This is a genomic window from Eubacterium sp. 14-2 (genome assembly GCF_000403845.2).
Taxonomy (GTDB): domain Bacteria; phylum Bacillota; class Clostridia; order Lachnospirales; family Lachnospiraceae; genus Petralouisia.
Genome location: NZ_KE159569.1, coordinates 1,472 through 58,664 on the forward strand (window position 1 = coordinate 1,472; position 57,193 = coordinate 58,664).

General features: G+C 43.7%; 69 protein-coding genes and 5 pseudogenes (1 of these 74 only partly in view). 14 read left to right on the forward strand and 60 right to left on the reverse strand.

Annotation, left to right across the window (positions count from 1 at the left end; translation table 11 throughout):
• The 44 genes and pseudogenes from C805_RS27635 to C805_RS0107005 all read right to left on the reverse strand — a co-directional run.
• A pseudogene (locus C805_RS27635) lies at positions 1-297 on the reverse strand (sensor histidine kinase); the annotation flags it as partial.
• A gap of 94 nt (positions 298-391) precedes the next feature.
• Entirely contained in the window at positions 392-523 is a 132-nt protein-coding gene (locus C805_RS27640) for a hypothetical protein (RefSeq protein WP_016216626.1), read from the reverse strand.
• A pseudogene (locus C805_RS26120) lies at positions 520-857 on the reverse strand (response regulator). Before C805_RS26120 ends, C805_RS27640 begins: the two are co-directional and overlap by 4 nt.
• A gap of 73 nt (positions 858-930) precedes the next feature.
• Positions 931-1,131, reverse strand: coding sequence for a helix-turn-helix transcriptional regulator (locus tag C805_RS23900; RefSeq protein WP_016216628.1), 201 nt, complete (start codon positions 1,129-1,131; stop codon positions 931-933).
• Positions 1,132-1,134: 3 nt separating this feature from the next.
• Positions 1,135-1,803, reverse strand: coding sequence for a DUF3796 domain-containing protein (locus tag C805_RS23905; protein ID WP_016216629.1), 669 nt, complete (start codon positions 1,801-1,803; stop codon positions 1,135-1,137).
• Positions 1,804-2,045: 242 nt separating this feature from the next.
• A pseudogene (locus tag C805_RS26125) lies at positions 2,046-2,162 on the reverse strand (SpoIVB peptidase S55 domain-containing protein); the annotation flags it as partial.
• 38 nt (positions 2,163-2,200) lie between these two features.
• Positions 2,201-3,814: a recombinase family protein gene (locus C805_RS25585; RefSeq protein ID WP_016216630.1), complete on the reverse strand. Its 1,614-nt coding sequence runs from the start codon at positions 3,812-3,814 to the stop codon at positions 2,201-2,203.
• Entirely contained in the window at positions 3,804-5,510 is a 1,707-nt protein-coding gene (locus C805_RS23910) for a recombinase family protein (protein WP_016216631.1), read from the reverse strand. The genes C805_RS25585 and C805_RS23910 overlap by 11 nt, the downstream gene beginning before the upstream one ends.
• Entirely contained in the window at positions 5,511-7,229 is a 1,719-nt protein-coding gene (locus tag C805_RS23915) for a recombinase family protein (RefSeq protein ID WP_016216632.1), read from the reverse strand. It abuts the gene before it with no gap.
• A 268-nt stretch (positions 7,230-7,497) separates the two neighbouring features.
• The gene (locus C805_RS23920; RefSeq protein ID WP_016216633.1) at positions 7,498-7,746 is read right to left on the reverse strand and encodes a DUF6870 family protein; all 249 of its coding nucleotides are present in this window, start codon (positions 7,744-7,746) and stop codon (positions 7,498-7,500) included.
• 515 nt (positions 7,747-8,261) lie between these two features.
• Positions 8,262-8,453: a helix-turn-helix domain-containing protein gene (locus C805_RS23925; RefSeq protein WP_016216634.1), complete on the reverse strand. Its 192-nt coding sequence runs from the start codon at positions 8,451-8,453 to the stop codon at positions 8,262-8,264.
• Positions 8,450-8,590: pseudogene (locus tag C805_RS26590) on the reverse strand (hypothetical protein); the annotation flags it as partial. The gene C805_RS23925 and the pseudogene C805_RS26590, both read right to left, overlap by 4 nt.
• Before the next feature lie 94 nt (positions 8,591-8,684).
• Positions 8,685-8,936, reverse strand: coding sequence for a hypothetical protein (locus C805_RS23930; RefSeq protein ID WP_016216636.1), 252 nt, complete (start codon positions 8,934-8,936; stop codon positions 8,685-8,687).
• Positions 8,937-9,213: 277 nt separating this feature from the next.
• Positions 9,214-9,549: a helix-turn-helix domain-containing protein gene (locus C805_RS25590; protein WP_016216637.1), complete on the reverse strand. Its 336-nt coding sequence runs from the start codon at positions 9,547-9,549 to the stop codon at positions 9,214-9,216.
• Between the two features lie 168 nt (positions 9,550-9,717).
• A complete protein-coding gene (locus tag C805_RS23940) occupies positions 9,718-10,080 on the reverse strand; it encodes a hypothetical protein (protein WP_016216638.1) in 363 nt (120 codons plus the stop codon).
• Between the two features lie 18 nt (positions 10,081-10,098).
• On the reverse strand, positions 10,099-11,019 hold the full coding sequence (locus tag C805_RS23945) for a ParM/StbA family protein (RefSeq protein ID WP_016216639.1): 921 nt from the start codon (positions 11,017-11,019) through the stop codon (positions 10,099-10,101).
• Between the two features lie 184 nt (positions 11,020-11,203).
• Positions 11,204-11,650 (reverse strand): PIN domain-containing protein, encoded by a 447-nt coding sequence (locus C805_RS23950; protein WP_371197683.1) that lies wholly within the window; start codon positions 11,648-11,650, stop codon positions 11,204-11,206.
• Positions 11,595-11,828 carry a type II toxin-antitoxin system Phd/YefM family antitoxin gene (locus C805_RS23955; RefSeq protein WP_016216641.1) on the reverse strand — a complete coding sequence of 78 codons (234 nt, stop codon included), beginning with the start codon at positions 11,826-11,828 and terminating at the stop codon, positions 11,595-11,597. The genes C805_RS23950 and C805_RS23955 overlap by 56 nt, the downstream gene beginning before the upstream one ends.
• 211 nt (positions 11,829-12,039) lie before the next feature.
• Complete coding sequence (locus C805_RS23960) at positions 12,040-13,101, reverse strand: DUF3854 domain-containing protein (RefSeq protein ID WP_016216642.1); 1,062 nt, start codon at positions 13,099-13,101, stop codon at positions 12,040-12,042.
• Positions 13,102-13,278: 177 nt separating this feature from the next.
• A complete protein-coding gene (locus tag C805_RS23965) occupies positions 13,279-14,040 on the reverse strand; it encodes a hypothetical protein (RefSeq protein ID WP_016216643.1) in 762 nt (253 codons plus the stop codon).
• Between the two features lie 12 nt (positions 14,041-14,052).
• On the reverse strand, positions 14,053-14,502 hold the full coding sequence (locus C805_RS23970; RefSeq protein ID WP_016216644.1) for a hypothetical protein: 450 nt from the start codon (positions 14,500-14,502) through the stop codon (positions 14,053-14,055).
• Positions 14,503-14,572: 70 nt separating this feature from the next.
• Positions 14,573-16,744 carry an SF1B family DNA helicase RecD2 gene (locus C805_RS23975; RefSeq protein ID WP_016216645.1) on the reverse strand — a complete coding sequence of 724 codons (2,172 nt, stop codon included), beginning with the start codon at positions 16,742-16,744 and terminating at the stop codon, positions 14,573-14,575.
• Between the two features lie 249 nt (positions 16,745-16,993).
• Positions 16,994-17,518 carry a DUF7768 domain-containing protein gene (locus tag C805_RS25595; protein ID WP_016216646.1) on the reverse strand — a complete coding sequence of 175 codons (525 nt, stop codon included), beginning with the start codon at positions 17,516-17,518 and terminating at the stop codon, positions 16,994-16,996.
• 109 nt (positions 17,519-17,627) lie between these two features.
• Positions 17,628-18,665: a YqaJ viral recombinase family nuclease gene (locus C805_RS23980; RefSeq protein WP_016216647.1), complete on the reverse strand. Its 1,038-nt coding sequence runs from the start codon at positions 18,663-18,665 to the stop codon at positions 17,628-17,630.
• The gene (locus C805_RS23985) at positions 18,665-20,113 is read right to left on the reverse strand and encodes a hypothetical protein (RefSeq protein WP_242832728.1); all 1,449 of its coding nucleotides are present in this window, start codon (positions 20,111-20,113) and stop codon (positions 18,665-18,667) included. Before C805_RS23985 ends, C805_RS23980 begins: the two co-directional genes overlap by 1 nt.
• A 37-nt stretch (positions 20,114-20,150) precedes the next feature.
• Positions 20,151-20,252, reverse strand: coding sequence for a DUF3789 domain-containing protein (locus tag C805_RS27645; RefSeq protein WP_016216649.1), 102 nt, complete (start codon positions 20,250-20,252; stop codon positions 20,151-20,153).
• Between the two features lie 279 nt (positions 20,253-20,531).
• Entirely contained in the window at positions 20,532-20,846 is a 315-nt protein-coding gene (locus tag C805_RS23990) for a type II toxin-antitoxin system RelE/ParE family toxin (protein ID WP_022751483.1), read from the reverse strand.
• A complete protein-coding gene (locus C805_RS23995; RefSeq protein ID WP_016216651.1) occupies positions 20,836-21,096 on the reverse strand; it encodes a type II toxin-antitoxin system Phd/YefM family antitoxin in 261 nt (86 codons plus the stop codon). The genes C805_RS23990 and C805_RS23995 overlap by 11 nt, the downstream gene beginning before the upstream one ends.
• A gap of 196 nt (positions 21,097-21,292) precedes the next feature.
• The gene (locus C805_RS0106990) at positions 21,293-21,673 is read right to left on the reverse strand and encodes a DUF4314 domain-containing protein (RefSeq protein ID WP_016216652.1); all 381 of its coding nucleotides are present in this window, start codon (positions 21,671-21,673) and stop codon (positions 21,293-21,295) included.
• A 13-nt stretch (positions 21,674-21,686) separates the two neighbouring features.
• Positions 21,687-22,619, reverse strand: coding sequence for a hypothetical protein (locus C805_RS24000; RefSeq protein WP_016216653.1), 933 nt, complete (start codon positions 22,617-22,619; stop codon positions 21,687-21,689).
• 34 nt (positions 22,620-22,653) lie between these two features.
• On the reverse strand, positions 22,654-23,193 hold the full coding sequence (locus C805_RS24005; RefSeq protein ID WP_016216654.1) for a hypothetical protein: 540 nt from the start codon (positions 23,191-23,193) through the stop codon (positions 22,654-22,656).
• A 9-nt stretch (positions 23,194-23,202) separates the two neighbouring features.
• Entirely contained in the window at positions 23,203-23,640 is a 438-nt protein-coding gene (locus tag C805_RS24010; RefSeq protein ID WP_016216655.1) for a hypothetical protein, read from the reverse strand.
• A gap of 12 nt (positions 23,641-23,652) precedes the next feature.
• Entirely contained in the window at positions 23,653-24,621 is a 969-nt protein-coding gene (locus C805_RS0106995; RefSeq protein ID WP_016216656.1) for a hypothetical protein, read from the reverse strand.
• A gap of 13 nt (positions 24,622-24,634) precedes the next feature.
• Positions 24,635-25,756, reverse strand: coding sequence for a hypothetical protein (locus C805_RS24015; protein WP_016216657.1), 1,122 nt, complete (start codon positions 25,754-25,756; stop codon positions 24,635-24,637).
• A 163-nt stretch (positions 25,757-25,919) separates the two neighbouring features.
• Positions 25,920-27,029, reverse strand: coding sequence for an AAA family ATPase (locus C805_RS24020; RefSeq protein ID WP_016216658.1), 1,110 nt, complete (start codon positions 27,027-27,029; stop codon positions 25,920-25,922).
• Positions 27,030-27,122: 93 nt separating this feature from the next.
• Complete coding sequence (locus C805_RS24025; RefSeq protein ID WP_016216659.1) at positions 27,123-29,399, reverse strand: cobaltochelatase CobT-related protein; 2,277 nt, start codon at positions 29,397-29,399, stop codon at positions 27,123-27,125.
• Positions 29,400-29,426: 27 nt separating this feature from the next.
• Positions 29,427-31,304, reverse strand: a complete 1,878-nt coding sequence (locus tag C805_RS24030) for a P-loop NTPase family protein (protein WP_016216660.1) — start codon at positions 31,302-31,304, stop codon at positions 29,427-29,429.
• A 21-nt stretch (positions 31,305-31,325) separates the two neighbouring features.
• Positions 31,326-32,063: a hypothetical protein gene (locus tag C805_RS24035; protein WP_016216661.1), complete on the reverse strand. Its 738-nt coding sequence runs from the start codon at positions 32,061-32,063 to the stop codon at positions 31,326-31,328.
• A 103-nt stretch (positions 32,064-32,166) separates the two neighbouring features.
• Positions 32,167-32,664 (reverse strand): single-stranded DNA-binding protein, encoded by a 498-nt coding sequence (locus C805_RS24040; RefSeq protein WP_016216662.1) that lies wholly within the window; start codon positions 32,662-32,664, stop codon positions 32,167-32,169.
• Between the two features lie 233 nt (positions 32,665-32,897).
• Positions 32,898-33,074: a hypothetical protein gene (locus C805_RS26595; RefSeq protein WP_016216663.1), complete on the reverse strand. Its 177-nt coding sequence runs from the start codon at positions 33,072-33,074 to the stop codon at positions 32,898-32,900.
• A 3-nt stretch (positions 33,075-33,077) separates the two neighbouring features.
• On the reverse strand, positions 33,078-33,524 hold the full coding sequence (locus tag C805_RS24045) for a hypothetical protein (protein ID WP_016216664.1): 447 nt from the start codon (positions 33,522-33,524) through the stop codon (positions 33,078-33,080).
• A 10-nt stretch (positions 33,525-33,534) separates the two neighbouring features.
• Positions 33,535-34,092, reverse strand: a complete 558-nt coding sequence (locus C805_RS24050) for a hypothetical protein (RefSeq protein ID WP_016216665.1) — start codon at positions 34,090-34,092, stop codon at positions 33,535-33,537.
• 129 nt (positions 34,093-34,221) lie between these two features.
• Positions 34,222-34,524: a zinc ribbon domain-containing protein gene (locus C805_RS24055; protein WP_155957684.1), complete on the reverse strand. Its 303-nt coding sequence runs from the start codon at positions 34,522-34,524 to the stop codon at positions 34,222-34,224.
• A gap of 22 nt (positions 34,525-34,546) precedes the next feature.
• A complete protein-coding gene (locus C805_RS0107005; RefSeq protein ID WP_155957685.1) occupies positions 34,547-34,786 on the reverse strand; it encodes a hypothetical protein in 240 nt (79 codons plus the stop codon).
• Positions 34,787-34,917: 131 nt separating this feature from the next.
• Between C805_RS0107005 and C805_RS24060 the strand changes: the two genes are divergently transcribed.
• From C805_RS24060 to C805_RS27650, 6 genes and pseudogenes are all read left to right on the forward strand, one after another.
• Complete coding sequence (locus C805_RS24060; protein ID WP_016216667.1) at positions 34,918-35,187, forward strand: helix-turn-helix domain-containing protein; 270 nt, start codon at positions 34,918-34,920, stop codon at positions 35,185-35,187.
• Positions 35,188-35,228: 41 nt separating this feature from the next.
• Entirely contained in the window at positions 35,229-35,534 is a 306-nt protein-coding gene (locus C805_RS24065; protein ID WP_016216668.1) for an ABC transporter six-transmembrane domain-containing protein, read from the forward strand.
• Positions 35,524-35,880: a hypothetical protein gene (locus C805_RS24070; RefSeq protein WP_016216669.1), complete on the forward strand. Its 357-nt coding sequence runs from the start codon at positions 35,524-35,526 to the stop codon at positions 35,878-35,880. Before C805_RS24065 ends, C805_RS24070 begins: the two co-directional genes overlap by 11 nt.
• Positions 35,877-36,917: a DUF2971 domain-containing protein gene (locus C805_RS24075; RefSeq protein WP_016216670.1), complete on the forward strand. Its 1,041-nt coding sequence runs from the start codon at positions 35,877-35,879 to the stop codon at positions 36,915-36,917. The genes C805_RS24070 and C805_RS24075 overlap by 4 nt, the downstream gene beginning before the upstream one ends.
• A 240-nt stretch (positions 36,918-37,157) precedes the next feature.
• Positions 37,158-38,372, forward strand: coding sequence for an IS256 family transposase (locus C805_RS24080; RefSeq protein ID WP_016216671.1), 1,215 nt, complete (start codon positions 37,158-37,160; stop codon positions 38,370-38,372).
• Positions 38,373-38,696: 324 nt separating this feature from the next.
• Positions 38,697-39,305: pseudogene (locus tag C805_RS27650) on the forward strand (DUF1848 family protein).
• Between the two features lie 467 nt (positions 39,306-39,772).
• On the opposite strand, the gene C805_RS24090 reads toward C805_RS27650, so the two are convergent.
• From C805_RS24090 to C805_RS0107020, 6 genes are all read right to left on the reverse strand, one after another.
• Positions 39,773-41,275 carry a hypothetical protein gene (locus C805_RS24090; protein WP_016216672.1) on the reverse strand — a complete coding sequence of 501 codons (1,503 nt, stop codon included), beginning with the start codon at positions 41,273-41,275 and terminating at the stop codon, positions 39,773-39,775.
• An 18-nt stretch (positions 41,276-41,293) separates the two neighbouring features.
• The gene (locus C805_RS24095; protein ID WP_016216673.1) at positions 41,294-42,712 is read right to left on the reverse strand and encodes an NUDIX domain-containing protein; all 1,419 of its coding nucleotides are present in this window, start codon (positions 42,710-42,712) and stop codon (positions 41,294-41,296) included.
• Between the two features lie 28 nt (positions 42,713-42,740).
• Positions 42,741-43,838, reverse strand: coding sequence for a hypothetical protein (locus C805_RS24100; RefSeq protein ID WP_016216674.1), 1,098 nt, complete (start codon positions 43,836-43,838; stop codon positions 42,741-42,743).
• Positions 43,839-43,860: 22 nt separating this feature from the next.
• Entirely contained in the window at positions 43,861-44,106 is a 246-nt protein-coding gene (locus tag C805_RS24105; RefSeq protein ID WP_371197684.1) for a helix-turn-helix domain-containing protein, read from the reverse strand.
• Between the two features lie 192 nt (positions 44,107-44,298).
• Positions 44,299-44,514 carry a hypothetical protein gene (locus C805_RS24110; protein ID WP_016216676.1) on the reverse strand — a complete coding sequence of 72 codons (216 nt, stop codon included), beginning with the start codon at positions 44,512-44,514 and terminating at the stop codon, positions 44,299-44,301.
• An 83-nt stretch (positions 44,515-44,597) separates the two neighbouring features.
• A complete protein-coding gene (locus C805_RS0107020) occupies positions 44,598-44,777 on the reverse strand; it encodes a hypothetical protein (protein WP_022751490.1) in 180 nt (59 codons plus the stop codon).
• 93 nt (positions 44,778-44,870) lie between these two features.
• Here C805_RS0107020 and C805_RS0107025 point away from each other — a divergent pair, with 93 nt between their 5' ends.
• The 3 genes from C805_RS0107025 to C805_RS27660 all read left to right on the forward strand — a co-directional run bounded on the left by C805_RS0107025 (position 44,871) and on the right by C805_RS27660 (position 45,655).
• Entirely contained in the window at positions 44,871-45,083 is a 213-nt protein-coding gene (locus tag C805_RS0107025) for a hypothetical protein (protein WP_196811106.1), read from the forward strand.
• Positions 45,084-45,149: 66 nt separating this feature from the next.
• A complete protein-coding gene (locus C805_RS27655; protein ID WP_081640395.1) occupies positions 45,150-45,374 on the forward strand; it encodes a DNA-formamidopyrimidine glycosylase family protein in 225 nt (74 codons plus the stop codon).
• A gap of 89 nt (positions 45,375-45,463) precedes the next feature.
• Complete coding sequence (locus tag C805_RS27660) at positions 45,464-45,655, forward strand: hypothetical protein (RefSeq protein ID WP_081640396.1); 192 nt, start codon at positions 45,464-45,466, stop codon at positions 45,653-45,655.
• 316 nt (positions 45,656-45,971) lie between these two features.
• Here the strand turns inward: C805_RS27660 and srtB are convergent, their stop codons facing one another.
• Together srtB and C805_RS24120 are read right to left on the reverse strand one after the other, a co-directional pair.
• Positions 45,972-46,748 (reverse strand): class B sortase, encoded by a 777-nt coding sequence (gene srtB / locus C805_RS24115; RefSeq protein ID WP_031201892.1) that lies wholly within the window; start codon positions 46,746-46,748, stop codon positions 45,972-45,974.
• A 6-nt stretch (positions 46,749-46,754) separates the two neighbouring features.
• Positions 46,755-47,585, reverse strand: a complete 831-nt coding sequence (locus C805_RS24120; RefSeq protein WP_016216678.1) for a tyrosine-type recombinase/integrase — start codon at positions 47,583-47,585, stop codon at positions 46,755-46,757.
• A gap of 463 nt (positions 47,586-48,048) precedes the next feature.
• Between C805_RS24120 and C805_RS26880 the strand changes: the two genes are divergently transcribed.
• Genes C805_RS26880 through C805_RS24140 form a run of 5 tightly spaced genes read left to right on the forward strand, consistent with a single transcriptional unit; the run spans position 48,049 to position 50,924 of the window.
• Positions 48,049-48,261, forward strand: a complete 213-nt coding sequence (locus C805_RS26880) for a hypothetical protein (protein ID WP_016216679.1) — start codon at positions 48,049-48,051, stop codon at positions 48,259-48,261.
• Positions 48,258-49,712 (forward strand): RNA-binding domain-containing protein, encoded by a 1,455-nt coding sequence (locus C805_RS24130; RefSeq protein WP_016216680.1) that lies wholly within the window; start codon positions 48,258-48,260, stop codon positions 49,710-49,712. The genes C805_RS26880 and C805_RS24130 overlap by 4 nt, the downstream gene beginning before the upstream one ends.
• Before the next feature lies 1 nt (position 49,713).
• Positions 49,714-49,962, forward strand: coding sequence for an ATP-binding protein (locus C805_RS27400; protein WP_022751492.1), 249 nt, complete (start codon positions 49,714-49,716; stop codon positions 49,960-49,962).
• Between the two features lie 15 nt (positions 49,963-49,977).
• The gene (locus C805_RS27280; RefSeq protein WP_016216681.1) at positions 49,978-50,301 is read left to right on the forward strand and encodes an HVO_A0114 family putative DNA-binding protein; all 324 of its coding nucleotides are present in this window, start codon (positions 49,978-49,980) and stop codon (positions 50,299-50,301) included.
• Positions 50,283-50,924: a helix-turn-helix domain-containing protein gene (locus C805_RS24140; protein ID WP_016216682.1), complete on the forward strand. Its 642-nt coding sequence runs from the start codon at positions 50,283-50,285 to the stop codon at positions 50,922-50,924. The genes C805_RS27280 and C805_RS24140 overlap by 19 nt, the downstream gene beginning before the upstream one ends.
• Before the next feature lie 253 nt (positions 50,925-51,177).
• Here the strand turns inward: C805_RS24140 and C805_RS0107045 are convergent, their stop codons facing one another.
• From C805_RS0107045 to C805_RS24170, 8 genes are all read right to left on the reverse strand, one after another.
• The gene (locus tag C805_RS0107045) at positions 51,178-51,366 is read right to left on the reverse strand and encodes a cysteine-rich KTR domain-containing protein (protein ID WP_022751494.1); all 189 of its coding nucleotides are present in this window, start codon (positions 51,364-51,366) and stop codon (positions 51,178-51,180) included.
• A gap of 77 nt (positions 51,367-51,443) precedes the next feature.
• A complete protein-coding gene (locus tag C805_RS24145) occupies positions 51,444-52,625 on the reverse strand; it encodes a MalY/PatB family protein (protein WP_016216683.1) in 1,182 nt (393 codons plus the stop codon).
• Positions 52,626-52,719: 94 nt separating this feature from the next.
• Positions 52,720-53,418, reverse strand: a complete 699-nt coding sequence (locus tag C805_RS0107050; protein ID WP_016216684.1) for a cyclophilin-like fold protein — start codon at positions 53,416-53,418, stop codon at positions 52,720-52,722.
• Positions 53,419-53,452: 34 nt separating this feature from the next.
• Positions 53,453-54,061, reverse strand: coding sequence for a LysE family translocator (locus C805_RS24150; protein ID WP_016216685.1), 609 nt, complete (start codon positions 54,059-54,061; stop codon positions 53,453-53,455).
• Positions 54,058-54,921, reverse strand: a complete 864-nt coding sequence (locus C805_RS24155; protein ID WP_016216686.1) for a DUF3737 family protein — start codon at positions 54,919-54,921, stop codon at positions 54,058-54,060. The genes C805_RS24150 and C805_RS24155 overlap by 4 nt, the downstream gene beginning before the upstream one ends.
• 167 nt (positions 54,922-55,088) lie before the next feature.
• Complete coding sequence (locus tag C805_RS24160; RefSeq protein ID WP_016216687.1) at positions 55,089-55,691, reverse strand: sugar O-acetyltransferase; 603 nt, start codon at positions 55,689-55,691, stop codon at positions 55,089-55,091.
• Between the two features lie 201 nt (positions 55,692-55,892).
• On the reverse strand, positions 55,893-56,492 hold the full coding sequence (locus tag C805_RS24165; RefSeq protein ID WP_016216688.1) for a hypothetical protein: 600 nt from the start codon (positions 56,490-56,492) through the stop codon (positions 55,893-55,895).
• A 15-nt stretch (positions 56,493-56,507) separates the two neighbouring features.
• Positions 56,508-57,193 carry the final stretch of a glycoside hydrolase family 3 C-terminal domain-containing protein gene (locus tag C805_RS24170; protein WP_016216689.1) on the reverse strand. 1,738 nt of this gene lie beyond the right edge of the window, so 686 of the gene's 2,424 nt are visible here — the last part of the coding sequence; its start codon lies beyond the right edge, outside the window; the stop codon is at positions 56,508-56,510.

Sequence of the window (57,193 nt, forward strand, 5' to 3'; positions counted from 1 at the left end):
GATATAGCCGCCCTGCCGTGTTACGATCTCGCGGGTCAGATACAGGCCAATACCCACGCCCTGCTGTTCGTGTACTTCTTCCTCACGATAGAAGCACCGGAAAACAGCGGCCTGATTGCTCTCGGAAATACCCTTGCCAGTATCAGACACACTCAGTTTTACATACATTTCCCATTGTTCTACAAAGACCCGGATAGCGCCTCCAGCCAGAGTGTACTTCACCGCATTATCCAGCAGATTGAACACGGCTTCCGCCGTCCATTTGCTGTCGTGGGAAAGGCCAAGATTCTCCGGACAGTGCCCGGCACAGCTCTCTGGTAAATATGGAAAGCTGTTTACTGAAAACAACTGTCAGAAGAAACATCCAGGCAAGAGCACAGAGCATCAGCAGTCAGCCTGTGGTAAGCACCCAGATCTCGCCTGTCATCCATAAGAGAACGGCACAAATGGCCAGCATGGAAACCTCCATACCAGCCCAGGTCAGCAGGAATATCTTTTTTACCGAGATCCGCCCCATACTCATTTTCTCTCGCCTCCCATCCACTGATACCCAATTCCGTAAATCGTTTTGATATAAGTATCGCCATCAGCCTCAATCTTGCCCCGGATCCGGCTGATGGAGGTAGTCAGGGTGTGTTCGTTCACATAGTTTTCATCATGAGCCTGCACAGGTCATAGCCGCAGCCGCCCAGCAGGTTGATATCCAAAAGTACCAGGTCATATTCCGTCTGCCTCAGTAACTCTGCAGCTGTGCCTGCATTCAGGGCTGATATGGTATCGTAACCCTCAGAAATCAGGTTGTAGGTCAGCGTTTTATTTAAAAGGTCGTCATCTTCTACCAACAAAATCTTTTTCATATCCACACTCCTTTGTTTTTTCTCCCAATATAACAAACAAATGTCCGCGCAATATTACAACAGGCAGATTTTATTACTTAAAAACAAAAATTTCTTCAATCGGGACTTCTACGGCCCTGGAAATATCAATCGCCAGCTTCAGCGACGGATTATATTGCGCCCTTTCCAGACGCATAATCGTTTCCCGGCGCACACCAACTTTTTCTGCCAGCTGCTTCTGTGTCAGTTCTTTCATTTGCCGGTACTTTTTTAATCTGCATTCAAATTCTGCCATATCCTACTCCCCGCCTTCCTCTGCCTGGTCGTCATGGTCATATCGGTACAGCAGATATTCAGAGAGGAAAATCCCCAAAGCCAATGCAAGGGAAAGGGTAATAATTGCAGCAATCAGGGTATACTCAAGGCTTCCAAAAAGTTTTCCCTGACAAAGAATTACCAGCGCAATAAGCATGATTCCAAAAGTAATCCTATACGCTTTCAGCTTAGCGCAGGCAATGTTCTCACGAAAGCGCTCATCCATAAATGTCCCTGACATCTTTCCCTCATAGTAAAAACCAAAAAAACCAAAGAACAGGAAAAACGCAAACGGGAAAACTATGCCGTTCACAGAGTATGTCCAGAAACCGGCAAACCCCAAAAATCCTAATACGCCCAAACGACCCAGCCTCGGATTTATTTTACGGGTGACGCCTGTTTCTTCCGCCTGTCTCTGCTTTTTTCCTGTATGGATAAAAAGAACGACAAACAGCATGGCAAGATAAATACAGGTGAGAGAAACCGAAACAATCATCGGCAAATCCCTTATCTCAAATACATAATTTTTAAAATCCATTGGGACTATCAGACGGGAATCATTAAAAGTAACCGCATACCACGACGAAAGAAGCACACTCAACACACAAATTATCCCACATCCGATCCAAATTTTCATCTTGTTGGTTTTCATATTGTTCCTCCTGTTATTGTGATATATTTATCTCTTTATATTACAAATATATCTCATTTTTTTTGCTTTTGTCAATAAGAACAAGATAAATATATCACATTTTTTCACACAAAGCATAGAATCTATACTTTGCGGGTCTCCCATTGCCACAAACCTGTTCCATATACAATAATATTATTAATACAAAAGGACGCAACCTGGGGAAAACTCCCTGTTACGTCCTTTTTATTTCTGCCCAAACTTTAATGCTGCAGCATATTCTCTATAAAAATCCCATAGCCTTTTGAGGCATCCTGCACAAACACATGGGTGACTGCCCCAATGACTTTTCCATTCTGTATAATGGGGCTTCCGCTCATGAGTGTGTCAAGTAAAGGACAACATTTTTTCTAATTTTTCATATGGATTTTTCTTCCAGGGCCAAGTTGCTGTGAAATGGAATCACCTCTCCTATTTCATCACAGAAGTTCCATTCTATATGAATAGAGCCATCTGGACGTATGATAATCTTTTTTACCAGCTCTTTCATCAGCTGAGGCGTCAGCCCTGTAATCTCCTGGTACTCTATTATTTTTTTGCTGGTTTCCATTTGCGTGGCGCTGGCTTTGATTTTTTCAGCCTGCTCCATCTGTTTGTGTTCTGCCACACTGAGCCGGATTTTTAAATCTTCTTCTTTTGTCGAAATTTCCCGTTTTTTTATTAGGAAATTTTCTTTGCTCAGCTGGCCTTCTACATAAGATTCATAGTGCTGCATCTTTAAAGCCTGTAATCCGTCGATCTGTTTGCGCAGCGTCTTGCATTCTGTCTGAAGGATCTGCTCATGGGATTTTGCTGAGTGGCTCACCTCCTTCATCTTTTTTATTTTTGCATCCAGCAGCTTACAGCGGACATTGATTGCTCGAAGGACTATCTCTGTCAGCTTATCTTCACGGAACCGGACCTTCTCACAGTCTGATCCGGGATTATATCTATGTGTTACACATATCCAGTTCTTGTTCTGCGGTTTGCTTTTCGATAAACGATTTCCACAGCAGCCACATACCAATAAAGACCTGAATGGATTGGGACGAGGTGAGGCTTTGGATTTTTTCTTTGATTTTATCACGGTTCGGGCCTGGTAGAAAAGCTCACGGGAGATGACCGCCTCATGGGTATTCGGAATCACCTGCTGGAGTTCTTCCGGAATCTGCTTCACTCTATCGCTACCCACACGAACCACATGGGATTTAAAGGGCACTGTGTCCCCGGTGTAAATACGGTTGGCTAAAATGTTTCGGACTGATTCAAAGGTCCATACCGCCCGTGTCTTGTATTTTCCCCTTACCGATGCCAGATAGACAGAAGGCGTCACCACCTGCGCTTCGTTGAGTTTCCGGGCAATCTGGGTAATCGTAATTCCGGCTGCCGCCCATTCAAAAATAGATTTCACAATCTCGGCCGCTTCTTTATCTATCACAATCGTATTCTTTTTCTCACCCTTTTTGTATCCGTAAGGCGCCGTCCCGTAAACATATTCCCCGCTCAGCTTTTTTAAATCCACAGAACTCTTAATTTTCCGCGAGATATCCTTGCTGTACATCTGGTTCAGCAGGTTTTTTATTGCCAATTCCAGTCCGGCAGTATTTTCGCCAAGCTGCTCACTGTCAAACTGATCGTTGATGGAAATGAACCGCACGCCATAAGCCGGGAATACAAATTCAAGATAATGGCCTGCCTCCAGGTAATTCCGGGCAAATCTGGAAAGATCGCGAACGATAATTGTCCGTACCTTGCTGTTTTCCACAAGATTCAGCAGCCGTCTCATTCCAGGCCGGTCCATACTGGTTCCGGAGTACCCATCATCTGCAATTTCCTCAAACTCATCTGCCTGAAAACTGTGTTCCTGCAAATATCTTTTAATGCAGTCTCTTTGGGAAGTGATGCTGCAGCTTTCTTCTGCAGAACCCTCCTCTATATCTCCATCTTCCTTTGAAAGCCGCAGATAATAGAAATCCTGTTTCTCAGCTGACATCCTTTACCACCTCTATTCTTTGAAGGAACTCCAAGATTGGCTGGTATGGATCCTCATAATTAAGGATAATCTTAATTGTCCTGTCTTCTGATATTTCAATCCGGGCTACCAATAATTCCAGAAGCCCACGGTCAATACTTGGAATCTTCTGATATTTTTTGATAGCATCCAGCCATTTTTCTGTAACGCTAAGGGCAGCGTCTTTGGCCCGTATGTCAGATAAGGCTTTCGTTTCCTCCTGCAAAAACTCTTCATATTTCTTTGCATACTGCTTTTTCATATAATCATATTCCCTGCGGTCAATGACCTTCTGTGTAAGGTCTATCAGAAGCTGTTCCATTTTAGCTTCCACATTCTTACGCTTTGCAGAAACGCTTGCATAATGGTTTTCTGCATCATTCTGATAACAAACAACCTTCGGCATACGTTTCAGCCTGTCGGCAAGCTGTTCTACATCTACGGCTACCTGGATCTGTTGGTTTAAGGTGTCAGTCACCGCCTGCATTAATGTCTCCTGCCTCACATAATGGCTGCTGCATTGCGTATGGGCAGAATATCTGTATCCGTTGCAATCGTAAAATATGCGGCTTGGCGTCTTGGCATTCGGCCTGGCACATCCTTTTCCTGCGCCCATAGGGCTTTGGCACTCTGCACAAAACACCATACCGCGGAATAAATCCCGGTAATCATTACCGCATTCTGCTCTATGCTCAAACTTGCCCCTGCGCTGCAGTTCTTCCTTATTTATCTGCTGGACCTTCTCATATAATGGAACAGAAATAATTGCCGGATGGGCATTTTCAATCACCTGCCACTCTTCTTCGTTCCGTCGCTTTTTCTCCAGACCGACTTTATCCCTCTTTACTTTTCCATGAATCCGGTTTCCTATATAGACCTGGTCGGAGCAGATTTTACGGATCGTCCCTCGAATCCAAAGAGCATTTTCATACTTTTTAGCCTTGGTGATGCCCCGAAGCAGCCTGAGTTTCCCCGGCGAAGGGATATTTTTTTCATTTAATATACGGGCAATTGCGTTAAAGCTTTCACCGCCGGCTCTTAACTGATAAATTTTTTTCACTACTTCCGCAGGTTCCGGATCAATGTCGTAGGTAGTAAATTCTGCATTCCTGACATACCCATATGGAATGCTGCCTGCGGCTGGAATAAATTCGCCCCCTGTCATTTTTGCCGATATGCTGGAACGTATTTTATTGGAGATATCCTTTACATAATAATCGTTCATGACCATTTTTAAAGGCATGGTTAATGCAGAGGCGTCTGCGTTCCCATCCATGCTGTCGTAAGAATCGTTAATACAAATGAGTCTGACACCCATTTCAGGGAATGTCCGCTCTACAAATTCGCTTGTCATTACAAAATGCCGACCCAGTCTGGAAATATCCTTTACAATCACACAGTTTATCCGGCCGCTCTTCAAGTCCTTAAACATCCGGATAAATCCCGGACGTTCATAATTCATTCCTGTATAACCATTATCATAATAGGTATCTACCAGTTTTATTTCCGGATGCTCTTCTAAATAATGCAGGGTGATTTTCTGCTGATTACCGATGGAATTTTGCTCTATATCGTCTCCATCCTCTACGGAAAGACGTCCATATTCACCGGCAAGTATCAATATTTCCTCCTCAGGAGCAGCTTCTTTTAATCTGTTCACTCTGCTCTTTCGTGCCATTTAGACTACCTCCTTTGCTCTTTCCTCTTGTTTGTCCTGTTTTTTGGACATAAAGGGATACCCAACGGGTGCTTCCTGTAAAATCTCCTGATATGCAGCGATTTCATTCCGGTAATTAAATTCAATACGGATACGTTTATCTTCATATACATAGATACGGTCCACCAATGTTACAACTACCTCACGGGTCAGCTCGGAAATCCCTTTAAATTTTATGAACTGCATAATCCAATTATTGTCTGCACTGCTGCCGGATGAAATTTCTGCCCGCTGAAGCTGGAGCTTACGGATTGCTTTCTCCGTATCTTCAATCTGCTTTGAATACTTCATCCGCATTTTGTTATACTCATCCCTGTCAATCAAATCTTCATTCAGCGCTTCATACAGCTTCATACGGAATTCCTTATCCCTGTCCAGATCCTGTTCTTTTTTTACAATCATAACATCAATGCGTCCCTGTCGGATCTGGTCAATATTGTTTAACCCAATATCCTGAACCAGCTGGTTTAATTCTACAACCATCTGTATCTGGTTGGATACGGCATGTAAAACCGTTTCTTCCAGCTTTTTCTGTTCAAAGCTGTGGCTGCTGCAGCCTTTCCCGTCTTTGTAAGTTGCACATACATAATAATAGTGTTTCCGCTTTCCCCTCGTTACGGTCCTGCGCTGCAAAGTGCGCCCGCAGTCTGGGCAAAACAATATTCCGGCCAACGGCAGAAGGGTATCCTTTTTCGGCGGCCTTCTGGTATCACGCTCCATCATCTTCTGCACAGTAGAAAACATGAGTGGATCAATAATTGCCGGATGGTTGTTCTCAACTACCACCCAGTCATCCTCGCTGCGCACCTTCATCTTTTTGATTTTATAATTCGGTGTGCCACGTTTGCCCTGCACAAGCGTGCCAATGTAAATCGGGTTTGTTAATATCCTGTTGATTGTAACAACACTCCATTTTGACTGTGAGGAAGCCTGAAAACCGGTCTTATATTTCATGCCAAGGCTCTTTTTATACTCTGATGGCGGCAATATTTGCTCATGATCCAGAAAATCTGCTATTACAGACTGACTGTGCCCTTTGATTTTCATAGAAAAAATGCCCCGCACGACTTCGGCTGCATACTCATCAACGATAAGCTTATGCTTATCATCAGGGGATTTGCAGTACCCATAGCTCGCAAAGGCACCTAAAAACTCTCCATTACCACGCTGAATCCGAAACTGGTTCCGCAGCTTCTTGGATAATTCGCGGCAATAGGACTCATTCATTATATTTTTAATAGGAATGATAATATCATCCCCCGCTGTACTGTGTTCACTGTCAACATCATCGTTAATGGCAATAAAACGTATACCAAAAGACGGGAATATCATTTCAAGATATTTTCCCGTTTCAATATACTCTCTTCCAAGCCTTGATAAATCTTTTACAATCACACAGTTAATGCTTCCGGACTGAACTTTTTCAAGGACAGAACGAAAACCGGGACGATCATAATTCGTTCCGGAATAACCATCATCATATGCTTCATCAATAAGTGTAATATTGGGATGATTCTTAAGATACGCGTGAACCAGTTTGCGCTGGTTCAGAATACTGTCACTGATTTCACCGTCACTATCCCTGCCCCTGTCCTCATTTTTGTCATCTTTAGACAGACGATAGTATGCCATTGCCCTATATTCTTCCAGGTCTGGAACCTGTTTCTTTCTAACTGCCATAACAAACCTCCTAAAATTCTTTCAGGACATTTGTTTCTGGCGGTTATCCCAGATGGCTGACCGGGCCATCTCATTGACCGTATGCTCCTACTTTGAGATACTCGAAAAAATACTGCGTATTTTTCCTCGTTGGAATATCAAATGCTCCCGCCATGGGATACTCGAAAAAACACTTCGTATTTTTCCTCGTTGGAATATCAAATGCTTCCGCATTTGATATTCCATATTATGTCCAACTTTTCATACCTTGTCAATAGGATTGCACCAGTTACCGCAAATTCCCAAAATCCTGATCTATGCTGCTCGCATAGGCTACCAACCGTTCCTGTAAACTTACCCCTGTATTTGCGTATCCAATTTCCACTACAACTCCGTCATCCATATAACAATACGGATTTCCAATCTGCTTTATAAAACCTTGAATACGTTCTTCACAGGATTTTGAGGTGTCTATTACAACATCCCGTATATCTTTTAACTGGGAGCGGTCCACTGTTTTTGCAGTTGCATATTCCATAGAAAACTCCTTTCCTTATTATTGTCCCTTCTTTTTGGGACATCAAGGTATACCCGAAGGGTGTTTCCTCTTTTTGTCCTTTCCTTTGGTCACCACGGGATACCCAAAGGATGCTTCTGTTTCTGTTTTCATTATTACCAATTTAATCCACTCCTATTCACAAGGCAGAATCAGTATCATTTAACGTCCTCCCGGCGCCTGCAGCGAACAGGTCCATAGAAATTTCATCTCCCCGCTTTCATTGTAGCCGGGCCGCGAATTACGGAAGTCTCATTATGCCCCTGACAGTTCATAGCGTTATATGGAAGCCATCCATATATCAGTGCTCGTAGTTCTGCTTGCCAGGCAGACGGAAAGCCGCTCTTCATCAGGGAATGTACCGGGATGGACTATGTAATTGTCAATGTGCGTTTGGCTGGGGATGCCTTCACTTATAAAAAGCCATCTGATTCTGCACTTCTCGAATCTCACTGAAAAAAATTTAGCGGCTCTGAAAAATCCAGAACCGCCAAGGCCTAAATATCAAATTTTGAAATATTGGGGGCAATATGTATCAGTATGTACTGTTTCAGATCCTCATCTATCTTGCCGTCTATCCGGCAATGCTTGCTGATAAGCGGGTCATATAACTCAAAAAGCCTCTCCAATGCTTGATGACTGCCCAGCGTAGCCTCTTCTAATATCTTACCAAATTCTTCGGGGTTCATCTGCCATCACCTTCCTCCATCAGTTCTGTTCGCAGTTTCTTTAATGCGTGATACCTCTGGTCATATACATGCTGCGGGGAACAATTTAATTCCTTTGCAATCTCTTCCGGTTTCCTTTCCTCCACAAACAGCATAGTAAACTTCCATCTTGCTTATCTTGTCGTGCGACAGGCCGCATGGCCATCCATGCTATGGAAGCCAAAGGCTTTCATAGTAAGTATCTGCTACCGCTTAATTTGGAAAATTTGCAAAAGTATCAGCAAGCCGCTCCTCTTCAAAAGCAAACGCATCCATTGAATCAATCTGTCTTAAATCATCCTCATAAACAGGAAGAATGCGCTCTGGCAGTTCCTCAAGCGAAACTGTATCAAGCTTCGTTTCCGTCTTCCGCAGATATTTGAGCTTAGCTCTGTAAATAACGGTATCCAGCCATTTTGTAAACCTCGCCCTTAATACATCATCGTATTCCTGCTGATGGTCCATCGTGTACCTCCTTTTTGTTGGGGCACGCCACCATAGCAGGGAACCAGACATACCATGATGGCATGCCTGATCACTGTGTTTTACGTTATCCTGCCTAAATCAGCCGGATTTCAATATGAAATTTCTCCTTTTTAAGCAAACAAAAAACGACCATACCGCACTTTCGTGTAGTATAGCCGTCCATTATGCATGAATAATCAACCAAATATCCCAGCTGGCCTTATCCGAGTATATAATTAACACCCTATTTCTGTAAAACTCAAATGTCTGTGTTCAATTACTGGCTGAATTTCTCAAGCGAATCAAGATAAGCCATTAACCCTTCACAGGCCTGAATCCTTCTTGCGACAGGATATTTCTCAATGCGTTCTGCAAGTTCCCGCAGATACACCACTTCCGGATTTGAGTAGGATTCCTTGAGCAGCTGATCCACCGTTACAGACAGTGAGTTTGCAATCCTCACCACCATATCCAGACTGGGAATGCCGCGAGCATTCTCTATCTGACCGATGTGGCTGTTGCTACAATCACATTTACCTGCCAATTCTTCCTGACTGAATCCAAGTATCAAACGATACTTCCTTACATTTTTTCCTAAAGTTATGTAGTCCACTGTTCCATCTTCTCCTTATATTTTTATTTTACAGTAGCTTATACTGGAATTGAAGAATCCACCATTCCATTACACGCACTATAAGTGGAATTTATATGGTATTTATGGACTTTTTATATTTATAAAGCGTATGGACCTGCCATAGCTTTAGCAGGTCCACTTATCCTATTACTGAAACAAATCAAGATTGTCAAGCATCTGTGCTATATCGTCTTCCATTGTTTCTGATATTTCATCCTGTGGGATGTCTGCCGGGATTCCGCCTGGCTGCAGCCGGGCAATCCGTTCTTCTACAATCTGCCGTATGATCTGTTCCATCCTGTCCTGATTATAACCGGATGTCACTTTCACTTCTATTTTACAGTTTCCCTTCTGCAATTCCGGATGGGACAAAAGATACTCATTCAGCACATCGACCATAACGGCACTCTTTTTATTGCCCAGGCTTTCAAGAAATTCTCCTACCCGAATCTGTTCCTCCGAATCAGCCCCAAACTGAAGGGTAAAGCGATATTTTCCATCTTTTTTCACTATGCATCCCTCCGCCCATTATACGGTAGGACGAAGGGAGATCTGTTTCCTTGCCAGCATTTCATATCCAATGGCATTCGCATTGGGAGATTCCACGAAATCTGCTTTTGCCACCAGACGTGAAGCCTCAAAAAACGGGCGGAGCAGGATGCTTCCCCCTCCGATAAACACGGCGGGATTTGCACGCAGGTCTACCTGTAGTTCACGAAGGCGGTTTAGAATATCATTTGCATGCTGTTTTGCCGCTTCATAGATTGCCGTTTTAACATCATCCGGCAGAATAACACTGTTTTCCCCACGCAGTACGGCCGTGATATGTTCATCACTAATCAGCATATCATGCAAAGCTCCAACCTTACGGATAATCTCATTATTCATCGTAATAATGCCCGTCTCAAGAGAACGGCAGAACTGAAGATCCGGTTTCCCGTTCTGAAGGAGCAGCACATCTGTCGTGTAACCCCCTACGTCAATAATAAAAATACGGAGCGTATGGACTACCAGGCTGCTCTGTGGCACTACGGCAGCATACGCCTGCGGGAATACCATGACACGGTTAATCAGCACTGTATAAGGCTTGTCCTTATATGCAAATTGAATCATTCCACGTTTAAAATAACTGGCAAACTTATCTTTCAGTATACCATAATGTTCGGGAGGAAGCCCAACTGCTAACTGGATCTGTTCCAACGGAGAATAATGCCCGGTCCGCTCCATTTCCTTTGCTATTGCAAATAAAGAGAGGATAAAGTAACGGTCATCACAGGTCTTGTCCCTCATATAGCTCAGCCTCTGCCCGCTCAATGTCCAGAATTTCCCATCATACTCCAATATCTCTTCTGCCATGGGCGGCCTGGCCGTATGCTCGGAAAGGCCGGAAACAAACGAGTCGTTCGGTGTCTTTATGGCATAATTGCCATGATCAATGGATACCAACATAATGAAACCTCCTATATTTCAAATATTTTCTATACTTATGGAAAAAGCAGTTCTCCATAATCAGATATGCTATATAATCATTACACCGTTTAATATACGCATTTACAACTGAAATACGCATTATAAAAAAGAAATGTAAAAAAGAACGAAGCTTAACGCCTCGTCCTCTTGAAATCAATAAAAGTCATATCCTTTCCAAAAACTCTGCCGGCTTTATGGCGGCTACTTTGCTCTCTCTGAAATCCCTGATGTTTCTGGTTATAATATATTCCGCCCTGATGCGGGAAGCGCAGGCGCTCTGAACCGCATCCTCATAATCCTTAAATTTCATGCTGGCTGCTTTTTTCAAATCATCCGCCTTTAGGTCGGCAATCGTAAAAATCAGGGAAATACTGTTCAAAATCTCCTTCGTCCTTTCTGCATCCAATTCCTTTCGCATAATATATATGATATTGGGAATCGACAAGGCAGACACTACACCAGTAATCTTTTTGACCTCACAAAGCTTCCAAACCATAGCAGAATCCTTGTAAAAATCGTCCCGTTTGCACAAAACGTCAAGAATAATGTTTGTATCAATCAGTATTTTCATATTTGCCCATACGCTCCATTCTGATTTGCTTCTCGTCATAATCCCCTTTCAGCACTCCGGTAAGTGAATCCGTGAGGAAAGAAACGCTTCTATCATAGGAAACCAGACGGGCAACCTCTTTTCCATTCTTTACAACAATAACCTCCCCACCGGCTTGTGCCATCTGCAAGTATTTTCCAAAATTATTCTGTACTTCTGTTGCTGTTGCTGTCATCATAATGCTTCACCTTCCTTTTATACAAATATCTTCCTATGCCAATATATTGTTTGTTCTTTCTTTTCCCTAATATTATTATATTAATTTTTCCCTAATCAGTCAAGAAATTAGCTAACTTCTATACGTGTTATTTTATCCAAAATTACTATTCTGATTCATACGCAAGTTCTCCATAAAAAAAGAACGAAGCCAAAGCCCCGCCCTCTTTTCGTTACTGTGTCTGCCTTTGAAGGCAGCATTCCCAAATGTAGTCATCAAGCCCTTTATAACGCGGATCCCACAGATAAGTTCCAAATGTAAAACCCATATTTCCAAGAAGCTGCAGTAAGCTGTTATACCCGTTCTGCACATGATGATTTGTTGCAAAATCCATATCAAAAGCTGTCTTGATTTCCAACAATCCTTCATTTCTTAAATCCTCAAGCGTCATCTGCAGCTGTGTCAGAGAATTTACGCCTGGCACTGCCAGTACTGTCATCCCTGTCAATGCATGAATCACATCCGCTTTCATCGGTCCTTCCGTCAGCAGCATCGTGGACTGTACCGCTCCTGCAAGGTGCGTCCAGCCTTCCGCCCTGCATCCAGCCTCCATTTCCGTACTGGATACCCAGCGGAATTTCCGTCTGCTGACATTATCCCTTCGTATCTGCAAGCCTTGAATCCTTCCTATCCGGTCTCTGACTGGAATCAGAATACCTCTTTTCTCATGGATAAATGTCCACGCTCCGCTTTTGTCCCTGTAAAAACCTGGAACACCAGCAAGGTGCAGGCCATCCGACTGCAGCTGTTTTGCAATCGCTGACATGCCTACAACTGGCGTCGTTTTGTATTCCAGAAGTTCAACATCCTGTTCCGTCAGTCCGCGGTTCATAAGGTTTTCTTTGTGGTCTGCCGCCAATGACAGCTTATCAAGAAGCGCCGTATAGACGCTATTCCGCGATTCAATGTCAGCAAGCGGGCATTCTTCTTTCTGCTTTTCCACAATGTTCTTCTTCGGACGGGCCATAAGCTCTGGAGGTCCAATCCGTTCGACCAGTTCTCTTCTGACCTTATCCCGCGGCGCTCCTGTGTAAAGTGCATATAAATCAAAAATACCTCCGGATATCCCACATCTCGGACAGCGAAACACTTCTTTTTTCAGATTGATATTTAGATGCTTTTCTCTCGGATTTTCGTCACAGCAGGGGCATTGTATGTAATACGAGCTTCTGCCTGCTGTCGGCATAGGCAATCCAAGCAGCGAAACAATATCCCACATGTGAAATATCTCCATACGTCCTCCTTTCCTTAACCTCGGCCGAATGCCCTCGCTTACGCTGGGTTGCTAAGCGCCAGTGGCGCTTGTTTAGCAACGACCGGAACGTAGTGCAGACCAGACCCTGGCCATAGAGGTATCCCTTCCGGGTTTCCGGGGATGGCAGGACGCCATCCCCATATCTGTGATATTACATTAGGCAGTAGCCTGCTGCGCTGCATATTCGCAGATAAACCGCGCTGCCGCGCTGATTTCTTCATCGCCCTTGAATTTTGTGGCAACCCATGTGACTGCCCCAGGATCCAGCGGCAATACCTCACCGAGCGTTTTACCACTGAACTTTGTAATCGGGCAGGGCTTCGCCATAGCCTGCTGCAGCTTTTCCTCCTGCGTCAGCTCCTTGGGAGTCATAGGCATCGCCGTGTATTCCTCCTCTTTGGGCTGAGGCGGCTGCGTCTGGTTCGGTCTGAAGGCCTGCGGCGCTTGATTCTCTGCGCCATTTTCTGCCATACCCAGCTCATCGGGCGCATTCTCCTCAAAGTCTTCGCCTGCCATGGCAAACTGCAGTCCAAAGCCGGCATTGCGGAGCGCTATCCCGACCGCAGCCGTCTGCGCCCATTCCCTTGGGGACACGGAAGGCTTGTCTGCAAGATATCCCCTGGATGCCGTCGCTTCCGCAAGATAGGCTTCCACAGGATCGCTGTACTTGGGGTATACCCTTGCGGTAGCCACAAAGCAATCCTTTGCAGGAGTGACCTGAACCGCTATTTTCCCTTCCGGGTACTTCATCCGAAACCACGCCATCTGAATCATGACAGGGAGACGTTTCCGGGTCTCTCCCGTATTCAAATCCGTATAGTCCACCGCAAACGGAGCCGGGTCAAACCCTGACACCTCATTGATTTTTTCAATCATGGCGTGCATTGCCGCCTTATCATTCGAGTTATTCTGACTCATAACAAAGCCTCCTTATAAATTGATATTATTGTAAGTGTTCCGATACTGCATCCAAACAGGCAGGATCGTATTGATATACTGGCTGATACAGGATTTATACTGCTCCTGCGTACTGGCAGCAAAGCTGGAGAAACGCTTCCTCCCATCCTGGACAACGCTTTCAAAAGATGTAAGCGCTGTCTCCTGTTTCTTTTTCCCCTCCGCATCTGTTTTCAGCCCGAACCTTCTCTCTGTCAGTATGAAGCGCACATAGGCGTCCACAAGCTGGAAGTGGTACCCCATGACACGGGTGTCCATGGTAATTGGGGCTGATTTGCAGAATGCCTGGAACGTCTCCAGGACACAGACCCGGTAATTCAGTTCCTGCATCTGGAGCAGCTCTTCCGGCGGAAGGCTGTTCTCGGAAATCTGGGACTGGATGATGGATTGCTTCTCACGATATTTGTCTAAAATTGTAGCCATTGTTAGCTCCTTTCTTTGATATTGCCCATATTCTTTCGGTATAAAGGGACACTTTCTCGGTGTTTCTTTGTCAGATCAGCTCCTGCAGCCGTTGAGCCAGGCAGGTGCCTCGTTTCTCAGTATCAGTTTTCTTGATGGCAATACAAAGCGCACGTTTTTCCCCGACGATAGCCACACGTTCTTTTCCCCTGGTGATTGCCGTATAGATAAGCGGCCTTGTCAGCATATTGTAATGTGCGCACTGCAGGTTGATGATAACGGACTTATATTCGGAACCCTGCGATTTATGGACAGTAAATGCATAGCCAAAATCCAACATATCCAGTTCTGCCGGTTCATACTCCTTCATCCGTCCATCGCCAAAATCCACCTGTACGGTTGTGTCTTCGCCACTGCCGGAGATATTTCGGATATACCCAATATCGCCGTTGTTGACGTCATCCTTGTTTTTTATCTGCATGACCTTATCCCCACAACGGAAAATACGTTTGCCGCGGATAATTTCCGGCTTTCCCAAACCACCTGGGTTCACCAGTTCCCGCAATCTTTCATTCAGGGCATTCGCCCCGGTTTCCGTTTTTTGGCGGTACGGCGTAAGCAGAGCTACGTTGCCAATGCCATACTTTTTTGTTTCCTGCAGATAAAGCTCTGCTATTTTCTCAGCCGATACCTGCATATTGGGGGATGGGATGAATTGAAAATCATCCCCGTATTCCAATGACGCATCCCCATGGCGGATCTTTTTTGCATTCGTTGCGATACGGCTTCCGGAATCCTGCCGGAACACTTTATCCAGCCTGACGACAGGAATGCGGCCGCTTGCAATGATTTCACTAAGTACCGCCCCAGGCCCGACTGAGGGCAGCTGGTCCGCATCGCCAATCAGGACAATCCGTTTCCCATACTCAATCGCCCCAAACAGAAAGCCTGCCAGATAAATATCCAGCATGGAAACCTCATCTACTAAGATCAAATCCGCTTCTATGATTTCCGGTTCCCCATAGCTGCCGTCTTCATCTGCAACCAGCCCAAGCGCTTTATGAACCGTTGAGGCTGTGCAGCCTGCCTGCTGCTCCATCCTCCTGGCTGCCCGTCCTGTAGGAGCGCTGCAGCAGATTGCAGCCCTCGGATACTGGCGCCGGTAAATGTCCAGAATTGCTTTCTGTATCAGGGTTTTGCCTGTGCCGGGACCTCCGGTAATTACGGACAGCCCCTGTGTCAGCGCCATTTTTACTGCATCGCGCTGTTCTGGAGCCAGTTTCAGGCCCATCAGTCGCTCCTCTTCATCCAACTCATCATCCAGATTCGTACAGATATTCTTTTTCCCTGTCCTCATCTGCTGGCAAAGCTGTTCTGCAAGCTGTGTTTCTGCATATGCAATTTTTGCCCGGTAGACATTCCCCCGGTATGACACCAGCTGGCCGCTGTATACAAGCCTTGCGGCGCGGTTTGCAGCCATTTCCTCTGTGAGCTGTGGCGTATTCAGGATTTTCAGGCACGCTTTTATAAACGGATGCTTCTCCATACACAGATGGCCTTTGCTTTCTGCATCCACCAATGTAAATAGCAGCCCTTCATCCACACGCTCAGTTGACAGCAGATTAACGCCCATGTTCATGGCAATTTTATCCGCTGTTTTAAAGCCAATACCGGTCATCTCGCAAAGCTGGTACGGATGGTTTTTGACTATCTCCATTGCCTGGTTTCCATATTCCTTATACAGCTTCACTGCACGATTTGGCGTGATGCCATGCGGCGCAAGGAAAGCAACCACATCGCGTGCGCCCCTGTTCTCAAGATACGAATCACATATTTTTCTCAGTTTGTCTTCACCGATACCGGGTATAGACAGCAGCCTTTCCGGCTCTTTATCCAGCACATCCAGTGTACGGAGGCCAAAAGCCCTATAAATGCGTTCGGCAACCTTCGGACCAATGCCTTTAATTTTACCGGACGACAGGTAAGCAATAATCCCTTCCTTTGATGGAATCAGCACCTCGTCATAGCTTTCAACCTCAAACTGAAGCCCGTGGTTCTGATGCCTGCTCCAATGTCCCTGCATCTCATAACGCAAGTGGTCTGCAACCGGCAGGCAGTATCCAACTGCCTTTACCTGCGTAAGAACCTGCCCCGATGCGTCCTTGATTTTCTCGCAAGGGCGGTACAGAGCAATCATGTAGCTACCCGGATCTACCTGAGCCGGATTTGGCGGATAAATCATTTTTTCAAATTGGCATAACAAATTCTTTACTCCTTTCTGTGGAATATTGTCTAAAACAAACCGGACAAGTCCGCTTCCACTTCCCAAATCCTTCACTTATCAGGGACTTGTACGGTTTGCTGCGCCGAGTGCAGTCGCTTTGGCGACATCTTCCTCCTGCACGAGTGCGCGTATTGTTTTTATTTCATAGGACGCACTTTCCTATGAAATAAAAAACTCCCAAAGGCAGCATTGCCGCACTTTAGGAGCTATTTATGAACCGCAGCGCATTCATTTGAGCATCGCTGCATTTTCAAGATACGTTACCGGCGTGGAAAATCCCATGACATAGTTTTCACGGTCAAGCTGCACACATTGTTGATTACCTCCATGTTCCGCGATTTCCTTCTGCACCTCAGGATAAAGCCCTTCATCAAAAACCACCATAGGCATCTGGAACCAGGCAGCATATGCAATCTCTCCCTTCATCCCACTGCTGAGATGGTTTCCACAAATGAGGATAATCTCACTGTTTTCCAAAAGGGAAAGCCCAAAGTTAAGAGCCAGGTCTCTCTCTGACGGAATCCTGTCGCACAAAAGCATTGGCAGATAAGCATGCGGCGCCCTGGCGTACATCTCCATTTTTTCAAAGGCGTAATACATATACGCCCTTGCCGAATGCATATTGCGGAGAAAATCAACATCTTTTTCTGCGCTGAGTGGTGAGCATATATAGGCACGTTTTCTGCACCTGCCATTTTTCAGGAACTGCATTTCCAAACGCTGTTCCCAGTTCTCAGTAAAAATAGTTTCCATAAGCATTTCCTCCTTTTGTCCTGTTTTCTGGACATACAGGTACGGCCCAGGCCGCCCTCTCTTGACACTTCGTGTCAATTCACCTTGTACCCGTAGGGTATTTCCTCCATTAAATCGGCTGTACCGATACTTTCACTTTCCTGCTTTCCGAAGCCTTCAGGACATCCGCATATACGGTAGGATATTTTTCCTTCAAGGCCTTTGAATCCGGTCGGCGGGTAGTTTTTGTGATGAAATCAATCAGCAGCTTATCTGTGGTGGTTTCCAGAACCCCATGTTCATGCTCCTTCATGACTTCAGCAATTCGCACGCTATGTGCCTCAATCTCCTTTTCATATGTTCTAATTTCTCTGTTGCAGTCTGTAACCTTACCCTGAAGCTGCGCAATCTTACGGAGCGCAGGCTCATACTTGTGCGAGAATTCCACTGTGGGCAATCCCCCCTGACTTGAGCCGTAAATCCGTGCAAGTGACTGCAGTGCAAGTTTTGGCGCCACGTCTGCCATAGTAGGCGGCTTATCATTTTCCAGGCTCCAGATCCATTCCTCCAGACGCTCAAATATCATATCCTCCTTTGCCCTATCTCGGACAATTTCCGGGATCGCTAAATCATTGTCCGGGTTATTGCCCCAGACCGCTGAAAAAGCGCCGATATCCACATCCGCAACTGCGAGATAGAAACGCAGCTGAAACTCATAATGCAGCGGGATTGCATCATCCGCCCATTCGTCCGCCTTATGGTAGGTACAGCTTTTGCACTCTAAAATTCCTGGCTCGCCATCTGACTTCCGGGTAAACCTGCGGTCAAAGTTTGCAAGCGCATATGGATGGTCTGCATGTTGGTAAAGATGTGTGTCCTCTGTCACGGCATTTCCTGTTTTCTGCCCATACCAGTATGCAGCAATCGGCTCCAGCAGGTGTCCCATCATCAGCTGATTGGAATTGCTTTTGGCTGCCGGCTTCATGCGGCCTTTCTTAATCAGCCACAGTTCCATGGGTGTTGTCCACGGGGAAACTCCAAAAATAGCTGCCACATCGCTTCCACCGACTGTATAGGGAATATCTCCTTTTGGGCCATGCATACGGCACTCCAGCCATCTGTCATTGGTCATTCCTGCAGTATCACATAATATAATCGGTTTTGCCATCAGTAACTCACCGCCTTTGCAAGATCGAAATCGCCCCATTTAAAGGTAAGCGCACGGGCCATATTCTCCTCGACAACAAGGAGCTTGCTTTCTGGCGTATTCTCAGTCTTGAGAATAAAAGGAATCTCCTGCATGGCGAGGAACACATCATGTGCCGTTGCCGTACCGCCGCCATAAGCCATCTCAAACATAGCGATTGCCTCAACGGCTGCTTTTTTCGGCAGACTCAATTTCTTACAGATACGGGTCATTGCATTGACCGGATAATCCAGATGCACCTCCAGCAGTTTCTGCAGCTTGGCAATGGAATCGCCAAACTGGGCAAAAAGCTGATCAAGCGCCGCGTCAAAGTCGCTGACTTTCTTCTGGTGCCTGTGGTCTACAGCAATGCAGCCTCCAATATGGATTGGGTGCTGCCCGCCGACCAGTAATGCCGATACCTTTGCTGAAGCGACACCTGTATCCGAAGTAATAAAACGGATGCCCGGCATCAGCTTATCCGCCATCGTCGTTTTTCCCTGGGATGCCAGAAGCTTTGTATAGGCTCCCAGCAGATCTTCTTTCTGATCTGGCATTTTCCATGAAGCGCTGACCAGAGAATGATCACAATAACCGCACTCATACTCATTTCCGGGGAAGCGGGCGTCCAGCTTTGCCTTTAGTGCGCCCAGCAGCTCATTGATCGGAAGGACCGAATAGTCTGTCGAATCACCGGAGTGTACAGCTGATACCTTTTCATCACGGATTAGAAGCAGGGCTGAAGATGAATAAAGCTTCAAACAAGCATTCAACACCTCAGCCAGCACACTGCGGCTGAGTTTCGGCAATGCCGTGCCTCCAATTTTCGCCCGGTCAAGCAGGCTCTTATTAGCTGTCATGCGCAATGGATAAAGATTCCCATTGACGCGCATGGCAAGCCCAAGGTTTGACGCTGTATCTTCCACAGCATCCAGACTGGTTCCCAGCGCGAATGCAGATAGATTTCCATAAAGAGGGGAAGCGGCATCCAGAGGCTCTATCTGCAGCTCATCAACTCTGCAGGTAATCCACTGGCTTTTTTTCGTCTGCTCATCATGGTAATCATACATCTCACTGTAAGAACTAAAGGTTGTAGAGTAGTTGTCCTGACAATTTTGCATAATACATGCTCCTTTCATTTTTTTGACGGATTTACCGCCTTGATATCCGTGCAGGAAACCTGCCCGGCGTCGCGATATTCGCCAGATAGAAATGCAAGCATTTCTTCCTGGATCATGATTCGCGTATATAACAAAAACAGGCACCCCAAAAGGACTGCCTGCTTTGTGCCAAAATAAGGCCGGAAAACAAAAAAAGTGCCATCCGCTAAAAAGCAAATGACACTGTGAAACTTCTGTTAAACTGTTTTTGGCTAAAACCAAAACTGATACTGATATATGCATTATAACAGAATTCATCACAATCGTCAATCCGTCCGAAAACGAAAGGTGCTGGGTTTACTGCTGCTTATTTTTCAGGATTATGTCGGTTTATCTGTAACAAGCACATCAATACTACCCCAACCATACTTCCTATCATAATCCCTGCAAAAAACCAAATAATATTCATCTCTATCCCTCCTCCTTCCTACTGAAAATATAAAAAATGCCACCATAAGGGCGGCATGCCATAAGAAAATGAAAGGCAAAACATCCCGTTTCGGTTTATCTTGCCTTAACTCACTATCATATTTTTATAAAATACTCTTTTGAAACAAAGCAAAAAACTAATACCAACTCGCTTTAATTCTGTTCGATAACTGATTCTCTCAAATTCTATAAATTCTTATTTCAAAAATGAAAAAAGCAGTTAATCATCAATGACAAACTGCCCTGAACCCTGTATTCGTTATAAGTGCCTGTCGGTATCCCTTGCACCATATATCAGGCGCCGGACCTCCATCACGTCACCAATCACCACATAATAGACAACATAATTTCTCACATAAATTCGATAATAAGGATGGTCACGCTTTTTTACAGAACGGTATGGATCAAAGGCAACAGGATTATCCAGCCTTTCCAGGATAGCGGACTCCACATCATCAATCAGCCGAAGCGCTGCATCCTCATTTTTCAAAACATTTGTAATATAATTCGCCGTATTGATCAAATCCTGCTCAAATATCGGCAAATAACGGAGCTGGTAAGGTTTATTTTCCATGCACCGCACCCCTTGCATTACGGAAGACTGTTTCATGGGAAAGCCTCTCTTCCGATATAGATGCCTGCCGGTCAGCTTCATCAAGTTTCATTTCAATACTGTCTGTCAGGCTTGCATACTCCTCCAGGCTTAAAACTACCATCGCACCATAACCGTTCTTTGTCAGGTAGACCGGCTCCCCATTGTTTACGATGGTCTCAATCTCCGGGAATTTATTCCTAAGGTCAGAAACGGGCCGAATCTGTATCATACTTAATCGCTCCTTTCTCATCATTATTCTATCCTAATTTTATCAAAATATTATCAAAAAGGCAATCTTTACTTCATGTTGATTTCAAATTTGTGGTTCGCCCGAAATGGTTTATTAAAATAATACAAATTCCTGCCAGAGAACGACAAAAGGGATGCCGCAAAAGCAGCATCCCCCTATCTCCAAACTATGATAATCAAATATCCTCTGTAATTTTACGGAACACATCTACCCCAGGAATGACTCCAAGATATCTTCCATTGTCAAACCTGCAATGGATTGTCGGGGCGTCATCGACAGAATCTACTGTCCCTTTCGTCCCGGCTGGTATTGGATGCGGATCGTCCTTCATTTCAATCAACAGGATCCGAGTTCCTTCCGGATATACATCCTTATAAAATCTTCGATACGCTTCCAGGCTGTATTCAACAATCAGCTTTTCATCGCGCATGATTTCATAATCAAACCCACATTTCTTCTCAAACGGATAAAACACGGGTTTCCGGAATCTCCGCTTCATGAGGTGTCCAGGGATAAGAATGCCGTCATCGTTATAATAAACGCGCTTTACCTCCATACTCATTTTCTCCTTAATTCGTTTTTGTACGCAGCTTCCAGAGCCCTCTGCCTGCATGCTGAAAATGCTCCGGATGGTACTGCAGTGTCTGGCGGATTTTCTCTTTCCACCATTTGTGTCCTTTAACCTTTTGGTATGGCTCAATCTGCCCGTATAAATAGGTAAGGGGAACCGCCTCGTCACATTGTTCCAGGACAGCCGCCACCACATCCCGCCAGGTTGCCCCCGGAATATCACGGATGTCAGCCTGCTTTTTCTCCGAAATCAGGATCGGGCAGATGAGTGCATTGTCTTTCCGGACAATCATCACATATTCATGCAGAATCGGTATGAAAGAACCGCTGTACCTGGTTTTGTCCGAAAAGCAATTGTGCTGCGCCTTGATAATAATGTTCTCCATCGTCCCTGGCTTCACAATCTCTGCCAGCATACTGTAAAGCCGGCCTTTCTTCTTGATGTCGCCCATCAGGACTGCCATCCGCCCGCCTTTTTCCATAGAAGCATACTGCTTCATCATGGCATAGTTCATTGCCCCAACGAAGCTTTCCCAGTCCGTTATACGGGACAGGTCAGACTGCTTTGGATCATACCCATACCGGCTCTGGACCTCCGACGCATGATACATAACATCTGAATAGGTCACGATATCCCAGTATGGAGGGTGCCAGAAGATAAATTCCGGCCGCTCCGGTATTTCACAGCTCATGATATCAAATCCACTGTGCAGGTCGTACAGATGGTTGCTGATACCGAGCCTGTCCGCAGCCGCTTTCGTTGTCCCGCTCCCGCACATATAGTCGCAGACTTCCTGCGGGCGGAAGAAGCCAAGCAGATCCTCAACCAGCTTCGGTGAACAATTCCCGCGGTAACGGTTATTGCCGCCCTCCCCGCGTTCCGGATAGGATACAATGCTGGTAAGCGGCCTTGATTCGCTTTTTTCAGGCATAATGCCACCTCCATTTCATATTTCATTTTGACGGTTATACGCACTTTTCCTGCAGGCGCGCAGAGCCGGTTTTATAAAGCTCCAATGGAATCCATTTTCCATCCTGCAGGACACAGTCATTTACCACGCAGTAGATGAGCGGCGCCACATCCGGATTCTCCAGACATTCCGGCGTGATGTACAGCCCAAGATGCTTCCTATAGAAAGGCTCCAGGCCATCAAGAATCTTCTCCTGCAGCGTTCCGGCAAGGGAATCAAATTCATCTATGTCCTGATGGGAAAAAGCCGCTTTGGAAAGCAGCTTTAAAATCCCACAGCGTTCAATCGTCCCATTGATGACAGCGGCTGCCTCGTCAAGATAATCCTCGTGAATACGGATACCGCAGAGAGCCGTCCGCTTGGCATAGTCCGATGCAGAACGCTTAATGCTTACGCATAACGTGTCATAACCTTTTTTGTACTTTGTCTTCAGCACGTCAAGGGGAACCTTCTCCCGGTTATGCTTCAGGGTTGTTAAGAGTTTTGAAAGTTCCTCCCTAAGCAGAGCCGTTTCCTGATCCTGTGTTTTATACATGGCGTCTTCTTATCCCCCATTCTCGACCGACTGATAATCTATGTCAATCGGCTCGTCTGTCAGAACCGGGATGTACTTTTTAAAAATCCCGGCAACCTCCTCTTCCGTCTTTATTTGTTTTTGATTTGCCAGATTCCATGGGTAATCCGGGACAAACAGCAGATAATCTTTTCCTTCAAAGCTGTCACAAGCCTCAAGCCGGACATTTTCCGCCTCCAGAATCACTTCTTTCAGAATAGTGGCCAATCCGAGTCTGAAATCCTGATCGAACTCCATATAGTCGTCATAATCCGGATCTGAAACCCCACACTCATCCAGCCATTCCTGAATATTCTTCTGCAATACCGGCGCCATTGCCAGCAAGTTCTGGATACGCTCCACAGAATGCTCTCTGATATCGGAAACGCATATGCCGTACCCATAAGTATGCCAAGATGTATAACTCATACAATTACCCTCCTACTCTATGTCAGGCTGTAAATCAACCCAAAGACAGCACTCCCTGCATTTTTTTGTGCCGTTTCCAACACAAAGGGGATAGGGGTTATCTGTTTCCGGCTTATAGCAGTCTGGTTTTTCCAAATACTCATTTACCAATTCGTGTGCAACCTCTGACACAGTTTCCCAGTAAGATTCCCAGTAGTGGTCATTCTTACCAAGTGCATTTTGAAGTCTTTCCGGGAACCGTGGGTCATGAACCATCCGTCCATACTTCTCATCTGTAAGCTTTGCAATTTCATCCCAGTCTGACACCTGGGAAACAAAATCCTCAAGCTGGCAGGAGGCTTTATGAATCTCAGCAAGCTCCCGTACAAACCGGTTGGACGCGCAAAGTTTTTGGGTAATGATTGAAAGCGAATAATGGTTTTCGCAGTATTCCCCGTCAATATAGCATTCATAGGAATCTGCAGTGGAATGCACCACAAAATTCCCATAACCGGCCCACCGCGGAATACATCCGTTTTCCAATTCTTCCTCTAATTTCTGGACCAATAGGCGCTTGGCATCGTCGAAATCCGTATACACTTCAGAAGAACTGCCGTGTTCGCCTTCTACCGCCCAATCTTCTGCCAGGATGAATACCATTGGATGATGACGACATTCTTTCAGGTCATCAAACAGGCATATCATTTCCGGCGCCATGATAACCAAATCCAAAACAATATCGTCAATGGTCTTTGGATTCTGGTACAATTCCGAAAACCTCTCCTCCAGCTCTTTTACATCGTAAGGAATCATCGGGGGTTCAAAGGAGCAATAAATATCCGGCGGTTCATTTTCCGTATCTTTATCCCCACCGTCACGGATTTCCGTAATGCTTCCATACAAACCCTCGTATTCACTTCCAGGCATACCCACAATGGATGCGCCAACCACATAAGTAACGCCTTCATACTCAAATTCAGCGCCAATTCGATTTATAATCATTCCGATCCCTCCCTTAAATATGATAGTCCACGCCTACGAGAACATCTTCGTCTTCCAGATTGTCAATGTACTCGTCTATGCGTTCCGGCCAGTCAACCGGAACAGCGCTGTTATTTATCCACTCAAAGTCCTCTCTGCTAAACCAATTGTCTGCGTCTACGATATCGTGGACATATACCGGATACTTCCGATTATCAAGGATGTCATTCCGTTTCAGATAATCCTCAACTGTCTCACCCTTGAAATACTCCATTTCTTCATGATAAAAAACGCCTTGAGGGGTAATGGCTCCTCTGAAGCCTTCCTCATACTGGCCCGTAACAAATATTTTCTCTAATTTTAAGAAACGCTCCCTGGCTTTTTTCTCGCGCCACTCGCGCATTGCCTGCCACTCAATATCCTTTTTCTTAGCAGCACATACCCAGATATATCCTTCGGGCGCAACGGATTCATAATTCTCATTACACCAGCTGCGTTCGCCAACCGAATAATCGGTACACGAATCTTTGACTAAAAACATCTCCGGCCATCTGCCGCCGATTTGATACCAGTCCCACATAGCATTAGGATTGTAAATGAAGCCATAGCCTCCATGTTCCTCATCATATGAAAATCCGCGCTCGTTTTCCGCATAATCTGCAAAGCTGGCATACAGCTTTTTTCTGGGATAATCAGGCAATGCCCTCATACGCTTAGCCCTTTTTGTCCACTTTTCATGTTTTAACGGACCGGCTTCTCTCTGAAATACCTTTCCATTCCGGATCACGAAACGCCCCCATAAAGAATATCCGTTTGCTTCGACAATCTTTCCTTGCGCAAGCTTGATACAATCTGCTGTTGAATTATACTCTTTGCGCAGCTCCTCCGTGTAATCTTCAAAAGACAGGTATTCCGGATTTATCGGATCTGCAGAATAAAAATCCATAATCCCAACAATTTCACGATTGACTGCTCTTGCAAATGAAGAACAGAGATTCTTTAACTCCTCCATGTAAACGCCTATCATGATATTGTCTTTTTCCGCGTCTTTTCTTGCTTTTAGCTCTGCAAGCACAGCCGCAATTTCTAAATCCTTTGCTTTATCCTCTTCTATAGTAATAGGAGCTTGTACAGCTGCCAATGTTCTAAAATGCATCTCTATTTTCCTTTCTTGAAGACAGAGATGGGCAACTGTATTTTCAGCTGCCCGTCTGTCATATTTTTATATTTTGATGTTGTTATACCCATAATACCGTTCTTCCATATAGGACGGCCCCAGTGGGCAGCTGGCTCAAATCAGGGATACTCCCCGCATTCTGTCATGCCGTCAGGTAGTGAATGTTTCTTTCTGCGGCACGGACTATAGATAAATACTCCGGTATCAGCTTCTGCACTTCTTCCTGCGCTTCATCCCCATAGTAATCGTTATAGCTTAGCATGATGCTGTCCGCCGGAAGGATCGTTGCGCTGCGCGTAGGATCATAGACACACGCAGACGGCTTGAATTCAGCCGTAACCATGTTCCTGCCCTTCTCGTCATCCAGATACACCATCTCCCTGCCCTCTTTATTGAACATATCCAAACGGCAGTTGTTTGATTTCATGACTGTCCCGTCATTGAAATGAAGGGTAACATTATAAGCCGTTTCCCTGGTGTTGATGATATTAAGGTCCTGGATCACCGTTTCAAATGCGCCTCCCATACTAAGCTCGAACGCAATCGCCCTAAGGCAGTCAAAGTTCAGCGCCACTTTCTTGGAAAACAGGATTACCTTCTGGATTTCACTGACATACTGTGTCCCAAGCTTATCTGTAAGGTATTCCATGATTTCCTCCGAGGAGGGATATTCAAAACGGAAATGGTAATGGAACCGCCCAGGGCGGTTTACCAGATAGTCATTCAGCTTACGCAGGCTGTTACAGGTAATGATAAAAAGTTTTTTCCCCTGAGATGTCCCATCAAACAGGCTCAAGAGCCTGGACTGCGGATCTCCTCCATTGTCTCCGGAGCTGGCGCTGCCAAAGGTTTTGTCAAACTCATCAAACAGAAAAACAGCCTCCTGCTCAATAGACTCAATGTATGAGGCAATACCAGGAATAAACTGGTCAATAATGATGACAGGATATCCATCTTCCACAGCCTTTGACGCCAGTATCCGGGCAAAAAGGGATTTCCCAATCCCCTTGTCTCCGCTCAAAATAACGCCCAGGTTCCGTTCAAATTTCGTAAATGCCTGGAACACCTTGTCTGCTTTCTCCGGATGGATGCCGTAGACCTTTTCCTTTACTGCAAGGTCTGTGCGCGTCTCCAGAAAAAAGCCGGACATCTTTTCAAAACGGACGGTATAGGTTTTTGCCGGCAGCCTGTCATAAGCTTTGAGCGAGTCGTCATAAATTTCATATCTTTTTCCAATACTGATTGCTTTCATTTTTTCATTCCCTTTCTTTGTTGTTTTTATAGTAGCTGCACCTTTTATTTTCAAGAAGGACAGGGCCGGTTACGGCTCTTTGCCTCCCTTGTTTTATACCCGTATATGCCGCTTGACCACATTGGTCAGCTTTGTGGGCAGTTGGTTCAAATCGGTAATGTCCAAAAAGGAATCCCCGTAAATCCGTTCGATATTTTCCTTATCGCTGCCGATAGCAGCCGCAACAAACAGGATGCCTTTCCGCTGGTATTCCTGCTTAATGCCGCGGAGATCTTCTTCTGCTGCAGAGCCGCCGTATCCTGAATCTGCCGGCTGTCCGTCCGAAACCAGCATCAGTATCTTCACTGCTTCCGGCCGTTTGGAAAGCTGTTCCGCCACAAACCGCAGGGCTGCGCCGTCACGGTTGCTTCCGCGGGCGCTGATGTCCATGAGCCGGTACTTATCGTCATGGTCAAAGCTCTCAAACTCTGCATAAGAATACAGCTCCACTGTGTCATATCCGGTGGAATGTCCGTAAACCATTACCGGGATATCAAGGCTCTGGCAGAAGTCGTATAGGATGATCGCTGACGCTCTTGCATAGGTGCTGCGGTCACAGGAACACATGGAACCCGATTCATCCAGCAGCAATCCCACTGCCAGCTCCGGAATTTCATTTGGCAGGCTGTTCTTATAAAACACCTTGCCGTCATTCCGGCACAGGGCATGCGCATCCAAACGCCTTCCCATAATCAGACCGGTCTGCTTTCCTCCACGGCGGTTTTCCCTGAGCTGTTTGACCAGGCTTTTCTGCAGCTGGCGCGAGATATTGATTAACGGTGCCGATATCATATCGTACTGCTCCGTCAATTCCTCATCCACACTGGAAATGCGGTTGATCCGGATGCTGACGCCGGCATGGATATTTCCATAAGAAATATTCTGCGCAACATCATTCAGTTCCTGGATGCGTTCATTCTCCAGCTGCTCGCAGGCCGCCCTTTCTGCCATTTTATCCAGCATACGCTCAATATCGGCGGCAGCACGGTCATAATGCTCCCGTTCGTAAGACTCATTCTTTTCCGTTGTCCCTCCGAGCGGCTCGGAAAGGGACTCTGTCTGCTGATAGGGGATTCTTCCGCCTTCGCTTTCCGTTGTTTCCTGTTTCCCGGAATTTGGCCCGGAGCCACCAACGCTGCCTTCGGATTCCTCTGGAGTTTCAGGTTTAGCCTCTCCAGACTCAGATGGATTTTCTTCATTTTCCGTTTCAGTCTGGGGAGAATTTCCATCCTCCTCTTTTGATTCTTCTTCATTGCTTTCCTCTGCATCTTCCTGCGTTTTTGCCCGCGCGCCTGCCGTTGCCGAAGTTTCAGAACTTCCGGAAGCCTCCGGTACCGGCGTACTGCTTCCTTCGCCCATCTCAGATCCACCTGCAATTGACTTCAACACTTCAGCCATTGTTTCACCAATGCCTGCAGGAGAGCCTGCCGCTGCGGCATCCTCCTGACGCTTCTTGCAGATTTCACAGAATTCTTCTATGTATTCCCAGCAGCGTACCAGGATCAGATTGACAACATGTAATCTTTCTTTTCCGGATTTGCTCATCAGTGCGCTGTCAATGTCAGGAATCAGCTTGAATACTGTCTGGATCCGCTCATCACTGAGAGGCTCGTCGCCATACTTGATCTCACCGAATTTTGCATAGGACAGCAAAACCTGCAGAATGCTTTCAAAAATATGCCTGCTGCCGTCATCCTCCTGCTCAATTAACTGTGTTACCGTTGGAATCGATGCAAAATGCTGTTTCCGCAGTTCTTCCAGGCCATATCCAATCGTCCCTGGAAAGTTCGTCAGGACACGGTTTTCAATGTACCCGTCTTCGATGACATTTGAGATTTGGTGTGCGATAAACTGCACTGCCTCCAGGCTCTTAGTGTCTGTTTTGACATAATCCCAGAACGCCCTTTCTTTCCCTGCGTCTGCGGATGTCTTCAGATCCGGCGGATAGGGATACCATTTGTATCTTTCCAGATAATTGGTATGGGTCTGTGCGGCAAGGAAATCCGTATATAGGACATGCCCCAGCTCATGCGCAAACGTGCCGCACACAATCTGGTAGCGGCTCTCCCGGCCCCTTACCTTCGTGACCATTGGGTTCCCTGAATTGATACGGATGTACATATTGTCCGTCGCCGCCAGGAACGGGTCCTTCGGCTTCCAATACAGGTTAACGCGCACACGGCGGTTATAATGATACCGCCGTGTCTGCGCTGCCGCCAAATCTTCAAAGTGTCCCGCAAGAATACGGGACGAGAAGAACTGGCGGTCAGTAATTTTGCTGCGCTTCTCATTGAGGCGCTGCTTCACAAGTTTGTGATTCACCCTTGCCATATAGGGTAATCCTCCTTCCTATTTGTTTTATACTGCCGCTTTCTTTCTGGGCGGCGCAAATATCGGTTCCAGTACGATGCTGATCAATGCCTCCCGGTCCATTTCATCGGCAGTCGCTTTGCTGATAATCGTGTAAAGCGCCGAGTGATAGACATCCCCAGTAATTTCAGAACTGATAATCCAGTCAATCAGGCTCCGCATTCCATAAGAGCCGTCTGTAATACTGTTCTTACGGCAATATTCCGCCATATCATTTACCACCTGCACCATCTGGGATACCTGATATTCGTCCGTCGCGCCGGTAACTGACATGGCACGCTGAACCATTACTTCCGGTTCCGGCAGCTCCACATCACGCACCAGGCTCATTCTGTCCAGAACGGACTGGTTCATGCCACGGCATCCTTCATAGCTGGTATTTGTTGTCACTACAACCACTGCGTCCGGATGGCGTTCAATCATCTCGCCCGTGGGCAGGGTAATCGTGCCGGACTGCTCCAAGAGGGAGTTTAGGCCCACCAGCACACCAGGCTGCACAATCGTGGATGGCTCCTGAATCTCAATCACATATCCGTTTTTCAGAGCCTTGATAAAATCCGTTTCCACATAACTGTAGGTCTGCCCACTGCTTTTGGATGCCTCATCCCGCTTTGAAAGCGCACGCACCTTTTCCGTCACCTTGTCCAGAACAATCCGCATACAATCCTGTGAGGTTGCCGCAGGGTTCTCCGTTCCGGTCAAAGCCTGGTAAACGCCTGACGGGTCATAGTCCATATCATCCAAATCCGGAAGTCCCATCAGCTTGGACACATTGGCGTAATTCACGCCGCCCATGCTTTTTAAGGTTTCCTTCTCCTTATCGAGCTGTGCATCGCCAGTTGACACTGAATCGGAATCCGGGAAAATCATACCGACAAAATCGAATATTTCCGTACCGGCAGAGCAGGTGTATTTCATGTAAGGCAGATGAAGCCCGGAAGCAATCGCTTTGGCTCCCATTGTCTTACCGGTGCCTGCCGGCCCGCGTAACAGGAAATTACGCATCTGCATGGATCTGCCCGTTGTCGCCTGCGCATGCCGGCAGATGTCCACAACCTCCTGCGGAATGATATACCATTCCGGGAGTTTCGGGACAAGGCTCTCCTCCACTGCGTTTAATGCCCTTTTATGAAGCCCATACTTACCGACGAAATCCTCATGCTCCACAAGGGAAACCGCCTTCTTGATTGTTGCCGGCCCGGTCTTGGCAAATATGGTAAATTCGCCTGCCGATACGTTGGTCGGCGCAAACGCCCCGGAATCCAGCTGCGCCTGTGAAACGCGCATCAGGTTACCCGACTTGTCCACGCCCACCTTGATATGGGCGGAACACGCAGGATCCTTGATCCGGCGGTAAGCATTGTCGCACAGCATGGCCATGCATTCCGTGGCCTTCGCCATATCGGGATACCCGCTGTTAAACTGGTCGTAATACTGCTCCAGATTTTCCTGGAACTCATCATCCCCCTGCAGGATCGGCATCAGCGCCATCATGACGGCAGCCCCGTCACGGCCGGAAGCGTTCATCGTATAACTCTCAAACACCTCCGTGTTCTTATCGTAAACGCTTGCCGTCACCGAACCCGAATTGCTGTCATAAACGACCAGATGGTAGGCATCCGGCCCCATGGAGGATTTGTACTCTGCCACAGTCCGGTGGTCAATCACGCCGACCGCGCCTTCCCCGCTGCCATTCATACAGCGGCAGACTGCATGCACTGCTTTTATGACCGTAGCGCAAAGCGTTGAAGCTGTGCTTCCATCCCCATATTTAGAAGAAACCTTGACTTTTTTGTTGGTAATGGTATCAAAAGGCTCCGGGAGCGGACGGCTGTAATTAAAAATATTGTTAATGGATACACTCATAATTCATTTCCTTTCTGCATTTCATTGCGTAAGATTGATTTTGATTCCTTCCGGCACACAGCAGGCATCTTCCAGGCCAGCCCTGACAAGCTCGCCACAGACATCCTCCCAGCTCTCTTTCGCAGGAAGCTCATCCGCATAAATCAGCAGTTCCGACAGGTTCTGCCCAATCGCCTCGTTACACCGTGTATTCAGCTCAAATATGTGCGCCTCCGCCCATTCAAAGGCGATAAGCTGGAAGCTCTCCTTTTCATTTTCTCCGGACTGCTCTGGCCCTTCCGGTTCCGGCTCTGGATTAGCTGGCTCTGCAGCCGTTTCATATTCGATGCCCAGAACCTGAAGATTGTGGATAATGACCTTTGCCCGTCGGTACCCGCCCGCACGGTTCAGCAGCACAAACAAATCGGCGCCCGTTTCAAACAATGCTTTCGCATTAGGCGCTTCCCATACCCATCTCGCCTCCGGATACTCAGCAGCAACCAGCTCAGTAATCCGTCTGAGTATGACAGAATAGGCAAGCGCTTTGACATCTGTTTCCGTCGGTACCGGTATCGGCTGTGGCTGTGGAGCTGGCATGGGTTCTACGGTTTCCACCTTTTTTGCTGCCAGAAATACCATCCGGACTGCCGCAATCAGGACGCCCAATATCACAAGGAGGAGGATTGGCCATAGCCTGCAGACAAAGCACAGCAGCGCCAATACCCCCATAACAACAAGCGCCTCATGGACAAACCGGGCCTGTTTTTCTCTGTTATCCATGGTTTTTGGTTCCTTTCTGGAATGCAGGACGCAAAAAACGCACATGAAATTACAGAATGTAACCCATGTGCGCCTCAATACGCCTGATTCAATTTTGCTCCTTTCAGTTCTCGTCAAAGAACGAGCCGCCGCCAAACGCTTCATAGCCTGTAAAGCCGTCCGGCATCTGTCCTCCTGCAGACTGCGCTGCAGGCTGTGCCGCTGCCGCTTTCCCGGTATTGGGAGCTGTGCCATTTGGCTGCTGGTTCGCATCCTGGTTCTCTTTAGGTTTGCCTCCGGCATACTCGATGTCGTCCAGGATAACGACCATTGCACTTTTGGATTCGCCTGTCTGCTGGTCTGTCCAATTATCTTCGTCCAGCCTGCCGCGGAAATTGATAAACGAGCCTTCTTTCAGCTGCATTTTGGCAATCCTCTTGCATACATCCCCGAATGCCTTAACCGAGAGGTTAATCCAACGGGTATTGTTTTCAGCACGGGAATCATAAACCTTCTTTCCAATACGGAACCTTACGGCATCTCCTTTCTCTGAAAATTTGAGCGCTGCTGCACCTTCATAGCCTCTGGATACAACGGCACTGGTTGCAATTACGTCTAACATAGTAATTCTCCTTTCCTGCAGGGATCGCCTGCCATATCATTTATTTATTTCAACCCGCTTTTGGGGCAGAAACCTAAGAAAACAAAAAAAGTGCCAACCAACACTCATGTGTTAATTGACACTGTGAAAACTCTGCTAACTTTGGATTCCTCTGGAAAACCTTGAAACTGATATATGCATTATAGCATAACCTGTTTCAATAGTCAATCCGCCTGAAAACTCATTCAAAATTATTATTTCAAATCCGGTGCATCAATTGTTTTGGCTATCTCAGTTTTCGCAAAATCCAAAGCAATCATGGCACGTATCGGATCAAAACGGAATGTCCCGTCTTCTTTTTCATTTTCTTCTATCAATGTCCTGATTTCATCCACCAGAGAATATATTTTCTCCCGTTCCGATATTTCCATAAACTACACCTCTTTCTTAATCTCCAGCGCATAATAACTGCAAATCAGATATCCTTTATCCTGTTCATACACTGGTGTTTTTTCTGATAAATATATAATTACAGTATCGCCTCTGATTAAATTCCTTATTCTGTGGCGAACAGGCATTTTTAATGTGTATGGCTCCATATCAATATAAAGGTTCTTTATCCGTTTTCGTATTCCTGTCGTTTCAATCTGCCTGCATATGCCCTGGATACGGATGAAATTGCCCTTGATGCCATTATAAAACAGCAGGCCTCCATTTACAATCATCCCACCGCCAAACAGCAGGCATGGAAGCGAAAAGCAGATATCACCCAGGCAAATCTGCAATACAAGAAACAAAAGCAGAAATCCTGCGCCGACAGCAAGCCGAAGCACAACCTGACGCTGCATGGCTTCCGGAATACGTCTAAATTCATTTTTCAATCCCACCACCTCACAATATCAATAGTTTCTTTTTCTTTAATAAGGAAAGAATGCTTTGCACAACACGGTCACGGCACCCTGCCGTTGCCATTTGATTTTCCAGAATGTTGTCCGTTATGGTATCAACCGTATAAATCGCTTCTACCAATGCCTGCCGGTTATCCGGATAAAAAAACTTTGGCCCTGCTTCCACCTTATTTTCAATCAAGTAAACCAGCTCTGCCGTAGACAACCTGATCCCGGCGTTTACCAGCCAGGACAGCACGGTTTTTTCTTCCATCGATAAGCCCATCTTTCTTTTTGCCGCTTTTGCAGGGCAGCAAATACATCTTGTAAGGATTTGATATCTTGCGTCATTGCTTTCTTCTGGTTCCATTTCTGCCAGACCCATACGAACTAGATGATGCAATGTACGCTCCTCTTCAACTGTCTGGGAAAATGAAAAGCGTCCCTTCAGCCATAAATCAGCTTCTCTGCCGGAAAGATACATACTCCGGCCGCCCCTTATCACCTGAACTAATTCTGTTGTAGAGCCTTTCCCCACAATTCCTTTGGATATATAGATCATCTTCATCACCTCATGTTCTTTTATTTAGATTACACGATGTGGCAAAGATATTTACAACAAAAGATCACAGCAGATACATAAGGGCAATGCAGATTCCTATAACAACTACAAGCCCGCCTACCAGCGCCGCTATTTTTTGACAATTGACCGGTCAATCCCTTCCCTCTGTCTGCCTTCGTCTACTGGAAGGATATCATCATAATATCCATCATAATCATCCGCTGCCTGTGTTTCATCAGAAGAAGTATCCAAAACAGGCTCTGAGTGCTTTCTGGCACGTTTCTTTGAACGCAGCTTCTTTTCCGGTTTATGTTTTTTTGCATCCGGCTGCTCACTATTCTTCTTTTCATCTGGAAGAGATTTTCCACATTCCGGACAAAATAATACTGTACCGTCCGGCAGGCCGGCACCGCAATAAGGACAATATTTCATAATTACATCACGCTCCTTTGATTTATTGGAATAAAAAAACAAGCGGACTCTCCTGAATCCACTTGTAGACGATAGCAGTATAACAGATTTCTTTTCCTATGTCATCGGCAAAGCCCTGCCATACTTGTGCCTTTTTTCTGCCATACATTCCATAGTGGCAATCCCAGGTTATTTTATATATTGTCACAAATTTATCTTGATGCCATTTGGGGCTGAGCCTTCTTTTCATCCGATAAAGCATATTCCCCATTGCCAGCTTCAAAAAATTTTCCAGAACTATCCAAACTAGATATTTTATATCTAGTTTATCCAACATTATACCTGGTTTCTGTATAAAATCAATAGAACAGATGAAAAATATCGAAAGTAGATATATTAAAGGGGCTAATTCACATGGGTAAGAGTATGTTTACAATAAAAGGAAATATTTGCTCAGAAAGAGTCCGATTGGGAAGGGCTCTTCAAAAGCCACCCATCACCCAGGAAGATCTGGCAAAAAAGCTCCAATTCATGGTTATGGAAGACATGACTCCATTAATCATCTCCAGAATCGAAAAGAACCAGCGGCATGTTTGTGATGCAGAGCTGCGTATGATCGCCAAAGCATTGGAGGTCACCATGGAATGGCTGGTGGGGGACAGTGATGAGATTAAGCTGAGATAACCATATAAACACCTACTGAATAAAAACGAAAGAATAGTTTAATGAAAGATTTAGTATTAAAGCTTCAAGATATTTTTAAAAAAGCCCCCTTAGGCATTATGACAGTTTTAGCTATGGATATATTGGAGATTGTTCTGCTATCACTGAATCCTTTTGTTATTGGAATATGTATTGATAATTTTTTGGATCACAGGTACTTCTGGTTTTATATACTAATAGTTTTACAACTTCTACTCATTGCTGTTCGTGCAATAAATAAAATTATTGATACCAGAGTATATGAACACATTATTGAAGACGAAAACAATAATTATTATAAAGAAAAAATACCACAAAATGATTGCTAGTAACAATATTAAGTTTCAGAATCATGATGAAACAAGAGAAGATATTATTTCAAGTAGGAATGAACAACGATTTAAAAGCTTTACTAATACAATTCTAAATTTGAGAGTATTAAACTCTAACTTGGATGCAAAAGCTTATTTGTGGACGGATATATTACAATCAGCGTTATTAATTTTTGCTATTGCTCTTACAGTTTATTTGGGCAACTACACAAGCGGTCAGCTGTTCTCTATTATCACTTATATTATGATATTAAACGAACGTGTCTGTGAAATAAATGAAATCAGAGTTAAAATATATGATTTAATTGATAGCGTAGCCCGATTAGAAAGGAAAGAAGAATGAGTTATCGAGATGAATTTGAAAAAATAATTGAACAAATTATGATAAGTCCCAAAGCTCCTAAAGAAGAAGTTGACCGCCAATTTCTTCCACTGATACAATTCATAAGAAATAATGTTCCCGAACAACTTTATAAATTTAGAGCGTGTACAGAATACAGCATAGAAGCATTTGAAAAAGATGAACTTTGGCTTTCTAAAGCTGCTTTATTTAATGATCTTCACGATAGCCTTTTCTTTTTTGATAAAGATACCATACTTGATTCAATAGAAAAAATGTTTTCCTCTGGTTCCCTCCCTTCTGTAATAGAAACAATTAAACAAATACAATTTCCTAACGCTGATTTACAGAAATTAGCAACAGAAATGCTCTCTTCACTGAATACCGAGCAACTTACGGATATTGTTTGGCAATCAGTACCTGGTTTTAGCCAATGGTTGGAACAATGTTTTTCTTTTGCAAAAGATGGAATACGAGAACACACGAAAATGGTATGCTTATCAGAGAGCATTAAATCTCCGTTAATGTGGGCGCACTATGCAAATAATCATAAAGGATTTGCTATAGGGTATGATTTTAGAAATAATGAAATAACACAATGCTCTAACTGCCCAAATCGTTCGTGTGCTGATATAAAACTAGGAGCGATTTATCCTGTGATATATTCAAACAAGCGTTACGATGCAACAAGATATGGGCAGTGGATTGTGCAGCAACAGCTAAACCGCATGATAGGAATTCCTGTTGAAGAATTTTATGATGATGGCTTTTTGTTTACAAAAGCCGCTTTACATAAATCAAATGACTGGTCTTATGAAAATGAATGGAGAATAACATGCTCTACTCCTAATGTAACTGTAGAGCAAAAAGACCGTTATCCAATTAAGAAAAAACCTATTGCCATTTACTTTGGTAGCCAAATTCCTGATTTTTATCGAAAAATGCTAATGCACATCGCAGATGAAAAAGGGATACCACGGTATCAGATGTATGTTAAAAATTATTCTTCTAAGTATGAGTTAGATTGTATGCCGATTTAGTTATAAAGAGGGAGAATTCTGCTTATTAGGAGAAGAACTATTCTCCCTCTCTTATCCCAAAATAGAGCCAGATCAAAAAAACTTATAATATCTAGCTTCTAAATAAATCACAACATACGAAAATCAGCCTTGGAGCAAAGCTAAAAGGGTAGTGTAAATAAGTTTGTGTTTTTGGAAATAAATGGCTCCTTTTTGGTAAGAATTAGGATATGAAAATTTTTATCGAAAAGGAGTATTTTTATGCCAGCAGCAAAAGAGCAGATTCGACAGATTATTTCAGAAAACAACTTAAACAGCGTTGCTGATGTTTATACCCTGCTCCGGGATAGTTTTAAAGACATCCTGCAGGAACTCATGGAAGCGGAACTGGATGCTTCCCTGGGTTATGAGAAAAACCATAAAGGAAATTTACAGACAGATAATAAACGGAATGGATATTCCGCCAAAAACCTCAAGAGCCAGTATGGGGAATTCCAGATTGATGTGCCCAGGGACCGCAATGGGGAGTTCGAGCCAAAGCTGATCCCCAAATACCAGCGGGATATCTCTGGCCTGGAAGAAAAGGTGATCTCCCTGTATGCACGCGGAATGAGTACCCGCGATATCCACGACCAGCTGAGTGACCTGTATGGGGTTGAAATGTCAGCAGAAATGGTCAGCAAGATTACAGATAAAATCCTCCCGCAGGTGAAAGAATGGCAGTCCCGTCCCTTAAATCCGGTTTATCCTTTTGTTTTTATGGACTGTATCCATTACAAAGTCCGGGAGGATGGGAGGATTTTAAGCCGTGCAGCTTATATAGTGATGGGAGTTACCGTTGATGGGTACAAAGAAATCTTAAGCATTACAGTTGGGGCGAATGAAAGCAGCAAGTTCTGGCTTGGGATGCTCAATGATCTGAAAAACCGCGGGGTAAAAGATGTGCTTTTCTTCTGTGTAGACGGGCTTGCCGGCTTTAAAGAGGCCATACAGGCAGTATTCCCAAAGGCAGAAATACAAAGATGTGTGATCCATATGCTGCGCAATTCTTTTAAATATGTGAATTATAAAGATTTAAAAAAGTTCTCTTCCGACTTTAAGGCGGTTTATAATGCCCCAAACGAAGCCGCAGCCCTGTCAGAACTGGAAAGCGTAAAGGAAACATGGGGAAAGAAATATCCCTATGCCATCAGCAGCTGGGAGAACAACTGGGAAGACGTCAGTTCATTCTTCCAGTTTTCGGATGATATACGCAGGATCATGTACACTACAAATATCATAGAAGGGCTGAACCGTCAGTACCGGAAAGTCACAAAAACAAAAAGTGTGTTTCCAAGTGACACATCCCTGGAAAAAATGCTGTATCTGGCAAGTCAAAACATAACAAAGAAATGGACGCAGAGATACCGGAACTGGGATCAGGTTCTCAACCAGTTGATTCTTCTTTACGGGGAGCGTCTGGAAGATTATCTGTAAAAAAACGGGGTGGCATCAGCTCAAATGCCTTGCCATCCCACCTTTCTTATTCCATCGGTACCTGTAGTATTGCCTGAAATTGCTTCTTTTATTCCGGAGGCCGGGTGTACCCAAAGGGCAGGATCTGGGCAGAGCCCACGAAAAAGCAATATATACAGGGCCTTAAAAACCATGCAAAAAAACGAAATAAAATGTATAAACTTTCCAGATATGGTTATACTATAAATACAAAGGATAAATCGACAGGAAATCGACGACAACAAAAACAAAAAAACTACAAATAAAGCTTACATATCTAATTCCTATCAGGAAATCCTATTTTTCATAGACACAAGATTTTTTACAGCCTCAACCGCTACCGTCCAATACTACACGTACTGGCTTTTAAACAGATTCAGCGATGGGTATGTGATGACCTGCAACCCGTTTTTTCCGAACAAAGTAATTCATTATGAACTGAAACCAGATAAAGTAGACTGTATTGTGTTCTGCTCAAAACACTACAAACCTATTCTGTCCCAGCTGCACAGATTATCAGAAATTCAACACCTATTTCCACTATACAATTACTGCCTAGGCAAGGATGTTGAACCTAGCGTCCCCTCGACTTGATGAGAGTATGGAAACGCTGACCCTACTTTCAAAACAGGCTGACAAACAGCGTATTGCTTTGAGATATGCCCCCTGTTCTTCTGACAGAATAATATACCATAGGACACTTTTGGGAAACTTTTGACATATAGCAAAAACTCTCGCACCTATATTGACCGCTATATTTTCAGTTTTGTAAAGATACATAAAAAGCTGGAAGTCAATATGCCTGATCTGCTCCCAATGACCGAACAGAATAAAGGACAGCTTGCCGAGGGACTTGGAGCAACCACTGGAAAAAAAGGTATTCATATTCAGACCTGTGGAACAAACGTAGATTAACTCGCTACGGTATCCATTCTTCTGGCCGCATGACACTAGATTTTCTAGGCGGCGACTGGAATCCTGTTCAAGAACTTAAAACACAATAGGTTACGGCAAGGCTGTCATTGTATGAACAACCAGAACATTGGCACTTATAATACATATATGTGCTGCTGTTAGGCTTAGTGAACTTTTTACCTCACCCAAATTTGAATTCGACAAATTGCTCTTTTGCCACTAAAATTCCTTAATTTAACACAAAATCCAATTTAGAATAATTTCATTGGATACTCTGCTAGATTTAATAATTCCATACAAATATGTTATGACATATTTACATAAAGGTACTACCAATAGACGGCTAGTCCAATTTCATATTAGCAAAAATAGCCTTTAAAGTTTGTCAGACCGTAATAGCAACACCTATATAAATATTTTCCCTTAAAACATCACATATCACAAAAAATATCTTGTATCTTTACTTTCTACTGAATATAATAATTTATTAAATTATTCATTTGGGCTACTAAATCTTCTCTCGTTCCAGTATTTAATAAAACATGATCTATTTGATGATTATGCTCTAAAAAAGAATCATGTACTCTCTTTATCTCCTCCAATTTACTTTGTATATCTTCATTTAATTCCTTTTGATATATATCTCTACTTACTAACAACTCATGTGCCGTATCTTCATTGCATCCAATTTCATTAATTATATTTTTTATAATATCTAATCTACATTTTTCAATAATATGATTTTTAGTTTCTGTTTCATGTGTGGCGTGTAAATATAAAATAACTACATTATCTGGATAATATTTTTTTGCCACTTCTATTTGTGACATATTAGAAATAAAAATTTGTGCTATTCCATCTGAAATATTTTTATTTATTTCAGCTTTATTGACAGCGTATCTAACTCCTCCTGTTCCTCCTCCCTTTTTATGAAAGCTCCATTCCCATATATTTTTTTCTTCATCAATATATTTAGAAAAATCTCCTGTTTCACCAATCGCAATCATCCCATCTCTTCCATCAGTTCTTTCTCTTGGTGCTCTTTTTGCGTACTTATGAGTTATCCTTATATTTCCGTTCACTTCTCCTAAGTCACCAACTATTTCCATTAATGTGGCTTTGCCTGAGGATGGAGCAGCGCAAACAACAAACACAGGAGGATGCTTAACTCTATGAGATATTTGGACATTTTTAATAATATTTCTTACCTGACTATACATATATTCCAAATTATAGAAATTCAAAATGGCATAATCTATCAGTGAAATATTCTCTATGTATTGATTATAAAGCATCCTTATGTTTGCTCCACGCGTTTTTATGGTTTCAAAATATGGCAAAATATTATTCCATTCCTCATTTAATAATGGCATAACTTCTTCTATTCTATCCATATAACTAAGACGTGTTGCACTTCCTAAAACAGAACATAGCGACTGAATATTTTTTATAGCAAGTTTTTTACTTTCTGAATCAGTGTCAAATTTTATAGCCTCCCTACTCTTAAAGCGCTTTAATAATTCCCTTTCATCAATTGTAGAAGCAATATATATAACTTTTACCCGATTCTTTAATTGTTCGTTTTCCTTTAATACTTTAATTACATGAAAATCACTAATAATTGCAACAACATTATTTTGATTTAATTTTTCTAAAATCTCCTCTATTTGAATACCATAAAAATTACTATTTTTATAATAAACTACACCTTTACAACCCCCACATAATTCCTTCAATTTTGTGATTCTCTGCAAACGAATATCGGCTGCCTCACCTTCCAACACCCCTTTTATCTGGTGCGAATCCATTGCAACTACATCATCACCTTCACCGCGAACATCCCTAGTCGAATATTTAGGCACTCCAACCCAAAGGTTTTCGTCTACAATTTGACGCATCAATGCACTTTTACCAACTGCACTTGCTGCTACAAGAATATAGAAAAAATTAGTTTCTTTTGTTTCATACATCTGTTTTCTCCCAAATTTTTATCGAAAAATGTATTTTATGGATTCTGTAAATTCTACTAACAACCACTTCTCTTCACTACACATATAGATTATATCATCTGTATATTTTTCTGGATTAGTTTCCACATCTTCTACCAATTCTTCTATAGTTACCAATCGGTGGGCAGATTGTGCTCCTTTTTCCTCTGCTATTCCCATTAACTCATCAATTTCCTCTTGGGTATCAATATAGCCTTCAGGTGCAATAAATAAGAACACGTCACTAATAAACCTTGTAAACCAAGTTTCTTTATGTTCCTGATATATCACCTTTCCATTTTTTCCTCTTAATTCATTTCCATCTTTATCCTTTAATACAATATTATTTCCCTGCTTATCCTTATCTTTAACATGCATAATTCTAGGCGATTTCCTCTGCACCGTCATTGGCTCTCCTTCTTGTGTTGTTGCACGAAATACAATCCAATCAGCCGGAGCCAATCCATCAAATTCATTTTTGAAATATTTTTCCGGTCTCTTCTCAATATTCCATTCACCAAAATCTACAATATCACCCAACTCAGCCGACATATATTTAGAAAACTCAGCTTCTGGTAAAAAAAGTTCTTCAACTAACTCTCTTTTTGCAGTAACAATTGTAGAACTATCTTTTAAATCTACATGCCCTCCTGCTGATTTATCCCAAAGTTCTCTGTTATCTGCGGTATAAGGACTGCGCTGTTGCAAAAGCAACTCTCCTTTTCTATTAAATATAAAAGCCCACACAGAATATCTTTGAAAATTTGTTGTATAAAAAGCTTTCCTTGGATAAATTCCTCGTGGCATATCTTTCATATCATACAATTCAATTAATTCATCGTTAGGCTTTGACATAAATTTCCCACCTGCCTTTTCATCCAACATAAATTCAATATAAGTATTTAACTGATCATATAGTTCTTTATCCGATGACTGTGTTATCTTCCGGTACATAGATAAATCTGGTAAATCCAATGTCGTAAAGCAGTACCATATTACATCATCCGCCAAAATTATATTAACAAACTGGCGCAAATTATTTTGCAATAGTTTTATTCGTTTACGCATATTCTGTTGAATGTGTTCATCATCACAATGACTAAGAATATCCTCCACAAAACCTGCCGTATTCATACGCCCCTTTTTCCCACCAATTAACCTACTTCGATAAGTTTGCAACTTATCGAAGTCCATTTTATTTTTACTTATACCTTTTGTATAGAATAAAGATTGATTAAAATTCTCTGTCTCATTCTCATAAATAAGTGTTATACTTAAATTCTCACATGTTCTCAAAATATCATAGAACATTAACGGTTTTTCTGTTATTTCTTGAATGATGGGGTTGACACCAACTATTATCAGCCGCTTCTGTGCTGGCTTTTCTTCTGCATTTTTAAATAAATTCAACAATTCCATGACTCGCCCTCCTATTATATACTTTCTATTATAAATCTAACGATGTTAACCAACTATCTAAAATTGATTCAAATTGATATTTTTCCGAATAAGTTACATACAAATTTTTAATCAAATCAAATGGTACTTCCGATAAACTACTATGCCTCAAAATCAAACAATCTTTCCTTTGATAGTGCATTATACCCAACTCATAAGCCACGTTGGGATTATAATGGGATTTTTCTTCAGGTTCATCAAACAAAGCAATTCCATATTTACAACAATATAACACAGCCAACGGATTATATACATCATTTGTAATATTCCATTCTGCTTCATCAGCACGAACACAGTTCAATCCTCTACGCTCTAGTTCTCTTTTTATAAACTTGTAAAAATCCAAATTATTATCTCGAAACTTCATCATTATAAAGACATTTTTTTCATATGGGTATCGTTCCATTTGCCTCTGCAATTTATCCTTATATCCAACTAATGGAACAATTAACTCATTTTTAATAGATGGGTTAATATAAAGCACATTACCCGCTTCATTTTTCCTGGAATACTTTTTTATTAAATGTAATATTTTTTTATGAAAGTCTGATTTATTTGAGTTATTAATAATTGTAATTACATTTTCATCTGGAGTATCTACATAATCTGGCCAAACCATTTCATTTCTCTTTAACCTAAAATCTATTGCTTGTCGGTCAAATCCTTCTTTCCTTAATCTTTTTGTTGCCAAACCTTCATCAGTATATATAAAAATATGTATTACATAAGCAATTTCTTTAAATTCTTCTTGAATTCTATCTATTAAAGCTTTATTTCGTATAATAACAAAAGTGAATTCATGATTCTTTACAGACTCCATTAACGTAGATTTACTAAATCCATACTTTTTACCTCCATATGGGTATGTATAACACTGCCCCTTATTCTCCATCTCCCACTTTTTAAATTGTTGTTCAGAAATAAAGGTGAGTTCTGTTTCTTTCGCTTCTTCTTTCAATCTCACTTCTCTAGTTGTAAACTTTGAAATCACGTTAATATCATAATTATCTAAATATGTTTTAACAAAATTTATCAAATCGGATTTTCCTGTTCCTGCTGCTCCATCAATTAAAAATATTTTATTCATACATTATCTCCTCATAGGTATTTTATTTTAGTAATTCATCATATGTCGTATTAAGTTCATCTTTTATTGCTCTTAACTGTTCTACTTGTACATGTTGTATTCCTCGTTCAATCTTTACAAGACATTCCCTTGTTATCGGAATTCCTTGTAGATCTAATAAACGAACAAGTTCTGTCTGCCCTATACCTTTTGCAACCCTTATCTCTCTAATATTTTTTCCAATATCTCCATTTTTGTTTTGTTTAATCTTTTGTCTCAACAATATCACCTCTTCTTGAACCCTTTTCAGTCCAATTATGTTCTTTATTCTATTTACAAATTGGAAAATAATGGGACTGATATTAGTCCTAAACATAGAAATGTAAAAAGAATTGAGGAATTTTTACAGTGCAGAAGACATATATCTACTATTATAGCCTTCCCCCTCACTTTCGTTTAAACAAAAATGGGGGAACCGGCATCAATCCAGTTCCCTGCAAGCATCGGAATTCAAGTTCAACAACCACTCGAAGCATTCTTCATAAACTCTCACTCCAAACACATATTTATCTATAACGTATTCCGCAAACTCACCATCCTCCGGTATTGTGAACTGCTTCAAGAGCCTTTGTAGGTCTTCCGACTTGTCGCTGACATCTGACTCCGTGGCAAGCTTCACATCGCCATACTGCATCATCTGCTATTCCAGCTTCGCGATCTGCCTCTCCACTTCTTGCTACACCAAAGGTTCTCCAAGTAGACGCCCCTGTTCTTCCACGACTATTCCGTCTGTACACGCTTTTTCTCCATCATCCTCTTTACCCGTTCAAATTCCTCTTTGATGACAATGGACTGGTGCTTCCCCTCACTGATGACGCAGTCAAGCTCACCGCGATTCTTCGCCCTTTTTCTGTTCGAGATATTCAGAGATATTCCTTCTGGTACTCCAACTCTCCACAATAGAGGCAATTCTTAATATGGCTGGAAAATCCCAATCTTCATGGCAACTACAATGCAATCATTATAGATTATATGAAAGAGAATCCTCCTGCCGTGTATCAGGATATTTATAACCGGGACGACCACAATTATTGGGAATCGGTTGACACAGAGCTAAAAGAATATGTCGCTGAAATCGGTCTTGATTATGGTACGAATGACGACCGTATGAGCCGTCCTTTCAATGCGCTACCTACAATCGTTAATTATTTCTATCACAGCGAACTCAAAAAATCAGCAAGAAAAAGCGGTGATAATTACACCTGAACTACCCGAAATAGAAATGTTAAAAAATGTGAGCATGCCACAGATAAAGGGACTTATTATCGAAAAATCGCCGTCAATCGTCCGGAGGTTAACGCACAGCCGAGCAGCGACAAATTTTACAAAGCTATTACGGGACAAAATATAACCGCTACGACACGCAGAGGAAAATTTTTAATAATCAATTTGAGAAATGAAAACCGAATCATTCTGCAATTGCGAATTATAGACTGCTTGCTTGTTACGTCGCTTGACTATCTGATGGAAAATCACACACATATCATTAGCAACTAAACAATGAAACGGAACCTCGTTTCTCCGATACCCAACGTTTCGAGCGCTTTTGGCTAATACAAAGCGGTTAACAAGATACATATAAGGGAATTGAGAAATTAGAGGTTGAACCGTTATCCTCTGAATGTAGCTCCAACTATCTACAAAGCAAACTTGGAAAGCGAAAAAAGGCACCTAGGGAATGTCCGTTCAACCAAAGCGTGATTGCAGGAATCGGCAACATTTATTCCAATGAGATTGTATTTCAGGCAAGAATCCGTCCCACCCTTCAAGCTGCTTAACAGCGGAGAAATGGAAACATCCTGCTGCAGTGATTCCCGAATGTCTGTCCTATTTTACCCTAAAAAACCATATTACAGCCGATGATTACTTGGAAACCAAATTACAGAACTCCACAATACGCCTTTTTTACAGGCATACAGTCACGCTGGCGGCCCTTTCCCAAATTGCAGAGATACACTTTGTCGTACTGTTATCAGTAGCAGAAGCATTGTATATTGTACAAATTGTCAAGGCGAGCAATGGCGAATGGCAATTGCATTAAAAAGCTCTGATAGTCCACAAATTCAATGTAGATATCAGGGCTTTGTGTACTTTCTATTTTATAACTTTTCCAACCAGCACAAACCTCGCATTATCAAACTCATAGCTGCAGGTTGAAAGCGTCACAATCCTGTCTGTGACTGCCGGTGTGATTTCACTTTTAAAACAGGAGCGTTCTTTTGCCTCTTCCAGCCATTCCCCAAACTCCACGTCAGATCCCAGCGCGATTTCCCACGCATTCTCCTGAACACTTGCCACATAACCGGCAAAGATTTCCACCCGGACATTCTGTTCCGGCATCATCAATAAAACAACCGGGTGCCCCTCATAAAATCCCTGCTTTTTATACTCCGTCAATCCAGAAAACATGGTACCGTTTTTCATGTGGTGCCCATAGATAATGCTGTGCCGGTCTGACAAATCCGGCGAGTTCCGGCTGTCCAGAAAGATACATCCCGAACCATTCCATTTACCGTTAAATAAACGCTTCAGATAATACTGGTTGTCCGTCCCCTGCACCACCGGATAGTTAATTTCTGTATCCTCAATATAAATCCAGGCCACAATATCCGGATTGATTTCACTAAGTGCATCAAAATCTACGGCCGGCCAGCGAAGGTCAGGTTCCCCCTCTCCAGACTGGCTTCCATTTTCTTCCTCATCCCCGCTGTCTTCTGGGGTCTCATCCACCCAGACATACTGCTCTATCTCAGTATAGGAGGATTCCCCTTCACCATATTCCTTCAGCTGCCGATAAATCTGGAAGGCGCCTAACATAAATATCCCTGTAAAAATTAAAATGAGTATTGTATATAATCTTTTCTTTTTCATAATTCTTCACAGCCGGTTGGCTTTCTCTTTCATCTCCTTTGCTGTAGGGTTACTGTAAATCAAAGTTGTCTGGACATTGCTATGTCCTGCCTGGTTCGCTATCTCATGGATGGAATATCCACTCTCCAGCGCATGTGAGCAAAAATAGTGCCGCAGCGTTTTCGGCGTGATACGATCCGAATACTGGTTGAATATCTGATTGATTCTGGAAGGAGAGAGTTTTCCACTCTGCCTGCTGACAAAAAGATACGGGCTTTCTGACCTGCGCTCCTTTAAGTATTCCCGGATTGCATGGACGATTTTGTCATTGATATAGACCAGCCTCTGCTTATCCCCCTTCCCTACAACACGGATTTCTTTTGATACCAGATCCACCTGCTCCAATAATAAACCGACACACTCCGTTCTCCGAAGCCCTGAATAAGCGTACAGGGTGACAATGGCATAATCCCGTTTGCTCCCGCTCTCCAAAAGCCGCTGACGGAATGCATCAACATCCCGTTTTTCAACGGTACAAGGGCTCGCATACTGCAGCTGCACTTTCATAAAATCTGTTTTCAGGATTACAGTCTCAGTCTGGGTTCCTTCGGCTATCAGGAACTCGTTCAGGCACCGCAGCGCAGATAAATGGTTATTTACGGATTTCGGGGAATAGCCTTTCAGGTTCCGCATATAGGAAATATACTCCAGCACATTTGCCCGGTACAACTGCGGCAGCGCATTCCCAAAACTGAATTCACACCACTCAAAATACTGGCGGATATTCCGGATATATGTTGTCATTGTATTCTGGGACTTTCCCAGCTTCTGCATATACAAAGCAAATCTGTCTGTCATCTTCCCACGCTCCTTCCTCATACATTTCATTACACGGGAAACGAGCCGTTTTTACAACGCAAACTGCCAACCGCCCTCCATCTTCTGATTATGTCTAACTCATTTCATCTGTATCATCCGCTGATTATGTTTAACTGAATATGTAAAACAATCGGATCATTGCCTATGAGTTAAACACAATTAGCATTATGTTTAAGCCGGCAAACAGCATTCCGGTACAAATAGCTCTGTAAATGAGACTGTAACTTCCACAAAAAGAATCCCAGCTTTCCAAGGTGACTGTAAAGATGACTGAGGCAGAATAGCGCTTCCATTGCACTATTACCTGAAGAGTACAAACATACAGATGTGAATTTAAAACGAACAGCAATCAGTATTCATCCGTTTTTTTCTGAAATCTCTTGATATTATTCCGCTAACTGAATATAATATATATAGCAAAGGAAAGGAGCCGGAGCGGAACATGAAATTCATAACGACAACGGAAGCTGGCAGCAGGTGGAACCTCTCCTCACGACGCGTAGGAGTCCTGTGCAGTGAAGGCCGAATCCCCGGAGTCCAGAAAGCCGGCAACACCTGGCTGATTCCGGACGATGCCAAAAAACCTGGCGATGCCCGTATAAAAAGCGGTAAGTACAGGAAAACAAAAAACGAAACGGAGGATGCATCAAATTGATTGACATTGCTTCTATATTACAATCAAATGAGCATGTTAATATCGAAGTGAAAGCTGCGGGCAAAGGGATCCCGAACAGTATCTGGGAAACATACTCTTCATTTGCAAATACCTTTGGCGGCGCCATCATTCTCGGTATTGAAGAAAACAAAGACACAAAGGAATTTATTCCAAAAGGAATCCATAATCCCCAGCAGATGCTCTCTGATATCTGGAATATGCTAAACAACCATCAGAAAATCAATAATAATATTTTGCTTGAACACCATGTATACAGCGCCCGGCATAGGGATATGGACTTCATCGTCATCGAGGTTCCCCGTGCAGATCGAAGGGACAAGCCTGTATATATCGGCCAGGATATGTTCAAAGGAACGTTCAAGAGGAACCACGAGGGGGACTACCACTGTTCTGCCGAGGAAGTAAAAGCTATGCTTCGCGATCAGGCAGATACGCCACAGGATGCGTTGCTCCTGGAAAACCTCCTAATAGATGATTTGAATCAGGAATCGGTTCACCGCTACCGGATCATGTTCAATAATCTGAAACCGGATCATGTATGGGGAAAACTCGCAGACGATGAATTCCTTATTAAAATTGGTTCTGCCAAAAAAAGCCGGGAGGACGGGAAAATTCATCCCACACTCGGCGGGCTTATATTTTTCGGTGATTTTATAACCATCACGGAAGAACTGCCAAACTATTTCCTGGATTACAGGGAACGGCTTTCAAATGAAACTCGCTGGTCTGACCGTGTCTGCTCTGGCGATGGAAATTGGAGCGGCAATATATTTGACTTCTATTTCAAAATCATTGACCGTCTGACTGCTGATGTAAAGACGCCATTTAAACTGGATTCTAATATGCAGCGTATAGACGACACCCCGATACACCGGTCACTCAGGGAGTGTCTGGCCAATGCCCTTATCCATGCCGACTACTATGGCCGCCGCGGGATTGTTATTGACAAAGAATTCCGTAAGATTACGATTTCAAATCCGGGAACTTTCCGTATCAGTATTGACGAGGCTATTGCCGGAGGTATCAGTGATGCGAGAAACGGCAGAATATTTAATATGTTTTCGCTTATAAAGGTAGGCGAACGCTCTGGACAGGGCCTGTGCGATGTATATAATAACTGGGAAATAAACGGCTTTAAAAAACCAGGATTGCAGGAAACAACCGCTCCTGACCGTATTACTCTCACACTTGAGATAGAAATTGACAGTAATCGTGAGAGCAATGACAGTAATGATGACAGTAATCTGACAGAAAATGAAGCAAGGGTAATCGCAGCTCTTCGCAAAAACAGCAGCCTCAATGCAACACAGGTTGCAGCAGAAACAGGGCTTTCTGTATCTACTGTCAATAGAGTATACAAAAGCTTAAAAAATAAAAACTATATTGCACGTGAAAGCCTGACTCGCGGCAAATGGATCATTCTGAAATAAGATGATAATAATATGCCAAGGCAGTTCAAAAACAACAAGACTGATTATCATAAATGCCGCCACGCGCTGCGACTACAGCATCAAAGGCACCGATATTCAGAGCAAAATGTTTGACAATCGGATTGTTGTAGAAAGCCCTGGAAACCTGCCCGGCATTGTCCGTTTGAACAACATGCGCCAGGTCCACTTTTCCCGCAACCCGAAAATTGCTGCATTTCTGCATGAGTATGATTATGTGCAGGAATTTTGAGAAGGCGTTGACCGGATGTTTAAGGAGATGGAGAAAGCAGGACTGCCGGCGCCTGAATATAAGGATGTCGCTTTTATGCTGCATACGACAATCCGGAACGGCATCAATGTCGTAGATAATGTCGCAGACAACCATGCAGCCGTAATAAAGCTTTCCGCTACTGAACAGGAGATTCTTGAGCATTTGCAGAATTCGTCGACACTTTCTGCGAAAGAGTTTGCCTCTCTGCTCCACAAAACCCCCAGAACAATCCAACGTAATATAACTGCATTAAGAGAAAAAGGATTGTTACGGAGAGAAGATTCTGACAGAAAAGGCAAATGGATTTTATTAAAGTAAAGGACAGTGATAAAGTGCCAAGACAATTCAAAACAGCAAGACAAATCAATAAGCTAAAAGTCATCGATGCTGCCGAAAAACTCGGCGTTTCCCAGCCAACGCTCAGCGCCTGGGAGGGGGAAAGGAAATCTCCCTCCATAGACAGCCTTGAAAATATGGCCGACCTTTACGGGGTCAGCGCCGATTTCCTGCTTGGCCGCTGTGAATCCCATGTCCAGGATTCCAGTCAGCCCATTTCCCTGCAGTCATTGCCAGCATTTCATGGCAGGCCGGTATGGTCTGCCACATATGGATGGCTGCTGGTGAACGCTGCCGACAGGCTTCTGACCTTTCCTGACGGCCATACCCTGCCTTTTATGGACATAGCCAGTGAATTATTTATCTCTGCCCCTCCCTTTTCTGAAGCAGAACCGCCGAACGGGCAGCCCCTGTCCCGGTCTGAGGTTAACAGGCAAAAGGAAATCTGGCTGGAACCGATTTCCCCAGACTCGGATTTACGAAAAGAACTACAGGGATGGTACCGTGTCAAGGACCGTTTTGTCGAGAATGAGTATGGGAGCCGGTTTTATCTGGATACTTACGGCTCCAAATGGCTGGCATTTACTCCTGAGACTGAAGCATAAAAGAATCCGACGCCCTGCATCCATTGTATACAAGGCGTCGGATTTTGATTATTCATGCTTTCTGAACGGGCTGCCAAATATTCAGTTTTTATGTTCAGAGCATCATAAGGAGAAGAACATTTCTATTTTCTTCTTATATGCATCCCTCCATTTCCAACTGTATTCTTTCATCTTGAAGATTTCACCGCCTCCTCTCTGTTATATGCTGTATATAGAAAAGCCGCAGAACCAAGAATCTGCATCATCTGCAAATTCATTGGCTCTGCGGCTTAGCGGCTGGCTCCTGAATCACGGTTATTTGAAATTGTTCCACATCTATTAGAATTTCCTGTTTGCACTTTGGACAGAATACAGGGAAATTCTTCATGGTTGTATCTGCCCTGATTTTATCGCGGGTCTTGTTTCCGCATAATGGACAATAGATCCAATCAGATTCATACATTTTCTTCTTTGTTATTTGTTTTCCTCCTAACGAAAGTTAACATCTTATTGTTTTACATATCATGTCTATAAACGGTATCAGCACATGTCAAGTGTCCATTTTTCATAGTCTCTGCTTCCTTCCACAAAGCGCTTCAGCCCTTCTTCCAGCTGGTTGCGGGAGCAGGCGATATTCATTCTGATAAACGAACTTCCACTTTCACCATACTGTCGTCCTTCTGACAGGTACAATCCTGTATGTTCCCGCAGATATCGTGTAAATTCCGTTGCACACCCCTGCATTTTCCGGCAGTCCAGCCACATGAGATAGGTCGCCTGCGAGGAAACCGGCTTGATCTGAGGTGCCTCTTTCTTCAGATAATCCTCTACAAAATTTTTATTTTCCTGAATATATTCTCTCAAAGCATCCAGCCATGCCTCCCCCTTCGTAAAGGCCGCCACCGCCGATTCTACTGCAAAGGAATTCGGCTCTGCAACCTCATCCGTGTTCAGTCCCCGCCAGACCTTATGCCGTAGGTTGGAATCAGGAACGGCCACTGCTGCTGTCTGCATTCCCGCCAGATTAAAGGCTTTTGTGGGAGCTATACAGGTAATGCTGCACTTTCTGCAGCTTTCCGAAACAGAAGCAAAAGGGATATATTCCTGGCCGGGACTGGTCAGGTCACAATGAATTTCATCCGAAATCACAATTACATGGTGTTTCCTGCACAGATCACCAACCCGCCCCAGTTCCTCCCGGTTCCAGATTCTTCCTACCGGATTGTGGGGATTACACAAAATCATCAGGGTAGTCTGCGGATCGGAAAGTTTTTGTTCCAGAGTCTCAAAATCCATATGATAAGTGTTTCCGTCATATTGCAGCGGACTTTCTACAATATTTCTTCCGTTATTCACAATGGAATTGAAGAAAATATTGTAAACCGGTGTCTGTACCAGCACATTTTCCCCCACTGTCGTCAGCTTGCGTACCATACTGGAAATGGCCGGAACCACCCCTGTACAGAAAACAAGCCACTCTTTTTCCATGGAAAAACCATGCCGCCGTTTCCACCAGCCCATATAAGCCTGATACCATTCTTCCGGCACAATGGAATAGCCAAATACACCATGGGCGGCTCTCTCCTGAATTGCTGCCTGAATCTCCGGCGCTGTCTGAAAATCCATATCTGCCACCCACATAGGCAGCTCATGCTCTTTTACATCCCATTTCAGTGAATGGGTATTTCTCCTGTCTACAGGTTTATCAAAATCGTAAGGCATCCTGCACCTCCAAACTTTCTGTCAAATTGATTTGCGAAAATCAAATACCCCGCTGCCTGCAGCGTGCATTTGACTGCCAAAGGTCATGTGGACCTTACTCCAGCGAGAATGTCACCGTCACATCCCCGCTTCCAAGGGCTTCCTCCCAACCGGTCAGATCATCCACATGCCCCAGTCTTGTATAGCTCCACGAATTGGAGCCATAAAATATAACAATCTGGTTTCCATTATATAAGACAATATCTCCTGCATGGGTTGTGGTCTGACTGTTGCTGGCAGGAAGGCTTGTTCCCAAAGAACCTACCTTTTCAAAGCCGGAATAATCACTCATCTGAATGCTCACCGGATTTTCCCGCATCATTTCCACAAACGAAGCTACTGCCTCATTTTCTTCTAATGTGGCTGAAAATACTGCATCGCCAACCTGTACCTTCATATTCATTACAGCCTCCTCTGCTCCATTTTGGATATCTGCTTCTGTGCCAACCGTTTCACTCATTTCCATTTCCGGTACAGTTTCCCCATCCTCCGTATCTGCTGCTGATTCTGTCATGTTTTCTGACTCATTGGAAATGGTGTCTGGCTGCATTCCCTCCGCCTTAGTTTCCGTGGAATCCATAGCCTCGGATTGAACATCTGCATTCTCTGATTCTTCAGAAAGATCAGACAGAGGTGCCCCTTCTTCCAAGGGAGATTCTGCCTGGTCAACAGGCATCTGTGCCTGTATATTTCCACATGCTGCCATCGAAAATATAACTATCACCATGCACAGCAAAGCCCAAAATTTTTTCATGGTCTGTCTGCTCCTCTTTTTCTATGTTATCGTTTCATATGGGGAGTGCCTTTATAAAGACAAGGACTCCGAACAGGCTTAGAACTGCCCCGAAAATCCGGTTCACCCTCTGAAAACTGTTTTTTCTCTTCTTTTTTCTGGCCAGGGAAACTGCAGCAGTAAGTCCTCCCCACCAGAGATAGGTTCCAAGGAACACTCCCAGAACTACCAGCCAGCCATTCCCTTTTGTGCTGCCTCCTGCAATGCCGAACCAGGAGAAGGCAAACAGAAAGGTCAGGATTGCTGCCGGATTTGTGATTCCTACTGCAAATGATGTCAGAAACATCCTCCATCTTCCCGATACTTCTGGAACCTCCGTCTCTTCTCCTTTTCGGAAGAACAGGCGGATTCCCAGATACAGCACGATGGCTCCGCCCACCAGATGAATAACCGTCTGATGTTCCAGAAGGAAATCGGAAACTATGGTCAGTCCAAAAGCCCCGATTCCTGCATAAATGCAGTCTGCCACAGAGGAACCCATTCCCGTAAGGAGGCCGGCCTTTATCCCGTGTTCCCAGGTTCTCTGCACGGTCATGGCTCCTACTGCCCCCACCGGTACACCAAAGAGCAATCCAATCAGAATCCCTTTCAAAAGCAGGCTCATACTGCCTCCTTTAGTTCTCTTCTGCAAATGATCCTTGTCTTTTCCGGATCTACCTTATCTTTTTCAATAATCAGCTCATCAATGCTGTCTGCCTGGATTACCCCACCGGAAGGGTTCATCACGCTGTCAATCTTCCCGGTAACTTCTGCATCCACTGTAGAATATTCAAAAGCAAGGGTAGTATTCAGAAGCTTGCAGTTCTTCATTACCAGGTTATCAATGTAGCACATCCCCTGCAGGCTCTCGATGGTGCAGTTTATAAGTGTCAGGTTCTTTGCATTCCAGCCCAGGTATTCACCGGAGATAAAGGAATCATACACCGTCACATTCTCCGTGTTCCAGAAAGCATCCTTTGAAAGCATACGGGCATTGTGGATTTCCATATTCTTTACCCCGTCAAAGGAGTAGTTGCCCACCAGCCGGAAGTCCCTAAGCACCATATTCCGGCTGTTCATGGCGAAATAGTCGCCTTTTGCCGTCACATGGTCAAGCTCCACATCCTCGCAGTTCCAGAGCGTTTCAGCCGCATTGGGAAGGTTTACATTCTTCAGGTTTACACCCCGGCAGCGGCGGAAATTTTTGGGCGCTTCAATCACCGCATCTTCCACAGTGATATGATCCGTATACCATACCCCTGCACGGGCCATTTCAAACCATGTACAATTTCTGGCTGTGATATTCTTTGCATACCAAAAAGGATATTTCCATTTGAACATACAACCCTCCAGTTCAATATCATGGCTCTCCTTCAGCGGTGACTCCCCATCTGCAAAGATACTGTCATTAATCTTAAGATCTGCTCCCTGAAACAATGCTCTTTCTCCTGTCAAATACTCCTGTCTGATTTCTTTTTCTTGCATGAGTGTTCCTCCTGTGATTTTCTAATTATTTGTTTTTTTCAATACAATACTTTTTATTCTTGCCGTTCTTTCCTTTGGCTTGCAATAAGAATACCGGATGCAGATAACATACCGCTAACAAAAAAATAAACAATTTCTAAATGAATTCTTGCTGATTTCTCAACTCATCAGAAACTTTTATAAGACAATCCCACTTCCTGATTTGCTGGTATCTGTTTTATCATTTTTGCGGGAACGCCGCCAACAATTACGCCAGACGGAATATCCTTTGTCACCACTGCCCCAGCCGCTATAATGGCGCCATCACCAACCGTTACCCCCTGCAGTACCGTTGCATGGGCACCAATCCATACATTTTTTCCAATATGAATCGGTTTGGGAATCAGTTCCCCGCGACGCTTTGGATCCTGCTCATGGTTCAAAGTTGCCAGGACAACCATTGGGCCAATGAATGTCCCATCGCCAATGTAAATCCCTCCCTGATCCTGAAACTGGCATCCCCCGTTAATAAAAATATGCTTTCCTATATGTATATTCTTTCCACAGTCTGTATAAAATGGCGGAAACAATCCAAAGCTCTCATCTATTTTTTGTCCTGTAAGAATTGAGAATAACTCACGTATTTCCTGCGGTTCATGATAGCCGCAATTGATCCGGGACGTTATTTTCATTGCCTCCTGGCTCAGCTTTCCCATATGCTGATGCACATCGGAGCCGCATACCACCTTTTTTCCAGAATTCATTTCTGTAATAAAACTCTCCGTATTCATACATTCCTCCTGCTTTCTTTCCAAACTTGTAACCGAAAAATCATTACGGCCAAACTTCTTTCTTCACAAGTTTAGTATAGATAGACAAAGCAAAAATATCAAATACTTATACTTAATCATTTTGTATAGAAAAAAACTATATACTTTCAATAATCTAAGGAGGCCCACGCAGAGCCTCCTTCCATATTTTCTTACATAGCGCTATTTTTCTTTCTGTACCTCTCCTTCCGGAAATATAATCTTAAATACAAAAAAGAAAATGACCATAGAAACACCACCAGTTATAAAAGTGACTAATATGTTATACACTGCCGGTGCTACATAAGCAGATGCAATCGGCATCCATAAATTATTGAATCCATTGCAGATTAGGGATATTATGATCCAGGCAATAAAATACCACATTGCCTGATACCACGGATTTCCATGACTTTTAAAAGTTATATTTCTTTGCAGCGGAAAATTAATACATTGTGCAACAAACGAACCCGTCTCATAACTGATAAAATATCCGAGTCCTCCTCCAATCATTATCGTCCCTGCCGTATCATAAAGAACATTGTATCCCAATAAACTCCATGTAAATTCTACACCCAGTATGTCAACTGGTACTTGCGGCCACATAAACTCTGTTCCTGCCAGCCCTTCTCCCAATATACCTGGCATGAATGTAAAAAATAAGTATTGTACAATTGTAACCCCCATGCTGAATACAAAGAAAAACGCAATCTGATAGAGCCATTTGGCGAGCTTTGGATGTTTCTTTTCAAAACCTGCCCATCTTTTTTTTAACTGATCCATCTTTCATCACCTTCTCTACTTTCCTTTCAACTTTTTCTCATAAGCTCTATTTAATCTGGAATTTGTAAAATATCCTGCCACAATCTGCTTAATGCCTTTAAAAAAATGTCCATTTACTACTTTCACCATTCCCCGTACCATGTCCATACTGACCGCACCGCCTGTCATTTTAGCAATTGCCCGAAATGGCATATTATAAATAAACAAAATGTTTAAATCCGGCTTACCTCGATCTTCACTTTTCTTCTTCATAGCAGTCAGCCGGTTATAAATCATTCTGGCTACCGGACTTTTTGCATAATACATCTGGCAGATTGCATCATTGATGTCCAAATCCCCAGACCACTTTCCACTTGCAGGAGAATATCCAAGCAAACAGGCAAACTCCCCATCCTCCACTTTCTGGATCAGCCCTGAATAATAAAGCGGCATTTGTTTTTTGCTGTATGGAAAATCGTCCGTCGTCCCATCCCTATGTATTGTCCCCACAAGCCGGATATCTGCAACACATGCACCAACCATAAGTTCATACTCTCCGCCTTCTATTTCCCATTGATTGGTTTTTACATTCCAATAGCGGAATGTTTTATCATCAAATGGAATGCTGATCCGTATACTTTCGCAGGCTCTTAGGAATACTTTCTTGAAGCCTTTTAATTCCTTTGCCGGACGAAATACCTTTCCATTTGGTAAACCCACAT

Coding starts and splice junctions, on each gene's coding strand:
- C805_RS23945 (WP_016216639.1), bottom strand. CDS start 11,019: ATGTTGGTATCCATTGATCATGGCAATTATGCCATAAAGACACCGAAC.
- C805_RS24065 (WP_016216668.1), top strand. CDS start 35,229: ATGAAAGATTTAGTATTAAAGCTTCAAGATATTTTTAAAAAAGCCCCC.
- C805_RS24095 (WP_016216673.1), bottom strand. CDS start 42,712: ATGGAATTGTTGAATTTATTTAAAAATGCAGAAGAAAAGCCAGCACAG.
- C805_RS25595 (WP_016216646.1), bottom strand. CDS start 17,518: ATGGAAACTATTTTTACTGAGAACTGGGAACAGCGTTTGGAAATGCAG.
- C805_RS23995 (WP_016216651.1), bottom strand. CDS start 21,096: ATGATACAGATTCGGCCCGTTTCTGACCTTAGGAATAAATTCCCGGAG.
- C805_RS24015 (WP_016216657.1), bottom strand. CDS start 25,756: ATGCATTTTAGAACATTGGCAGCTGTACAAGCTCCTATTACTATAGAA.
- C805_RS23925 (WP_016216634.1), bottom strand. CDS start 8,453: ATGAACCCCGAAGAATTTGGTAAGATATTAGAAGAGGCTACGCTGGGC.
- C805_RS23980 (WP_016216647.1), bottom strand. CDS start 18,665: ATGGCAAAACCGATTATATTATGTGATACTGCAGGAATGACCAATGAC.
- C805_RS24165 (WP_016216688.1), bottom strand. CDS start 56,492: ATGGATCAGTTAAAAAAAAGATGGGCAGGTTTTGAAAAGAAACATCCA.
- C805_RS0106990 (WP_016216652.1), bottom strand. CDS start 21,673: ATGGAGGTAAAGCGCGTTTATTATAACGATGACGGCATTCTTATCCCT.
- C805_RS26595 (WP_016216663.1), bottom strand. CDS start 33,074: ATGGAAATATCGGAACGGGAGAAAATATATTCTCTGGTGGATGAAATC.
- C805_RS24025 (WP_016216659.1), bottom strand. CDS start 29,399: ATGGCAAGGGTGAATCACAAACTTGTGAAGCAGCGCCTCAATGAGAAG.
- C805_RS24145 (WP_016216683.1), bottom strand. CDS start 52,625: ATGCCTTACGATTTTGATAAACCTGTAGACAGGAGAAATACCCATTCA.
- srtB (WP_031201892.1), bottom strand. CDS start 46,748: ATGAAAAAGAAAAGATTATATACAATACTCATTTTAATTTTTACAGGG.
- C805_RS24155 (WP_016216686.1), bottom strand. CDS start 54,921: ATGCAAGAAAAAGAAATCAGACAGGAGTATTTGACAGGAGAAAGAGCA.
- C805_RS24160 (WP_016216687.1), bottom strand. CDS start 55,691: ATGAATACGGAGAGTTTTATTACAGAAATGAATTCTGGAAAAAAGGTG.
- C805_RS24100 (WP_016216674.1), bottom strand. CDS start 43,838: ATGAATAAAATATTTTTAATTGATGGAGCAGCAGGAACAGGAAAATCC.
- C805_RS24070 (WP_016216669.1), top strand. CDS start 35,524: ATGATTGCTAGTAACAATATTAAGTTTCAGAATCATGATGAAACAAGA.
- C805_RS26880 (WP_016216679.1), top strand. CDS start 48,049: ATGAAATTCATAACGACAACGGAAGCTGGCAGCAGGTGGAACCTCTCC.
- C805_RS23960 (WP_016216642.1), bottom strand. CDS start 13,101: ATGGAGATATTTCACATGTGGGATATTGTTTCGCTGCTTGGATTGCCT.
- C805_RS23915 (WP_016216632.1), bottom strand. CDS start 7,229: ATGGCAGTTAGAAAGAAACAGGTTCCAGACCTGGAAGAATATAGGGCA.
- C805_RS24080 (WP_016216671.1), top strand. CDS start 37,158: ATGCCAGCAGCAAAAGAGCAGATTCGACAGATTATTTCAGAAAACAAC.
- C805_RS23955 (WP_016216641.1), bottom strand. CDS start 11,828: ATGATGACAGCAACAGCAACAGAAGTACAGAATAATTTTGGAAAATAC.
- C805_RS23970 (WP_016216644.1), bottom strand. CDS start 14,502: ATGGCTACAATTTTAGACAAATATCGTGAGAAGCAATCCATCATCCAG.
- C805_RS27645 (WP_016216649.1), bottom strand. CDS start 20,252: ATGAATATTATTTGGTTTTTTGCAGGGATTATGATAGGAAGTATGGTT.
- C805_RS24140 (WP_016216682.1), top strand. CDS start 50,283: ATGGATTTTATTAAAGTAAAGGACAGTGATAAAGTGCCAAGACAATTC.
- C805_RS24150 (WP_016216685.1), bottom strand. CDS start 54,061: ATGAGCCTGCTTTTGAAAGGGATTCTGATTGGATTGCTCTTTGGTGTA.
- C805_RS24035 (WP_016216661.1), bottom strand. CDS start 32,063: ATGGATAACAGAGAAAAACAGGCCCGGTTTGTCCATGAGGCGCTTGTT.
- C805_RS24060 (WP_016216667.1), top strand. CDS start 34,918: ATGGGTAAGAGTATGTTTACAATAAAAGGAAATATTTGCTCAGAAAGA.
- C805_RS0107045 (WP_022751494.1), bottom strand. CDS start 51,366: ATGTATGAATCTGATTGGATCTATTGTCCATTATGCGGAAACAAGACC.
- C805_RS24090 (WP_016216672.1), bottom strand. CDS start 41,275: ATGTATGAAACAAAAGAAACTAATTTTTTCTATATTCTTGTAGCAGCA.
- C805_RS23920 (WP_016216633.1), bottom strand. CDS start 7,746: ATGGAATATGCAACTGCAAAAACAGTGGACCGCTCCCAGTTAAAAGAT.
- C805_RS23910 (WP_016216631.1), bottom strand. CDS start 5,510: ATGGCACGAAAGAGCAGAGTGAACAGATTAAAAGAAGCTGCTCCTGAG.
- C805_RS24110 (WP_016216676.1), bottom strand. CDS start 44,514: ATGATGCAGTATGGCGATGTGAAGCTTGCCACGGAGTCAGATGTCAGC.
- C805_RS23965 (WP_016216643.1), bottom strand. CDS start 14,040: ATGAGTCAGAATAACTCGAATGATAAGGCGGCAATGCACGCCATGATT.
- C805_RS24000 (WP_016216653.1), bottom strand. CDS start 22,619: ATGCCTGAAAAAAGCGAATCAAGGCCGCTTACCAGCATTGTATCCTAT.
- C805_RS24120 (WP_016216678.1), bottom strand. CDS start 47,585: ATGACAGACAGATTTGCTTTGTATATGCAGAAGCTGGGAAAGTCCCAG.
- C805_RS24005 (WP_016216654.1), bottom strand. CDS start 23,193: ATGTATAAAACACAGGATCAGGAAACGGCTCTGCTTAGGGAGGAACTT.
- C805_RS24030 (WP_016216660.1), bottom strand. CDS start 31,304: ATGAGTGTATCCATTAACAATATTTTTAATTACAGCCGTCCGCTCCCG.
- C805_RS24050 (WP_016216665.1), bottom strand. CDS start 34,092: ATGATCTATATATCCAAAGGAATTGTGGGGAAAGGCTCTACAACAGAA.
- C805_RS27400 (WP_022751492.1), top strand. CDS start 49,714: ATGATAATAATATGCCAAGGCAGTTCAAAAACAACAAGACTGATTATC.
- C805_RS24010 (WP_016216655.1), bottom strand. CDS start 23,640: ATGAGTTATACATCTTGGCATACTTATGGGTACGGCATATGCGTTTCC.
- C805_RS23990 (WP_022751483.1), bottom strand. CDS start 20,846: ATGGAAAATAAACCTTACCAGCTCCGTTATTTGCCGATATTTGAGCAG.
- C805_RS0106995 (WP_016216656.1), bottom strand. CDS start 24,621: ATGATTATAAATCGAATTGGCGCTGAATTTGAGTATGAAGGCGTTACT.
- C805_RS23900 (WP_016216628.1), bottom strand. CDS start 1,131: ATGGCAGAATTTGAATGCAGATTAAAAAAGTACCGGCAAATGAAAGAA.
- C805_RS23950 (WP_371197683.1), bottom strand. CDS start 11,650: ATGACGAGAAGCAAATCAGAATGGAGCGTATGGGCAAATATGAAAATA.
- C805_RS24040 (WP_016216662.1), bottom strand. CDS start 32,664: ATGTTAGACGTAATTGCAACCAGTGCCGTTGTATCCAGAGGCTATGAA.
- C805_RS25585 (WP_016216630.1), bottom strand. CDS start 3,814: ATGTCAGCTGAGAAACAGGATTTCTATTATCTGCGGCTTTCAAAGGAA.
- C805_RS27640 (WP_016216626.1), bottom strand. CDS start 523: ATGAGTATGGGGCGGATCTCGGTAAAAAAGATATTCCTGCTGACCTGG.
- C805_RS0107050 (WP_016216684.1), bottom strand. CDS start 53,418: ATGAAAAAATTTTGGGCTTTGCTGTGCATGGTGATAGTTATATTTTCG.
- C805_RS24055 (WP_155957684.1), bottom strand. CDS start 34,524: ATGAAATATTGTCCTTATTGCGGTGCCGGCCTGCCGGACGGTACAGTA.
- C805_RS23905 (WP_016216629.1), bottom strand. CDS start 1,803: ATGAAAACCAACAAGATGAAAATTTGGATCGGATGTGGGATAATTTGT.
- C805_RS24075 (WP_016216670.1), top strand. CDS start 35,877: ATGAGTTATCGAGATGAATTTGAAAAAATAATTGAACAAATTATGATA.
- C805_RS24020 (WP_016216658.1), bottom strand. CDS start 27,029: ATGAAAGCAATCAGTATTGGAAAAAGATATGAAATTTATGACGACTCG.
- C805_RS27280 (WP_016216681.1), top strand. CDS start 49,978: ATGTTTAAGGAGATGGAGAAAGCAGGACTGCCGGCGCCTGAATATAAG.
- C805_RS23930 (WP_016216636.1), bottom strand. CDS start 8,936: ATGGACCATCAGCAGGAATACGATGATGTATTAAGGGCGAGGTTTACA.